Origin of the sequence: Achromobacter animicus, from assembly GCF_040775605.1 — a bacterium.
Classification (GTDB): Bacteria; Pseudomonadota; Gammaproteobacteria; order Burkholderiales; family Burkholderiaceae_B; genus Achromobacter; species Achromobacter animicus.
Map to the genome: position 1 here is coordinate 1080554 of NZ_JAYGJK010000001.1, position 56989 is coordinate 1137542.

Here is a 56989-nt window from a genome sequence, read left to right on the forward strand (position 1 = left end):
GCCCTGGCCCGTGGGCCACGTGCTGAAAAACCCGGAATTTGCACGCACCCTGCGCGCGGTGGCAACGCAAGGCGCCGACGCGTTCTACCAAGGCGATATCGCGCGCGACATCGTGGCCGCGGTGCAGAAGCATGAGAAGCCGGGCGACCTTACCCTGGCGGATCTTGCAGACTATCGCGCCAAGCCGCGCGATCCCGTGTGCGGCGCGTACCGCGGCTACCAGCTCTGCGGCATGGGTCCGCCCAGCAGCGGTCCCATCGCCGTCCTGCAGATGCTGGGCGAGCTGGAGCAGTTTCCGCTGAGCCGCTACGCGCCGGGCACGGCGCAGGCGGTGCATTATTTTTCGGAAGCCGGCCGGCTGGCCTTCGCCGACCGCGATTTCTACGTGGCCGACCCGGACTTCGTGCGCGTCCCGGTACGCGCGTTGCTGGACCCCGCCTATCTGCGTGCGCGCGGCGCGCTGATCCAGCCGGATCGCAGCATGAAGGTCGCGCTGCCCGGTGACCCCGAAGGCAAGCTGCTGTCGCTGGGCAAGGACAACGCGCTGGAACTGCCGTCCACCAGCCACCTCGTGGCCGTCGACGCGCAAGGCAACGCGCTCACCATGACGACGACCATCGAAAGCGAATTCGGCAGCAAGATCTTCGTGCGGGGCTTTCTGCTGAACAACGAGATGACCGATTTTTCGTCGTCGTTCAAGGACCCCGAAGGCCGGCTCGTCGCCAACCGCATCGAGCCGGGCAAGCGCCCGCGCAGCTCGATGGCGCCGATGATGGTGCTACGCGATGGCAAGCCTTACGTGCTGGTGGGCTCGCCGGGCGGCAGCGCAATCATCAACTACGTCGCCAAGACGCTCGTGGGCGTGCTGGACTGGAATCTCGATATTCAGTCGGCAATCGACCTGCCCAACATGGGCAGCCGCAACAAGGAAACCGAACTGGAGAAGGGCACGGCGCTGGAAGCATTGGCGCCGGAACTGGAGCGCATGGGCCACCCGGTGCGCATCACCGAGTTTCCCAGCGGCATCCACGGCATCGTCATCGATGCGAAGGGCCTGCAAGGCGGCGCGGACCCGCGCCGCGAAGGGCTGGCGGTGGGCGGCTGACGCCGCGCTGCAGCGCCAGGCCCGGCGGGGGGCGTCCTCGCTGAGACGCCGCGGCCAATACGTGAGGCTGAGGCGCCCGGCTGAGGGTGCCTCAGCCGTGGCGCCACGCATCACTCCAGCGCCGAGGGATCCAGCTCCATCTTGGCCTCGCGGCGCCGTGCCAGCCAGGTTACAAACCACATCACCACGCCCAGCAGCAGCAGCCAGCCGGCGACCTGATACTGGATCACGTCACGGCCCGTCAGCGGCGTTACCAGGAACAGGCAGGCCGCGGCGCCCAGCCACGGGACGATGCGGTTGATGGAAAAGTGCTTGTGCTTGACCTTGTCACGCCGCAGCACCAGCACCGCGACGTTCACGAACGCGAACACGCCCAGCAGCAGCAACGCGGTGGTGCCGCCCAGCGCGCGGATCGCCTGCGAGTCGGTCAGCGAGACCAGGATGATGAGGCCGAAGGCCAGCGCCGTCGTGAACAGGATGGCTGTCCACGGCGTCTGGTTCTTGCGGTGCACGTGCGCCAGGAACGACGGCAGCACGCCCTGGCGCGACATGCCGTACAACAGGCGGCTGGCCATCATCATGTTGATCAGCGCCGAGTTCGCCACGGCGAACATCGAGATGATCGGCATGATGTACTCCACGGGCAGATCCGGCGCGGCGCGCTTGACCACCAGCACCAGCGGCGTGCTGCTCTTGGCCAGTTCGCCCACCGGCACCAGCGCAACGGCGCAGATGGACACCAGCACATAGATGAGTGCTGTGATGCCCAGGCCGGTCAGCATGACCTTCGGGAAGATGCGGCTGGGATCGTGCGTTTCCTCGGCCATGTTGACCGAATCCTCGAAGCCGACCATGGCGAAGAACGCGAGCGCGGTGGCCGAGGTCACGGCCAGGAACACGCTCTTGTCCTCGGGCGTGTCGAACGCGACGACGCGCGAGAAGTCCGCCTGGCCGCCGGAGATGGCGTAAAAGCCCAGCAGGATGACCATCAGCAGACCCGACAGCTCGATCAGCGTAAGCACGACGTTGGCGCGAACGCTTTCAGTCGCGCCACGAAAGTTGACCAGCATGACCAGCGTCATGAAGCCCAGCGCGCCAAGCGTGATCCAGTGCTTTTCGGCCTCGATGCCCATCGCGGCGAACAGGTTGGCGGCGAAGGCCTGCGAGGCGGTGGCGGCCGACGTCAGGCCGGAACACATGACGGTAAAGCAGACGATGAACGTCAGGAAGTGCACGCCGAACGCCTTGTGGACGTAGAGCGCGGCGCCGGCGGCGCGCGGGTACTTGGTCACCAATTCAAGGTAGGACAGCGCGGTCAGCAGGGCCACCCCGAAGGCGACCAGGAACGGCAGCCAGGCCGCGCCGCCGACTTCAGCGGCCACTTGCCCTGTCAGTGCGTAGACGCCGGTGCCCAGGATGTCGCCAACAATGAATAGCAGAAGCAGCTTCGGGCCCATCACCCGTTTCAGCTGGCCGTGGTCTTGTGAGTCTGTCGTGGCCATAGTCTTTTATTTCCTCTTATGTGGCTCGCCTTTTTATGTGGCTCGGGAAAGCGTGCAGATGCGACGCAAAATGCAAAAAAAGTCTACGGCGGCAATAGGGCGGTGTGCTGAAACCAAATGTCTAAGTTGTTGCGCGCGGGGATAGCGGTCCACTTCGGACGGTGTCAGACACCCGGGCGAGAGGGCCGTCAGCCTGTGACACCGGATATGCGGGTGTCTGACACCTGGCCAAGCGGAAACGCTGCAGCAAAAAAAGCCCGGCGGGCGCCGTGCGGGGTCATCGATGCGGGATCAGTCCTGCCCGGCTGGCGGCGCCAGGTCTGGCGGCAGCTTGCGCAGCGTGGCGGGCGTTCGCGACAGCTTGATGGGCGAGCCCACGCCTTTGTAATCGCCCTGTTCCAGCACCATGCCGCGATGCCGCGTATGCGGATGCGCGAGCGCCTGATCGACCGTCTGCACGGCGGCGGCAGGCACGCCGGCGCGCAGCAGTTGGTCGGCAAGCGCGGCGGCTTCGTGGCGGGCAAGCAGCGCAGAGAGATCGTCGCGCAGCGCCTGGCGATGGCGCAGGCGGTCTGCATTCGTGGCGTAGCGCGCATCCGCCGACAGCGCCGGCGCATCGAGCGTCTGCGCCAGCATCGCAAACTGGCGGTTGTTGCCCACGGCCAGAAAGATCGGCCCGCTGGCGGTTGGCAAGGTTTCGTACGGCGCGATGTTCGGGTGCGCGTTGCCGCTGCGCTGCGGCACCTTGCCGCTGTAGAAGTAATTCGGCGCATGCGGGTGCAGCAGCGACAGCGCGCAGTCATACAGCGTGATGTCCAGGAACTGCCCCAGCCCGCTGCGCGTGCGCTCGTTGAGCGCCAGCAGGATCGCCACCGCTGCGTTCAGCCCCGTCACCATGTCCACCACCGGCAGGCCCACGCGCGTCGCTTCGCCGTCCGCATCGCCGTTTACGCTCATCAGCCCGCACATCGCCTGCGCGCACGCGTCGTAGCCGGGCAAGCCGCCCAGCGGGCCGTCCGAGCCGAACCCGCTGACGCGGCAATGGATCAGCGCGGGGAAGGCCGCCTTCAGGTCTTCATAGCCCAGGCCCCACTTTTCCAACGTGCCGGGCTTGAAGTTCTCGACCAGCACGTCGGCGTCAGCCAGCAGGTGGCGCAGCAGTTCCTGCCCGGCGGGCTGCGACAGGTCCAGCGTCATGCCGTCTTTGTTGCGGTTCACGCCGACAAAGTACGAGGCCGTCTCGCCCAGAAAGGGCGGGCCCCAGCCGCGCGTCTCGTCGCCGCCGGGCGGCTCGATCTTCAGCACGTCGGCGCCGTGGTCGGCCAGGATCTGCGTGCAGTACGGACCGCCCAGCACGCGTGACAGATCGATCACCTTGCAGCCCGCAAGAGCGCCGGCATTGGGTAGGGTGTGAGCCATGGAATTCTTCGCGTCAGTCGATGGAAACGTTGGCGCTCTGGATCAGCTCGCGCCACTTGGGGACTTCGGTGGTGATGAAGGTGGACAGGCCTTGCGGCGTCTTGTCCTGCGCTTCGACGATGCCCTGCATGCGCAGCGTCTGCTCGATGGCGGGATCGGACAGCGCCGTCTTGAAGGCCTGGTTTAGCGTGTTCACCACGTCGGCCGGCGTGTCCTTGGGCGCGACGATGCCGAAGAAGACGCTGACGTCATAGCCCTTCAGCCCCTGCTCGGACAGCGTCGGCAGCTCGGGCAGCGCGTCGGAACGCTGCGCGCTGGCCAGGCCGATGGCGCGCAGCTTGCCCGCCTTGATGTAGGGCAGCGCGGTCAGGATGTCGGTGAACGACATCGACACCTGGCCGCCCAGCAGATCGTTCAGCGCGGGGCCGGTGCCCTTGTACGGGATGTGCATGATCTTGGTGCCGGCCATGCGGTTGAACAGGATGCCGGCCAGGTGCGACGACGCGCCGTTGCCGGACGAGGCGTAGCTCAGCTTGTCCGGATTCTTCTGCGCGTAGGCGATCAGCTCCTGCATGTTGTTGGCGGGCACCGACGGGTTCACGACCAGGATGTTGGGCAGGTGGCCGATGCGGATGATGGGCGCGAAGCTGGTCTCGGGGTTGTAGTTCTGCTTCTTGTACAGGCTGACGTTGATCGCCAGCGGGCCGGACGTGCCGAACAGAATGGTGTAGCCGTCGGGCTTGGCGGACGCGACGTATTCAGAGCCGATGTTGCCGCCCGCGCCGCTGCGGTTTTCGACGATGACGTTCTGCTTGAGCGGCTCGCGCAGCTTTTCGGCCAGGCGGCGGGCCAGCGCGTCGGTGGGGCCGCCGGGCGGGAAGGGCACGACCAGCGTGACCGGCCGCGCAGTGGGGTAGGCGTCTGCGGCAACGGCCGGCGTGGCCGCTATGACGGCGGCGGCCGCCAGGAACAGGGGGGTGAAATAGCGTTTCATGCATGTCTCCAGTGGATGGCGCGCCGGCTGTGCCGCCGGCGTCGGGTTACTGCAAAAGCCGGATGGGCGTTACAGCGCGTACTGCAGGATGGCCTGGCAGGCCGCGCTTTCGTCAGGCGGGATGGCATAGGGATCGCGCGGCGCCAGGCGGTGCAGCAGCACCTGGTCGGCCAGCCGCGCGCGGCTTTCCAGACCCGTGCCGGTGGCTTCCCAGCGCAACGCGGCCATGGACACCGCGTGATACAGCAGCGATGCGGCCTGGCGCGCCAGCTGGGCATGGTCGCCTTGCGCGGCATGTTCCGCCAGCGCGTAGGTCTTTTCCAGGGCGCTGGCCTGCAGATCGGCCAGTTCGGGCGGGCAGGGCGCGCCGTCCGCCAGCAGGCGGTCGATGTGGCTGCGCAGCGCGGGCAGGGAATGTTCTTTCTTGATGGCGCGCAGGACATCCAGCGCGACGATGTTGCTGGTGCCTTCCCAGATGGAGCCCAGATGCGCGTCGCGCACCAAGCGGGGTTCGGTGAACTCCTCGATATAGCCGCAGCCGCCGCGCACTTCCATCGCGTCGCCGGTGACCTTGCGCGCGTCGCGGCAGGCGCGGAACTTGATCAGCGGTGTCAGGATGCGCGCCAGCGCGGGGTCCGCCGCGCCCTGATCGGCATCGGCCAGCGCGCGCGCCGTCTGGAACATGACGCTACGCGCCTGTTCGGACCACACGATCATCTTGACGAGCTGACGCTGCATCAGCGGCATGTCGATCAGCCGCTTGCCGAAGGCGCGGCGATGCTGCGACACGTAGACGGCCTCGGTGACGGCGCGGCGCATCAGGCCCGCGGCGCGCATGCCGTTGGACAGGCGCGAGTTGTTGATCATGTCGGCCATGTGCTTGAAGCCGCGGCCGCGTTCGCCCACCAGCCAGGCCACCGCGCCTTCCAGACGGATTTCGCCGCTGGCCATGGAGCGCGTGCCCAGCTTGTCCTTCAGGCGCAGGATGCGGTAGTGATTGTGCGTGCCGTCCGCCAGGTCGCGCGGCAGCAGAAAGAGCGACACGCCCTTCAGGCCGGGATCCGTTTCGCTGCGGGCCAGCACCATCGCAAAGCCGGCGTCGGGGTTCGAGCAGAACCACTTGTCGCCGTGAATGCGCCACGTGCCGTCGTCCTGCGCTTGCGCCGTGACTTCGGTGGCGCTGACATCCGAGCCCGCGCCCTGTTCGGTCATGAACATGGCGCCCTGGCGCAGCGTGTCGAAGTCCTGCGACGTCACCTGCGGCAGCACGCGCTCGACCAGTGCCGGGTCGCCGAATTTGCGCAACGTGCGCGCCAGCGAGTCCGTCATGCTGACCGGGCAGCACAGGCCGAACTCCGCCTGCACGAAGAGATGGCTGAGCGCGTATTTGGCGGCGGCGGGCATGGGCTCGGGCCAGCCGAGCACACCGCCCCGGTGGGACAGGGCGGCCAGACCGAATTCGCTGTAGGCCAGGCGTTCCAGTTCGACGTAGGCCGGATGCTTGTCGATGCGGGACTCGTCCGTGCCGGCCCGGGTGCGCACGGACAGCGTGGGCGGATGCTTGTCGGCCACGGAAGCCAGTTCGTCCATCACCCCGCCTGCCAGTTCGCCCAGCCGGCTCAGGTGCGGCAACAGATGCGCGTGCAGGGCGGGCGGCAGGTAGCGTCGGCTCAGCGCCTCGGCGTATGGGTCGGCGCTGAACAGGTTCAGCCCTCGGGAATCCGGGACGGGCGTGGCGGTGGCGGCAAGGGGGAATGCAGGGGTATCCATGGCGGCATCCGGGTCGAACGGGGAGATGTCCTATGGTGAGGGCCTTGATTTATCTATTCAAATACTGTTTTGTTGTAGATCAATCCAAAAAAAATATAGATATGCCTTAAGGAGGGACGCATGGACTTGGAACCCCGGCTGCTGCGCTACTTCATCGCCGTGGCCGAAGAGCGCCATTTCAGCCGCGCGGCGGCGCGTCTGCACATCTCGCAGCCGCCGCTCAGCTACGCGATCCGCCAGCTGGAAGAGAACATCGGCGCGCGCCTCTTGGCCCGCACCAGCCGGCATGTCGAGCTGACCGACGCCGGCCAGGCGCTCTACCACGAGGCCCTGATTCTGCTGCGCCAGGCTGAAGAGGTCCGCACGCTGGTGCGCCAGGTGGACGCGGGCCTGCGGGGCCGGCTGCGCATCGGCTTCGTGGGGTCGATGCTGTATCGGGGCCTGCCCGCGCTGCTGAGCGCCATGCGCACGGAACTGCCCGACGTGGAGCACGTGCTGACCGAACTGAACTCACATGATCAGATCGAGGCGGTGCGGCGCGGCGAGCAGGACCTGGGCTTCATCCACGCCAATCCGGTGCCGGACGGCGTGCAGGCGCGTGATCTGATGGCCGAGCCGTTCGTCGTGTGTCTGCCGGACGCGCATCCGCTCGCGCAGCGCACGACGCTGCGGCTGGCGGAGCTGGCGGAGGATGACTTTGTCTTTTTCGCGCGGGCGGCCTCGCCCAGCTATTACGAGACGGTGCTGGCCATGTGCGTGTCGGCCGGCTTCATGCCGGCGATCCGGCACGAGGTGCGCCACTGGCTGAGCGTGGCGTCGCTGGTGTCGCAGGGATTGGGGGTGTCGATCGTGCCGGCGTGCCTGTCGCGCAGCGGGCTGGCGGGCACGCGGTTCATTGCGTTTGAACACGAAGCGCGCTCGATCAGCCAGGTGATCTGGCCCGATGCGGCGCGTTCGCCCTTGCAGGAGCGCGCGGTGGCGTTGGTGGCCCAGGCGTTTCCGCCGTTGCAACCGCCCGCCGCGGTCCCGTCAAAGGCGTGAGGATCAGCGGAACACGACGGTCTTGTTGCGGTTCAGCAGGATGCGGTGTTCGACGTGGCTGCGCACGGCGCGAGACAGCACCAGGGATTCGATGTCGCTGCCCACCTGGGTCAGGTCCTGGGCGGTCATCGTGTGGTCGACGCGTTCGATGTCCTGGTCGATGATCGGGCCTTCGTCCAGGTCCGAGGTGACGTAGTGGGCCGTGGCGCCGATGATCTTCACGCCGCGCGCATGCGCCTGGTGGTAGGGGCGTGCGCCCTTGAAGCTGGGCAGGAAGCTGTGGTGGATGTTGATCGCGCGTCCGGTCAGCGCGCGGCACATGTCGGCGGACAGGATCTGCATGTAGCGCGCCAGCACGACCAGGTCGATGTTCGCCTCGTCGACGATCTTGAGCACCTGCTTTTCCTGTTCCAGCTTGGTATCGGGCGTGACCGGCAGGTGGTGGAACGGAATGTTGTAGGTGGCGGCCAGGCCGGCGTAGTCGTTGTGATTCGAGACGATGGCGGCCACTTCGGCATGCAGATGGCCGCTGTGCACGCGGAACAGCAGATCGTTCAGGCAGTGGCCCTGCTTGCTGACCATGATGAGCAGGCGTTCCTTGCGGCGCGCGTCGTGCAGCTTCAGTTCCATGCCGTAGTCGGCGGACATGGCGTCCAGGCGGGTGCGCAGGTCATCGGCGGAGGCGCCGACCGGCAGGTCGAAGTGCACGCGCAGAAAGAACCGGCCGGTCTCTTCGTCGCCGAACTGCTGCGAATCCAGGATGTTGCAACCCAGTTCGAACAACAGGCCGCTGACGCGGTAGACGATGCCGGTGCGGTCGGGGCAGGACAGGGTCAGGATGTAGTCGTTGTGCTGCATGGCGGAATTGGATGAATAAGAAAGAGGGAGCGGGCGGAGATCAGGCGGACAGGCGCGCCAGGGTTTCTTCCGCCAGGGCCAGGCTGGAGGTCAGCCCGGGGGATTCGATGCCGAACAGGTTCACCAGGCCCGGCACGCCATGCATGGCGGGGCCGGCGATGACGAAGTCTGCGGCCGGCTCGTGCGGGCCCGAGATCTTGGGCCGGATGCCCGTGTAACCGGGCGCCAGCGCGTCGTCCGGCAACGCTGGCCAGTAGGTGCGGACGGCTTCGTAGAACACCTCGGCGCGGGATGGGTCCAGCGTGTAGTCCTCGGTCCCGACCCATTCGGTGTCGGGGCCGAACTTGGCCTGGCCGCCCATGTCCAGCGTCAGGTGCACGCCCAGGCCGGCATGCTGGGGCACGGGATAAATCAGGCGCGAAAACGGCGCGCGCCCGGACAGCGTGAAATAGCTGCCCTTGCACAGGTAATCGGTGGGGATGCTGTCTGCCGGCACGCCTTCGATGCGCCGCGCCAGGGCGGGCGCCTGCAGGCCGGCCGAGTTGATCAGCACGTTGCAGGTCAGTTGCATGGCGTCATCGCCGCCGAACTGCAGTTCAAAGCCGCCTTCAGGACGCACACGCCCTGACACGAGCGGCGTATGGAAGACGCATTGGGCGCCCGCGTTTTCGGCGTCGCCCTGAAAGGACAGCATCAGCGCGTGGCTGTCCACGATGCCGGTGGACGGCGACACCAGCGCGGCGGTGCATTGCAGCGCGGGCTCAAGGCGCATGGCTTCTTCGCCCGAGATGTACTGCAGGTCGTCCACGCCGTTGGCACGGGCGCGCTGGGCGATGCCTTCCAGCTGCGTGGCCTGTTCGGGGCTGGTGGCGACGATGAGCTTGCCCAGCCGCTTGTGCGGCACGCCGCGCTCGGCACAGTACGCGTACAGCAGATGCTTGCCGCGCACGCATAGCCGCGCCTTCAGGCTGCCGGCGGGGTAATAGATGCCGGCGTGGATGACTTCGGAGTTGCGCGAGCTGGTGCCGGTGCCGATGGCCTCGGTGGCCTCGGCCACCAGCACCTCGCGGCCGGATTGGGCCAGCGCGCGGGCGATTGCCAGCCCGACCACGCCGGCGCCGATGACGACGCAATCGACGTCGACGCTCATGATTTGGCCTTCTCGGCGCGCGTGCCGGCCGGCGTCAGGTCGAATCCGCCAGCGTGAAACACCAGCGGAGGCTCGCCGCTATGACCGCAACGTTCGACTTCTCCGACCATGATGACGTGATCTCCTTCGACATAGCGGCTGCGGTTGCGGCACTCGAACCACGCGGCGCAGTGGCCGTCCAGCATCGGCGTGCCGCCCGGCGCGTAATGCACCTGCAGTCCGGCATAGCGGTCCGGCGTCTTGCCGGTCGCGAAGCGCCGCGCCAGCGCGATCTGATCCGCGCTCAGCACGTTTACCACGTAGCGCTCGCACTGTTCGAAGGCCTCCAGCGACGAGGAGCCCAGCGACAGGCTCCACAGCACCAGCGGCGGGTTCAGCGAGACCGAATTGAACGAGCTGACCGTCAGGCCGATGGGCGCGCCGTCCTGGCCGGCGGTCGTCACGACCGTCACGCCGGTGGCGTAACGGCCCAATGCGGTGCGAAAGAAGACGGAATCGAAATCAGGGGAGGAGGCGGACATGCAGTAGACAGTTCGGTCGGGCGCGGGAGGCGCCCGGCGTGGAGACGCCCCGCGTCGGGGGCGCCTGTATCAGGGAGACAGGCGTTCGATCTTCCAGTCCGCGCCGTCCGCGACGTAGCGCAGGCGGTCGTGCAGGCGGGACGGCCGGCCCTGCCAGAACTCAAAGGCGGTGGGCTTCAAACGGTAGCCGCCCCAGTGCGGCGGACGCGGCGGCTGTTCGCCGAAGCGTTCGCGGAATTCCTTTTCACGGGCTTCCAGTTCTTCGCGGGTGATGGGCTGGCTCTGGCGCGAAGCCCAGGCGCCGATGCGCGACCCGGCGGGGCGGCTGTGATAGTAGGCGTCCGACTCTTCGGCGGCCACTTTTTCCACCACGCCCTCGATGCGGACCTGGCGCTCCAGCGGCTGCCAGAAGAACAGCAGGCTGGCGCGCGGTTCGGCCAGCAGATCCAGGCCCTTGCGCGATTCGTAATTGGTGAAGAACGTGAAGCCTTGGTCGTCAAAGCCCTTGACGAGGACGATGCGGGCGCTGGGCTGGCCGCTGGCATCCACCGTCGCCAGGGTCATGGCGTTGGGTTCGGGCACCTTGGCCGCGAGGGCCTCGTCGAACCAGCGGGTGAATTGCTCGAACGGGGAGCGGGCGGCCTGGCTTTCCAGGAGCACATTCTTTTCGTAGCTTTGACGCAGATCAGAGACGGACATGGTCTTAGGGGTTCAGCGTTGATAACAGGGAGTTTATACCGCCTGGAAGACCGGCCCCTCATTGACCCCGCGCAGGCCCCGGGCAAGTTCGCCGCGCCTGCTTGCCCCGTGGGCGTCAGGGACCTTCGGGCAGCGGGTGGCCGTCCAGTTCCAGCCGGCGTGCGATCGCGTCGAGCCGGGCGTCGTGGATGCCGGCGGACCGCAAGGCCTGGGCGGTCTGCACCACATAGTCCGTGCACGGGCCGTAGCGTCCCGCCGCGCGGCGCACGATCTCCAGCAGTTCCGGCTCGGGCAGTGCGCGGATATAGGCGGGATTGCTGCGGTTCATGATGAAGACCAGTGCGCGGACGACCCCTTCGTCCGTGGCGCAGTTGATCCAGCGGGGCAGGTAGGCGCCCGTGGACATCTCGCGTTCCCAGAGGGCGGGAAAGTAATTGGGGACCTGGTCGCCGGCCAGGCGGTAGACCACACCCCGGCAGGAACCGCCGCGATCCAGTCCAAACACCAGGCCGGGGCATTCGGGCGTGCCGCGGTTCACCCGCGACCACAGGCAAAGCGCCCGGTGGTGGCCGCGCAGCGTGGCCAGGCGCCGTTCCTGGAAGTCAAAATCCGGCCGCCAGATCAAGGATCCGTACCCGAATACCCATACGTCTTCCCCGGCCTGCCAGTGTTGGAGCGCATCGTCGAGCGAGGCTTGGCGTTCTTCTGCCGTCCAGAGCCGGAAGGGCAGGGACGCGCCGGAGATGTCGGAGGGGGAGGACTGCTTGTTCACAACTACGTTTTCCGTTCAGGCTCGTGCGGAGGATTTCGATTGGCCCAGCCCCCGGCCATCAGCGCCACGGAATAGGCCCAGAAAAGCGGGGCAACGCCAATTACCGCACCCAGCGCGCCGAAGGTCAACGGCAGGGACACCTGCGAGCCGTTGATCAGCGCCATGCGCAGGCCCACGGCTTCGGCGGCGCGGCCCGGCGGCGAGTATTGGTGCAGCAGGGACAGCATGCTGGGTTGGCAACAGCCCAGCGCCAGTCCCAGGATGAAAGACAGCACGATCAGGACAGTAACGTCGGTGAACAGCGGGTAAAGCACAAAGTCGATCGCCGCGGTGGCCATGGCCACGCGCACCAGTGTCCAGGATCGCACCCGGCGCTGGATCAGCGGCAAAGCCAGCCGGATAACGAAAGTTGCCGCCGCGAATGACGCAAGAATGACGCCGATGGTGGTGGCGGACAAGCCAATCGCCACGCCGAAGATCGGTACGACGAACAGGTGGGTATCCCACGCGCCGGACAGGATGGTGTTCACCATCAGGACACGGCGCAAGGCGGGCACGGCGAGCAATTCGGTCACCCGGCGGCGCTGGGCCTCTCGCACGCCGGTGATGGCAGCGTCGACGGCCTTCAACTGATGGCGCAGCGCATACAGGCCGATTCCCGAGAGCAGGGGCCCGACGGCGAGGAGGCCGAAGGCCGTGCGCGTACCCAGGTGGTCAATGGCCAGACCGGCGATCAAAGGACCGGAAAATCCCGACCCTGCCAGGGCCAATGACATGAACGAGAAATTGCGCAGCCGCTTTTCGGGTTCGGCGTGTCCCAGCAGATCCTGCGTGGCGACCTGATGCAGCATGAAGCCGATGCCGATGCAGCAGGACGCCACCAGCAGCGCGGACTGGGTTTGTGAAATAGAGGGGAGTAGCGTGCCGAAGGCCACCAATGTGGTGCCGATGAACAGCGGACGGACGATGCCGACCCGGTCCACCCAGCGACCCGCGCGGACCGAAAACAGCATGGGCAGCACGGCAAACACCGCCACCAGCGTGCCCACCGTGAATGTGGACAGCCCCATCTGAAGCGCCGTCAGGGAAACGGTGATCCGTCCCCCGGTCAGCGCCACATGATTCATCATTGCCAGCAGGCACAAAAGCACCGCCCCGGAAAATTCCGGGGAACTGGATGGCGAGGAGGGGGATCTGTTGGAGGTAGACACGGCTTAACTGCATTCATTCTGTTCGTAACGTCCGGCTATGTCGAGGCGATGCGATTTTGCGCTGCAGCGGACAGTGACTAGTCACATTGCGAAGTTAACGGTCTCTACCGGACAAGTCTCGCGCTTATTCGGCAAGATGACGGCACGTTCGCGGCAGGTGCGGTAAAACGGTTCCGCAACCGTCCTGGGATCGTTGTATCGTTCACGCAACGGAACACGTCCGCCCGGCGCAATTCACCTGCGAATTACGCCGCTTGTTTGCAGCATTACCGGCGCCGCCCGTGGCGCCTTGCCGTTCCCATCGTCCAGGTTCAATGAAAAAGTCCCGCAGCAAGTTCAAGCGCTACGTCCTGATAGCCGTCATCCTCCTGCTTCTTGTCTTCGGTGCGCGCGCCGCATTCTTTTCGGCGCCGCCGCCGCCTACCTTCGCCGTGGCCGAGGTGTCCCGCGCGGACCTGGAAGACAGCGTCCTGGCCAGCGGCACCATCGACGCCATCGAACGCGTCAGCGTCGGTGCGCAGGCCACGGGCCAGCTCAAGTCCCTGAAGGTGGAACTGGGCGATCGCGTCAAGAAAGGACAACTGGTCGCCGAGATCGATGACCTGACCCAGCAGAACGAGCTGCGCAACGCCGAAGCGGCGCTGCAGACGCGGCGCGCCGAGCGGGCGGCCAAGGTCGCCACGCTGAAGCAGGCCGAACTGGCGTTCAAGCGCCAGCGCATGATGCTGGCGGCCGACGCCAGCTCGCGCGAGGCCTATGAAACCGCCGAGGCCACGCTGGCCGTGACCCGTGCCGAGATCGCGTCGCTGGACGCGCAGATCGCGCAGGCCGAGATCCAGGTGGACACGGCCCGGGTCAACCTGGGTTACACGCGCATCGTCTCGCCGATCGACGGCATGGTGGTGGCGGTGGTGACCAAAGAAGGCCAGACGGTCAACTCCATCCAGAGCGCGCCCACCATCATCAAGGTGGCGCAGGTGGACACCATGACGATCAAGGCGCAGATCTCCGAGGCCGACGTGACGCGGGTCAAGCCCGGGCTGCCGGTCTACTTCACGATCCTGGGCGAACCGGACGAGCGCTACCGCGCCACGCTGCGCGCGGTGGAACCGGCCCCGGATTCCATCCAGAAGGATGACGCGGCGTCGTCGCTGACGTCCTCGACCAGCACCTCCACCAGCGCCGCGGTCTACTACAACGGGCTGTTCGACGTGCCCAACCCCGACGAGAAGCTGCGCATCTCGATGACGGCGCAGGTCTTCATCGTGCTGGGCGAGGCCAAGGGGGCGGTGGTGGTGCCGGCGTCGGCGCTGGGCAAGCGCGGCGCGGACGGGCGCTACGAGGTGCGCGTGGTGCTGGACGGCAACAAGACCGAGACGCGCCAGGTCCGCATCGGCATGAACAACAATGTGCAGGCGCAGGTGCTGGAAGGCCTGGAGGTGGGCGAACGCGTCGTGTCGGCGGATTCGTCGCCGGCCGCCGCCAAGCCGGGAGCCTGACATGAGCGGTCCGCTCATTTCCCTGTCGGGCGTGCGCCGCGAGTTTCCGGCGGGCGACCAGACGATTGCGGTCCTGAAAGACGTCAACCTGACGATCGAGGCGGGCGAGATGGTCGCGATCGTGGGGGCGTCCGGTTCGGGCAAGTCGACGCTCATGAACATCCTGGGCTGCCTGGACCGGCCCACGCGCGGCGATTACAAGGTCGACGGCCGCAGCACGGGCGAGCTGGACCCGGACGAGCTGGCAGAGCTGCGCCGGGAGCACTTCGGGTTCATCTTCCAGCGCTATCACCTGCTGGCGGACCTGAGCGCGCAGGGCAACGTGGAGGTTCCGGCCGTCTACGCGGGCAAGCGCCGCGAGGCGCGGCTGGAACGGGCTTCGGCCTTGCTGGCGCGGCTGGGCCTGGCCGATCGTTCGGAGCACCGGCCCGGCCAGTTGTCCGGCGGTCAGCAGCAGCGCGTGAGTATCGCGCGGGCGCTGATGAACGGCGGCGACATCATCCTGGCCGACGAGCCCACGGGCGCGCTGGACACGCATACGGGCCAGGAGGTGCTGCGCATCCTGGAAGAACTGAACGCGGCGGGACACACGATCATCATCGTCACGCACGATATGAACGTGGCGCGCCACGCGCAGCGCATCATCGAGATCAGTGACGGCGAGATCGTCGCGGACAAGCGCAATCCGGACGCGCCCCGCCATCAGACGGCATTGGACGAGGCCCCGGCGATGGCCCAGCGGCCGGCCTGGCAGGCGTATCTGGACCGCTGCGGCGAGGCGCTGCGCATGGCGCTGCTGGCGATGAACGCGCATCGGCTGCGCACGTCGCTGACGATGCTGGGCATCATCATCGGCATTGCGGCGGTGGTGTCGGTGGTGGCGCTGGGCGAGGGCTCGCGGCGCAAGATCCTGGAAGACATCAGCGCAATCGGCACGAACACGGTTGAGGTTTTTCCGGGTAAGGATTTCGGCGACGAGAAGGCGGTGAACATCCGCACGCTGGTGGCGGCGGATGCCGAGGCGTTGGCGCGCGAGTCGTATGTGGACAGCGTGACGCCGGAAGTGGGCACGAGCAATACGCTGCGTTACCGCAACGTGTCGGTGAATGGGTCGATCCAGGGCGTGGGCGATCAATACTTCCGGGTGCGCGCGATCAAGCTGGCCGAGGGCAAGTTCTTTGACGAGACGAGCGTGGCGCGCCGTGCGCAGGAAGTGGTGATCGACGAGGGCACGCGGCGTGCGCTGTTCGGGTCGCATACGGAGCCCATCGGGCAGGTGATCTTCCTTGGGTCGATGCCGGCGCGCGTGATCGGGGTGACGCAGAAGAAGGACACCGTCTTTGGCAGCAATGATTCGCTGAACGTGTGGATTCCCTATACGACGGCGCTGTCGCGGGTGCTGGGGCAGCAGCACCTGAAGAGCATCACGGTGCGCGTGAACGACGCAACGCCGCCGGCCGCCGCCGAACAGGCCATCGTGCGGGTGCTGACGCGCCGGCACGTAGTGAAGGACTTTTTCGTGTTCAACACGGATGCGGTGCGCAAGACGATCGAGCGCACGACGGCGACGATGACGCTGCTGGTGTCGCTGATCGCGCTGATTTCGCTGATGGTGGGGGGGATCGGGGTGATGAACATCATGCTGGTGTCGGTGACCGAACGCACGCGCGAGATCGGGGTGCGGATGGCGGTGGGCGCGCGGCGCAGCGACATCATGCAGCAGTTCCTGATCGAGGCGGTGCTGGTGTGCCTGATCGGCGGGGCGGTGGGCATCCTGTTGTCGCTGGGCTTGGGCGTGCTGGTCAGCAAGGCGACGGGCGGCTCGTTCCAGATGATCTATTCCACGGCATCGATGGTGGCGGCATTCACGTGCTCGACGCTGATCGGTGTGATTTTTGGCTATCTGCCGGCGCGCAACGCGGCGCGCCTGGATCCCGTCGAGGCGTTGGCCCGGGAATGAGGAAGATGAAAGCAGTTTCTCTTGTGTGCAAACCGCTGGGCGTGGCGCTGTTGCTGGCGCTGGGCGGGTGCGGTCTGCTGCGTACGGATTACGAGCGGCCGGCGGTAAGTGTGCCGGCGTCCTGGACTTATGCGGGGGCGGGCGCTGATGCGGGCGCGCAGGCTTCGCTGGCCGATGGAGGCGACTGGTGGCGCAATTTCGATGATCCGGTGCTGAACAGGTTGGTGGAGACGGCGCTGGCGCGCAACAACGATCTGGCGGCGGCGGCGATCCGGGTGCGGCGGGCGCAGTATCAGGCGGGATTGGCGGATGATCAGCTGATGCCGCAGTTTGGCGGGGACGCGAACGTGTCTCGGGTGCGCAATCTGTATGGGGATCGCGCGATCACGCGGGCCAATTCGGCCGAGCTGACGGTGAGCTATCAGGTGGATCTGTGGGGCAAGCTGGCGCGCCAGCGGGATGCGGCGCAGTGGGAGGCGCTGGCGACGGAGCAGGACCGCCAGGCCGCGGCGCTGTCGCTGGTGGGGACGACGGCGACGTTGTATTGGCAGACGGCGTTCATCAACCAACGCATCGCCAGCAGCGAGGAGAGCATTGCCTACGCGCGGCGCACGCAGGATCTGGTGCGGGCGCAGTACGCGGCGGGCGGGGCGTCGGCGCTGGAGTTGGCCGAGGCGGAGCAGACGGTTGCCAGCCAGGAGGCGGCGCATGCGTTGCTGGTGCAGCAACGGGTGGAGTACATCAATGCGTTGACGATTCTGTTCGATGGGCCGCCGGATCGCATTACGGCGGATCCGATGCGGTTGCCGTCGAGTGCGTTGCCGGAGGCGCGGGCGGGGGTGCCAGCGGAGTTGCTGGGGCGGCGGCCGGATCTGCGGGCGGCGGAGCTGCGGTTGCGGGAGTCGCTGGCTACCGTGGATGCGACGCGGGCTAGCTTTTATCCGCCGGTGACGTTGACGGGGGCGTTGGGGAGTTCTAGCCCGACGTTGTCGGATGTGTTGAAGAATCCGATCGGGACGTTGGGGGCGGGGTTGACGTTGCCATTTCTGCAATGGAACCAGATGCAGCTCAATATCCGGATTTCGAAAGCGGATTTTGAGGAGCGGGTGGTGACGTTCCGGCAGGCGCTGTACCAGGCGATGGCGGATGTGGAGAATGCGCTGTCGAATCGGACGCAATTGTCGATTCGTGCTGAGCAGCTGGATCTGTCGTTGCGGGCGGCTCGGGAGGCTGAGCGGCTGTACGAAGTCAGGTATCGGGCGGGGGCGGTGCCGCTGCGGGATTGGCTGGATGCGCAGGAGAAACGGCGGGTGGCTGAGGTGGCCAGCGATGAGAATATGCTGAATCGGTTGGTGAATCAGGTCACGGTTTATCAGGCGCTTGGCGGGGATGATGTGGTGGCTGTCGAAGGTGATGGGCGGCGGATGTGAGGTTTTCAGCCGGCCGGCGCATCGATTTTCGGCGAAAGTCGGGGGCGGGTGTCGGTTGCGGTTCTGGTGGCGCTCGGCGGGTGTTTTGGGTGTCGATTGCGGTTCTTGTGGCGCTTGGCGGGTGTTTTAGGGGTCGATTGTGGTTCTTAAGACGCCCGGCGTGGCGTCGGCCTGGGGCGCGCGGGGCTACGATTGCGGTCCGGAGCCTTCGCTCCGGACTGCCCCTTCGTCATCGTCGTTGTCGCCTTCGGCGACTGCCTTCCGATTCCCTCGGGCGCATCTACACGCCCCGCGCGCCCCAGGCCGACGCCGCGCCGGGCTCGGGTGGTTTCAGCTTGGCGGGCGCTGGGGCGGGTTGAGTTCTTAAGGTTCTTGGCTGCGCTTGCGCGGGTTTGAAGCGTCTTGCGGGGCCCGCGCCCGGTTGGCCGCGCGGGCGGCCTCCGGGCGCTTACGCGGTGTCTTGCGTCGGAGGATGACGCTTCGCGCTTGCGGTGGGCGGCGGCGCGTTGCCTCCGGTGTCTGACACCCTGTCCGCGGGTCCCTCTGGGATCTGGACTGGCGGCGAAAAGTGCGCCGGTGTCTGACACCCTTGGGGCACATCCGCGGCATGACTGCAGTCTCCGCAGGGTGTCAGACACCTTGTCCGCGTGACTTGGGCGGGTAGGCTGGCGGCTGCTGCCATAAAATGCGCTCCATGAACTCGCCCGAACTCATTCCTGAACCCGCCGATCTTGACCGTCGTTTCGGCGCGCTGTCGCGCCTCTATGGTCCTGACGCGCCCTCCCGCATCCGCAATGCCCACGTTGCCGTCGCCGGCCTGGGCGGCGTGGGGTCGTGGACCGTCGAGGCGCTGGCGCGGTGCGGCGTGGGGGCGTTGACGTTGATCGATCTGGATCACATCGCCGAGTCCAACGTCAATCGGCAGATCCATGCGTTGAGTTCGACGCTGGGGCAGTCGAAGGTGGATGCGATGGCTGAGCGGGTGTTGGCGATCAATCCGGAATGCCGGATCACGCGGGTGGACGACTTCGTGTCGCCAGAGAACGTGGGCGAGGTGTTGCCGGGGCCTTATACGGTCATCATCGACTGCACCGATCAGGCGGCCGCGAAGATCGCGATGATTCTGCATGCGCGTGCGCTTGGCGTGCCGATGCTGCTGTGTGGCGGCGCGGGCGGGAAGACGGATCCGTTGGCGTTGCGGGCGGGGGATCTGTCGGGGGCGGTCAATGATGCGTTGCTGTCCAAGCTGCGCAACAAGTTGCGGCGTGAGCATGGGTTTCCGCGGGCGTCGGACAAGAACGGCAAGGCGCTCAAGCGGGTGCCGAAGATGGGCGTGCATGCGTTGTGGTTTGACCAGCCGGCGATTTTGCCGGATGCGTGGACCAGGCCGCTTGAAGGTGAAGATGATATGGGCGCGTCGGGTCTGAACCTGGCGCCGCAGGGCTTGTCGTGCGCGGGCTATGGGTCGGTGGTTACCGTGACCGCCGCCATGGGCATGGCGGCGGCGAACGAGGCGTTGCGGCTGGCGGTTTGAGGGCCGCCGGGGCGGCGGCGCCTCAATTTCTGAGCGCTGCGGTGCGTCAACGGACTGGCGTCTTGTGGTCGCCGCGCCCAGCGTCAGTAAATCAAAGCGCCACGAACACGACGCCATCCTCAATACGCACCGGATAGGTCGCGATGTTCTCCCGCAGTGGCGAGCACAGCGCGCGGCCGTCGCGCACGTCGAAGCGGCCCTGGTGCAGCGGGCATTCGATTTCGTGGCCGGTCAGGAAGCCGTCGCACAGCCTGGCATTGCCGTGCGTACAGAGATTGTCGGTCGCGTAGACCTGGCCTTCGACGCCGTATAGCGCGATTTCTTTTCCGCCTGCCTCTATGGCGATGACGTCTTCTTCGGGGACTTCATCGCGTTCAATCGCCTTTGTCCATTGCACAGTCATTGTTCGTCTCCGGGTCAGATGGGATAGATCAGCGAGTTGGGGATCAGCTCGCTGTCGAAGATGCACAGCCGCGATTCGAATTTGAGACCGTCGGGGGTCTGGCGGATCACGTCGAGGTAGCGGCCTACGTTGAAGACGGTGGTGAGCTGGCTGGGCTTGGTGCGGAAGATGGCGTAGTTGGCTTCGGACTCGATGCGGTCGTCCTGCGCCAGCAGCACGCGGGGGGCGCCGACGACGTGGCGTTGGTAGTAGGGGTCGTGGAAGATGGTTTCGGTGGCGCCGTAGATGCGGTCCTTCAGCATGCCGCGGCTCTCGAACGCCATGGTCGCCAGCGGAAATCCGCGTTCGTAGTTTTCGCGCGGCAGCACTTTGTAGATGCAGTCTTCCGTGAAGAAGTCGGGCCACTTTTCCCATTCGCCGGCGTCCAGGGCGGCGGCGTAGTCGGTGTACAGGCGGGTGAGTTGGTAGTAGCGCGGAAAGTCCAGCATGTCACGCCTCCATCACGCGGCGCCAGTACGCGTACATGCCGCGTATCAGCGTTTCGGTGACCATGTGATCGGTGTTTTCGGCGGTTTTTCCGCCGAGTTCGGCGACGCTGCGGTGCCAGGGCTTTTGTTCGAAGCCGGATTGCGAGAATTCGATGACTTCGCCGTCGTCGGCGGACACGAAGCCGGCGGGGCCGAAGAGGTTGGCCTGGCGCAGGCGGCGCTGGGTCATTTCGGGGGTGTCGTCGGCAAAGCCGAAATGCGTCCAGACGAAGTCGAAAGCGTCGTGGCCGACGGGCTGGATGTGGCGGGTGGACAGTGAGTTCACCTGCTGCTGCATGATGACGCTAGGGAACAGCGTCATGAGCACGGCGGTGGGGCCGTTCCACCAGGGTTCCTGCACGATGTCCAGGAAGCGGTCGTCGTTCAGCGACATCTGCTCCTTGAAGCTGGACACGCCGCTGGTAACGGTGCTTTTGCCGCCCTGGCCGCGTGTGGAGATCATGGCGGCGTGGCGGAAATGGCGGTCCATCTTCAGTTCGGACCGGTTGTCCGCGCGCCATAGGCCGAAGGTGACGAACCAGGTGTGCAGGAGGCCGGGGTGATAGGGGTCTTTGATGTTCTCCTGCATCAGCTTCCAGTTGCCGGGAATGCGCTGGCGGCTGTAGCCGTGGATCACCAGTTCGCGGCCGTCGAAGACGCGGTCGAAGTAATGCGCGATGTCGGGGCCCAGGTAGTCTTCGAGCGGCTCGACGTCGTGGTCGAAGGACGCAAAGACGACGCCGTTGCGGCAGGCGACCGCCAGTTTTGTCAGGCCGTGGTCCTCGGGCTTGAAGTCGGGCGGCATGCCGCCGTTGACCTTGCCGTCCTGCTTGACCCCGCGGCGGAAGGGCACGCCGATCAGGTTGCCCTGCAGGTCGTAATTCCACTGATGGTACGGACAGACGAACTCAGTACGGTTGCCGGCGCGTTCGCGGCAGAACTGCACGCCGCGATGGGCGCAGACGTTTTCCACGACGCGCACTTCGCCATCGTTGTCGCGCAGCAGGATGACGGACCGCTCGCCCACGACCGTGCGTTTGAAGTCGCCGGGATTCGGGATTTCGGCCTCGAGGCCGACGTAGCTCCAGTGGCCTTGGTAGAAGAAGCGCTCCAGTTCCCGCTGGTGCAGCGCGGCGTCGGTGTAGACGCCGAACGGGATGCGATGGGAACCGTCGCCTTGCCAGGGCGGGACGAATTGGACGGGGTGTTCGGGGGCGTTCATGGACGGCCCCAGCTACAGGACGTGGCGATGCGATGCGTGCGGACGCGCATGATTTGTCTCCATTTTTCAGCTGGCCGCATGGCGGCCGGGCAGCGCCTTGCGCGGCATGGGCGCAGGCAGTTTTTCCGCATCTTCGGGCAGGGCGCCAAATTAATAAATAGAATCTGGCTTATTACATAAATCACCAGAATCAATATTGGTGGAGACAGCCGCATGAACCTGAAAGACGTGGATCTGAATCTGCTCGTCGTCTTCAATGAATTGCACAAGCATGGCCGGGTGTCGGCGGCGGCGGAAAGCCTGGGGATTTCGCAGCCGGGCGTCAGCAATGCGCTGAGCCGGCTGCGCAAGCTGCTGGGCGACGAGTTGTTCCTGCGGACCTCGCGCGGCATGGTGCCGACGCCGTATGCCGAGAGCCTGGCTCAGCCGATCGCCGATGCGCTTTCCGCGCTGCAAGGCACGCTGAACGCGCGCGTGGCGTTCGATCCGGCGCGCAGCGAGCGGTCGTTTGTGATCGGGGTGAACGACGTGGGAGAGACCTACTTTCTGCCACGCCTGATGCGGGCGCTGGATCAGGTGGCGCCGGGCGTGACCATCCGCACGGTGCGCACGACGTCGATCGACGTGCGCGACGAAATGGAGCGGGGCCGCATGGATCTGGCCATGGGCTTTCTGCCGGGGTTGAAAGGCGGGTTCTTTCAGCGCCGGCTGTTTCGCCAGCCCTATGTGTGCATCTTCCGGCAGGACCATCCGCTGGCGCGCTCGGGCGTGTCGGCCAGGCAGTTTCGCGCGGCCGAACACGTGGCGATCGTGTCCGAGGGCACGGGCCACGGCGTGGTGGACGAGGTGATCGCGCGTGCGGGCATCCGCCGCCGGCTGCGGCTGACGGTGCCGCACTTCATGGCGGTGGGGCCGGTGCTGCAGGCCACCGACATGATCGCGGTGGTGCCGCAGCGCTTTGCCGACTGCGCGTGCGGCCCGTTCGGCCTGGCCGCCGCGCCCTGTCCGGTGAAGATTCCGGAGTCGGTCATCAACGTGTTCTGGCACGCCCGCAACCACCGCGAAGCCGCCAACCAGTGGCTCCGGCAGGTGGTGGTGGACGTGTTTGCCGATTGAGCGTCAGCGATCAGGACGGCTGTCAGGCGTCGCGGAATGTCACCGTGAACCATCCGCGCAGCGCATTCGACAACCGGATTTCGTCGGCTGCATGCAGGTCCGCCAGCGTCAGGACGCGTTCCTTCGTCTTGCCGTCGTCGAGCAGTTGCGCGCGCTGCACGCCCGGCAGGCAGCCGCTGTCCACGGGCGGGGTGTACCAGACGTCGCCCAGGCGCAGGTATACGTTGCTGCGGCTGCCTTCGCAGAGTTCGCCGCGTTCGTTCAGATAGACCAGATCGAAGATGTGCGGATGCGAAGGCAGCCATTCGATCGTCTTGGTGTACCAGGGGCGGTGCGTGGTCTTGTAGCGCAGCAGCGGTTCGGAGGAGCGCAGCGCCTCGGGCGCCAGCATGACTTCCTGGTGTGCGGGCAGGGGCGGCAGGACGGCGGTCTGGATGTGGCGGCTGCCGTCGCGCGCGACCAGGAGGCGCAGGCGGTGGGGGCCGGCGGAGCCCAGGGACATGACGGCGACGAGGATGTCGCCTTCGACATCGCGGCCGCCCCAGACATAGCCCAGCGCCTTGCATGACGCTTCGAGGCGGTGGAGGTGGCGCGCCAGCAGCGGCACGTTGCCGGTCGCTTCAACCAGGATGGTCTCGATCAATTCAGGTTGCATGGGACTCTCCTGGGATAAGGCGCGGGGCCGGCTGAGTGGGGCCGCGCCAGGCCGGGCTGCGCGGGCCGCGCTCTATGCTACTACCGGCCGTGGGGTTTGCGCCGTCAGGCGCGCAGGATGCGGGCCTTCCAGTGGCATTCCTGCCATTCGCCGGCCGGCTCCGAATCGTAGACGATGCCGCCGCCCACGCTGTAGACGCCGTGGCCCTGCTGGTCCAGGACCAGCGTGCGGATCGCGACGTTGAGCGAGAAGTCGCCATCCGGGGCCAGCCAGCCGATGCTGCCGCAATACAGACCGCGCGGGGCGGTTTCCATTTGCCGGATGCGGCGCATGGCCGCGACTTTCGGCGCGCCGGTGATCGATCCGCAGGGAAAGAGGGCGTGCAGCACGTCCGACAGCGTGGCGTGCGGCGCGGTGGCCGACACGGTGGACGTCATGGTCCAGACCGTGGGGTATCGCTCCAACGAAAACAGCGCGTCGACCTTCACCGAACCCGGCTCGGCCAGCCGTCCGAGGTCGTTGCGCAGCAGGTCCACGATCATCAGGTTCTCGGCGCGGTTCTTGTCGCTGGCCAGCAATTCCTGGCCCAGGCGTTCGTCCTCGGCCGGGTCGGCATGTCGCGGTGCGGTGCCTTTCATGGGCCGGGTCGTCAGCCGGGCGCCCTCGCGCCGCACGAATAGCTCGGGCGAAAACGACAGCACCGTGCGATCGCCGTCCTGGATGTAGGCTGCGTGCGCGACCGGATTGCGCGCCGCGATGCGGCGGTACAGCGTGGCCGGATCGCCCTGGAAGCCGACGTCGAGCGGCTGCGTGAAATTGACCTGATACAGCTCGCCGTCCCGGATCAGGCCGCGAATGGCGTCGATCTGGCACACGTAGGCGGGCTCGGTCATGCGCGGTACGGGCAGGCTGATGGACGCTGTGGGCGCGTCGGCGTCCGGCGCGTCCCACGGCGCTTCGTCGATCTTGCGGTCGAACACCAGCGCGGTCAGGCGAGGGCGCCCGTCGTCGCGCGGCGGCGTCCACGGCCCGGCCGGCGCGGGCCGGGTGGCCTCGGGCAGTAGCCATTCGCCCAGCTCGTAGTCCAGCAGCAGGGCAATCCAGCGGCCTTCGCGCCGCGCGGCGTCGATGGCGGCCAGCGCCGGGGCGACCTCGGCCGCGGCGCGCGCCTCGATCCGGTCGCAAAACCCGTCGAGGCGCAGCGCGCGACCGGCAAGCCGGTCTTCAAAACGGCAATCCATGGTGCGTTACCGCTGTTGTTGCGCAAGGAACTCCGTCAGGACCCGGCCGGTGTGGGAATGATCGGCCAGCGTCATCACGTGCTCGGGCGAGCCTTCGCCCACCAGTTGCCCGCCGCCCGTGCCGCCTTCGGGGCCCAGGTCCAGCAGCCAGTCGGCTTCGGCGATGACGTCCAGGTTGTGTTCGATCACCACCACCGTGTTGCCGGCTTCGACCAGGCGGTGCAGCACGTGGATCAGCTTTTCGACGTCGGCCATCGACAGGCCCACCGTGGGCTCGTCCAGCACGTACAGCGTGTGCGGGATGCGCGAGGCGCGGCCGGTCTTGATCAGGCCGTCGGTCAGGCGGGCCTTGGACAGCTCGGTCACCAGCTTGATGCGCTGCGCCTCGCCGCCCGACAGCGTGGGCGACGGCTGGCCCAGCGTCAGGTATCCCAGCCCCACGTCCTGCATCAATTGCAGCGGACGGTGGATCTTGGGATGGGCGGCGAAGTAGCCGATGGCGTCGTCCACTTCCATGGACAGCAGCTCGCCGGCGTTCTTGCCGCGCATCTGCACGCTGAGCGTGTCGTTGTTGAAGCGCGCGCCGTTGCACGCGTCGCACGGCACCTTCACGTCGGGCAGGAAGTTCATCTCGATGGTGCGCATGCCCTGGCCTTCGCAGATCGGGCAGCGGCCATCGCCGGTATTGAACGAGAAGCGCGCCGCCGTCCAGCCGCGCATGCGGGCCTCGCGGGTGTCGGCGAACTGCTTGCGCACGTCGTCCCAGAAGCCCACGTAGGTGGCCGGGCACGAGCGCGGCGTCTTGCCGATGGGCGTCTGGTCCACTTCCAGCACGCGGTCGATGGCTTCCCAGCCCTTGATGCTTTCGCAGCCCGCCCAGCCCGGCGCCTTGCCTTGCGAGACCGCCTGCGTCAGGTTGTCCAGCAGCACTTCGCGCGCCAAGGTCGATTTGCCGGAACCGGACACCCCGGTCACCACGCTCAGGCGGCCCACCGGAATGCGCGCATCGACGCTGCGCAGGTTGTGCAGGCGCGCGCCGCGGATCTCGATCATGGGCGTGTCGGCCTCGACCGGACGGCGGCCCTGCAGCGGATGCGCCAGCGGCGTCTTCAGGTAGCGGCCGGTCACGGATTCAGGCGCGTCGATCACGTCCTGCACGGTGCCTTGCGCCACCACGCGGCCGCCGCGGATGCCCGCGCCCGGGCCGATGTCGATGACGTGCGAGGCGCGGCGGATGGTGTCGTCGTCGTGCTCGACCACCACCAGCGTGTTGCCGTTGCCTTCCAGCCGCGCCAGCGCGTCCAGCAGGATGCGGTTGTCGCGCGGGTGCAGGCCGATGGTGGGTTCGTCCAGCACGTAGCAGACGCCCTGCAGGTTGGAGCCCAGTTGCGCGGCCAGCCGGATGCGCTGCGCCTCGCCGCCGGACAGCGTGGGCGCGGCGCGGTCCAGCGCCAGGTAGTTCAGGCCCACTTCCTGCATGAAGTTCAGGCGGCCGCGGATCTCGGCCAGGATGTCGCGGGCGATCTCGCCTTCGCGGCCGCGCGCCACCAGTCCGGTAAAGAAGGTGTGTGCGTCCGACACCGGCAGCGACGCCAGTTCGGCAATCGACTTGTCGCGCCAGCGCACGGCGCGCGCCACGCGGTTCAGCCGCTGGCCATCGCATTGCGTGCAGGTCTTGGCCTCGCCTTCGTACCACGCGTTCCAGGCGGTTTCCTCGCCGGTCTGCTCTTCGTCAAAGCCCTGCAATTGCAGGCCCGTGCCGTAGCAGCCCGTGCACCAGCCGTGCTTGGAGTTGTACGAGAACAGGCGCGGATCGGGTTCGGGGAAGCTGGTGCCGCAGGACGGGCACGCGCGCTTGACCGAGAAATGCTGCTGCTGCAGTTCGCTGTTCAGCGCCTCGTGAAGCTTGTTGACGGGCCAGACGACCGACATCACGCCCTGGCCGTTTTCCAGCGCGCTCTTGACGGCGGCGCGCAGGTCGGCCTCGTTGGCCGGGTCCACCACCACATCCGCCACCGGCAGTTCGATGGTGTGTTCCTTGTAGCGGTCCAGGCGCGGCCACGGCGCCACGGGAATGAATTCGCCGTCAACGCGCAGATGGGAATGGCCCTTGGAGCCCGCCCACTTGGCCAGATCCGTGTAATAGCCCTTGCGTGCGGTGACCAGCGGCGCCAGCAGGCCGATGTGCTCGCCCTTGTGCTCGCGCAACAGGCGCGCCACGATCTGGTCGGTGTTCTGGGGTTCAACCGCGACATTGCAGTCCGGGCAGTATTGCGTGCCCAGTTTCACGTACAGCAACCGCAGGAAGTGATGGATTTCCGTCATCGTGGCCACGGTGGACTTGCGGCCGCCGCGGCTGGTGCGCTGTTCGATCGCCACGGTGGGCGGGATGCCGAAGATGGCGTCCACATCCGGCTTGCCGGCCGGCTGCACAATGGCACGCGCGTAGGCGTTCAGCGATTCCAGATAACGGCGCTGGCCCTCGTTGAACAGGATGTCGAAGGCCAGCGTGGACTTGCCCGACCCCGACACGCCCGTGATGACGGTGAACTTGTCGTGCGGAATTTCGACGCTGATGTTCTTCAGGTTGTGTTCGCGCGCGTTGCGGATTTCGATGGCCATGCTGCCCTGGCGGCGTTCACGCACCAAGGATTGCAGCGGCGTGCCCGCGCCGGCGCCGTACTCGGCCTGCGGCTCGGCGATGCGCGCGGTCAGGCCGGCCTGTTCGGCCTCCTGCGCGTCGGCATCGCTGCTGACGATGACGTCGGCCTTGCCGCCCGCGACGGTATCGACGGGCAGGATGCTGACTTCATAGTCGCGCAGGGCGGCGCCCGTATGCGACTTGGGGTTGTCCATCAGGTCCTGCGGCGTGCCCGTGCCGAGCACCAGGCCGCCGGCGTCGCCGCCTTCGGGACCCAGGTCGATCAGCCAATCCGCGGCGCGAATCACGTCCAGGTTGTGTTCGATGACCAGCAGCGTGTGGCCGGCGGCCAGCAGCTTGCGGAATGCGCGCATCAGGCGCGCGACGTCGTCGAAGTGCAGGCCGGTGGTGGGTTCGTCGAACAGGAACAGGCTGCCCTTCTTGGCGACCTTGGCGGTGGAGATGCCGCTGCGCGCAGCCTCGGCCAGGTGGCCCGCCAGTTTCAGGCGCTGCGCCTCGCCGCCCGACAGGGTCGGCACCGGTTGCCCCAGCCGCACGTATTCCAGGCCCACGTCGGCCAGCGGCGCAAGACCGGTCTGCACGTCGCGCAAGCCCTTGAAGAAGTCCAGCGCCTCGCTGACGGTCATTTCCAGCACCTCGTCGATCGAGGCGCTCTTGCCCAGGTGTTCGACGCGCACTTCCAGGACTTCGGGGCGGAAGCGCTTGCCGTCGCAATCGGGGCAGCGCAGGTACACGTCGGACAGGAACTGCATTTCGACGTGTTCGAAGCCGGTGCCGCCGCAGGTCGGGCAGCGGCCGTCGCCGCCGTTGAAGCTGAATGTGCCCGCCGTGTAGGCGCGCTCACGCGCCAGCGGGGCCTGGGCAAACAGCTTGCGGATCGCGTCGAACGCGCCGACGTAGCTGGCTGGGTTGGAGCGCGCGGTCTTGCCGATGGGGGTCTGGTCCACCATGACGACGTCGGCGATCTGCTCGGCGCCGAGCAGACGGTCGAAGGCGCCCGGCGCTTCCGACGGCTTGCCCTTCTGCTTGAGCAACGCGGGGTAGAGCACGTCCTGCACCAGCGTGGATTTGCCCGAACCGGACACGCCGGTCACGCAGACCAGGCGGCCCAGCGGCAGCTCGACAGAGACGTTCTTCAGGTTGTGCGCATTGACGCCTTCCAGCAGCAGGCGCGGCGTGTTGGCCGCCACCGGCATCGGACGCGGCGCTTCCACACGCAGTCGGCCGCCGAGATAATCGCCGGTCAGCGAGGGCGCGGCGCGCAGTTGATCAGGCGTGCCGTCGAAGACGATGCGGCCGCCCCGTTCGCCGGGACCGGGGCCGATGTCGATGATGCGGTCCGCGGCCACCATGACCTGCGGATCGTGCTCCACGACCACCAGCGTGTTGCCGGCGTTGCGCAGGCGGTGCATGACTTCGACGACGCGGTGCATGTCGCGCGGGTGCAGGCCGATGGAGGGCTCGTCCAGCACGAACAGCGTGTTCACCAGCGAGGTGCCCAGCGCGGTGGTCAGGTTGATCCGCTGGACCTCGCCGCCCGACAGCGTGCGGCTCTGGCGGTCCAGCGTCAGGTAGCCCAGGCCCACGTCGCACAGGAATTTCAGGCGCGCGCGCACTTCGGTCATCAGCAGGTCGGTGGCGGCGTCCAGCGCGCCCGAGAACGACAGCGTGTCGAAGAATTTACGCACCCGCTCGATCGGCAGCAGCATCACGTCGTGCAGCGACAGGCCGTCCAGGCCGTTGAGCTGCTCGCGGCTCCAGGTGGTGCCGACCGGCATGAAGCGCTTGTAGCGGCCGTCTTCGGGCGGCAGCACGGCGTCGGCTTCATCCTTGTTGCCCAGGCGCCAGAGCAGGGCGTCGGGCTTCAGTCGCGCGCCGTTGCAGCTGGGGCAGGGCGTGTAGCTGCGGTACTTGGACAGCAGCACGCGCACGTGCATCTTGTACGACTTGGTTTCCAGCCAGTCGAAGAAGCGCTGCACGCCGTACCACTGGTGCTTCCAGGCGTCGTTGCCGCCCTTCCAGTCGGGTGTGCCGTACAGCACCCAGCGCTTGTGCTCGTCGCTCATGTCCTTCCAGGGCACGCCCAGCGGCACGCCCGCGCGCGGGGCGTACTTTTGCAGGTCGTCCTGGCATTCCTTGTAGGACGGCGTGGTCCACGGCTTGATGGCGCCTTCGAGCAGGGTCTTTTTCTCGTCGGGGATGACCAGGCCGAAGTCGATGCCGATCACGCGGCCGAAGCCGCGGCAGGCCTCGCAGGCGCCCAGCGGCGAATTGAACGAGAAGCTGCTGGGCAGCGGGTCGGTGTATTCGATGTCGCAATCGGCGCAGTGCAGCCGGTCGCTGTACTTCCAGATGTGCGCGTTGCCGCCGTCGGCGTCCATGGCGTAGACGGCGATGTGGCCGGCGCCCATGCGAAGCGCGGTGTCCAGCGCTTCCATGATGCGTTCGCGCTCGGTGCCGGCGAAGCGGAAGCGGTCCTGGATGACGTGCAGGATGCGGCGTTCCTCGGTGGCGGCCTTGGCGGTCTTCGTGGCCTTGGCCTTTTTGGCGCCCTTGGCGGGGGCGGCGGCGCGGGGCACGGCGGTTTCTTCGGCGTGCACGCGGGTGTAGCCCTGCTGCTCAAGGAAGCCGCGCACTTCGTCTTCGGTGAAGTTGGCCGGCACGGCGATCGGGAAGGTCACCACCAGGCGCGGGTCGCCCACGGTCGCAGCGCGCTCGGCCAGCGAGTGATAGACGGATTCCGGCGTGTCGCGCCGCACCAGCTTGCCGCAGCCGCGGCAATAGAGCTTGGCGCCACGCGCGAACAGCAGTTTCAGGTGATCGTTCAGTTCGGTCATCGTGCCGACCGTGCTGCGCGAGCTGCGCACCGGATTGGTCTGGTCGATGGCGATAGCGGGCAGAATGCCCTCGATGCGGTCCACCTGCGGCTTGTCCATGCGGTCCAGGAACTGGCGCGCATAGGGCGAGAAGGTTTCCACGTAGCGCCGTTGGCCCTCGGCGTAAAGGGTGTCGAAGGCCAGCGAACTTTTACCGGACCCCGACACCCCGGTGACGACGACCAGTTCGCCGGTGGCGATGGTCAGATCGAGGTTCTTGAGATTGTTCTGGCGGGCGCCAACGATGCGGATATGGGAGCTCATGGACGGTATCGTAGCCTGACGAAGGGAGCATGCCGGCGCGGCGATCCATCGCTGGTTCCGGGCGCGTCGATATGGAATAATTGACTATATTGTGAGGCGCATGTCCATATGGTGGACAATCGGCGCCTCGGTAGCTGTACAAATAAACAGTATCGCAGATTCGTCTGATATTCGCGCTTGCCGCGTTGCGGATCTGGCCTGGGCTATCGCATGTATTTGGGGACATGAGTGCAGGAATCCAAGGTCGCGGGCGCGGCAGCGTTCGGAAAATTCATGGCGGTGATGCAGGCGGTGGCCGATGCGCCGCAGCCGCCGACGGCCGCCATGCTTGCCCGTGACTGCGGCTATCCCCGTCCTACCGTCTACCGCATCCTGGCGGCACTGGCCGAACAGGGGATGGTCACAGAATCCAGCGGCGCATATCGCCTGGGGCCGCGCCTGATGTCGCTGGCCAGCAAGGCATGGTCCCAGTTCGATCTGCGCGCCGCGCTGGCGCCCGAACTGCAGGCGCTGCGCGACCAGACCGGCGAAACCGTCCATCTGGCCGTGCCCGCGGGCCACGAGATGATCTACATCGACAAACTGGAAAGCCCCGGCCCCGTGCGCATGGTGTCGCGCGTGGGGGCGTCCGTCGCGCTGCATTCCAGTGCCGTCGGCAAGGCCTATCTGGCCGCGCTGGACGAGCCCGCGCGCGAGCGCCTGCTGCACGCGCTGCCGATGCCGGCCCGGTTGCCCGCCACGCTGACCAGTCTGCCCGCGCTGCGCGAGGCGCTGGGCGTGGCGGCTCAGCAAGGCTACGCTGTCGACAACGAGGAAAACGAACCCGGCATCGTCTGCTACGGCGTCGCGCTGTGCGACGGGGCAGGGCGTCCCGTCGCGGGCGTCAGCGTCAGCACGCTGCTGTTCCGCCGCCGCGGCGATCCGCAGTCCGCCTATATCGAACCCTTGCTGCGGCTGCGCGACGCCGCCGCGGCCAAACTCGCCGTCCTGCCGGTAACGTCCGGCGGCGCCTGATCGTCAGCCCCAGAGGAAATCCATGACCGCAACCGCTGCTCCCACCGCCTCCAAGCTTGCCGCCCTGTTGGCCGCCCGCGTCGTGCCCGTCCTGCGCTACACCGACGCGGCCGCCGCGGCCTATGCCGCCGAAGTCGCGGTGTCGGCCGGCTGCACCACGCTGGAACTGACCTGGACCATTCCGAACGTCACAGATCTGGTGCGCGCGCTGCGCGACAAGCACGGCGCCAGCCTGCTGCTGGGCGTGGGCACCGTGCTGGACGAGTCGCAGGCGCGCGAGGCGCTGGTGGCGGGCGCGGACTTCCTGGTGTCGCCCGCGCTGGCGCACGAGATCGTGGATATGGCCCACGCCGCCGACGCGCTGTGCATGCTGGGCGCGTTCACCCCGAGCGAAGTCCTGGCCGCGCGCCGCGCCGGCGTGGACGTGGTGAAGGTGTTCCCGGCGGACACCGGCGGCCCCAAGCACCTGGCCGCGCTGAAGTCGGTGTACCCGGACACGATCTTCTGCCCCACGGGCGGCATCACGCAGGAAAACATGGGTACGTATTTCGCGGCCGGCGCCGGCCTGGTCGGCATCGGCAGCAACCTCTACGACAAGGCCGCCTTCGCGTCGCGCGACACCGCCGCGCTGGTGGCGCAGATCAGCCGGACCCGCGAGGCCGCTCATGGCTGACTTCGACATCGTCGCGCTGGGCGAGCCGCTGGTCGAGCTGAACCAGACGCACGACGGCCAGCGGCAATACCTGCAGGGATTCGGCGGCGACACCTCCAATGCGGTGATCGCAGCCGCCCGCCAGGGCGCGCGCTGCGCATACCTGACCCGGGTCGGCAATGACACCTTCGGCAAGCAGTTCCTGGACCTCTGGCTGAACGAGGGCGTCGACACGTCCGGCGTAGAGGTCGACGATGACGCGCACACCGGCCTGTACTTCGTGCAGCACGGACCTGACGGCCATGCTTTCAGCTATCTGCGGCGCGGCTCGGCCGCCAGCCTGATGACGCCGGCCAGCCTGGACGCGGGCCTGATCGAACGCACGCGTTTCCTGCACGTATCGGGCATCAGCATGGCGATCAGCACCACCGCCTGCGATACGGTCTTCGCCGCCATCGAGCGCGCGCATGCCGCTGGCGCGCAGGTCAGCCTGGATTCCAATCTGCGGTTGCGCCTGTGGCCCGTGGACCGCGCCCGCGCCATCCTGCGCGAAGCCATGCGGACGGCGGACGTGTTTCTGCCCAGCATGGACGACATGCAGCACCTGACCGGCAACGACGACCCGGAGCGCACGCTGGACTGGATTCGCGACGGCGGCGCGCCGGGCGTGGTGGTGCTGAAACTGGGCAAGGACGGCTCCATCATCGACGACGGCCGCAGCCGCACGGCGATGCCGGCGCTGCGGGTGCAGGCCGTGGACGCGACCGGCGCGGGCGACTGCTTTGCCGGCAGCCTGCTGGCGCGGCGTTGCCAGGGCGATGCCTGGGAAGACGCCGTGCGTTATGCCAATGCCGCGGCGGCGCTGTCCACGCTGGGCTACGGCGCGGTCGATCCGCTGCCGCGGGCGGAGCAGGTGTGGGAACGGCTGAAGGAAACGTCGGGCTGAGCGCGGCAGGGCGGCGGTGCAGCGGGTGAGACGGACGCGGTCCGGCCATATTGCGCCGCGCGTTGGCGCCTTGGCGTATCCGCCGCCGATTTGTCCCTGGTTGTTTCAGGCGGTGCGTAAGCCCCGGCTGGCGCCCTTGAAATCCGCCCATTGGCGTCCGATTCGGATTTCAGGCTAAAATGCCAAGTTATCCGAATTTTTTCCGCCAGTCCGGTTTCCGGTTGTGCGGGCCACTTTCCGCAAATTCAACAGGAGAATCAACATGGCTGAACGCAAACGCGTGCGTCGTAACACCCTGGAACGCCGTTGCCTGGGCAAGGCTTTCAAGCGCTTGTTCGTCAAGTCGCCCAAGGGCGTGTTCAAGATGCTGGAAAAGATCAAGCGCGTCTAAATGATGCGTTCGGCCGGCAGGTCTTCGGACCCGCCCGGCCTGATCAAAGAAAAACCGCAAGGCGCGAGCCCTGCGGTTTTTTTTCGTCAGGCTTGCGGGGCCCCGAGCTTGGGCCGGATGAAATCCATGAACGCGCGGGTCTTGGCCGGCTGGATGCTGGAAGGGAAAACCACATAGATCGAGATCGGATCCACCGACCAGCCGGGCAACACGCGCCGCAGCGAGTTGCGCTGGATGATCGGTTCCAGCGCCAGGCAATGCGGCATGCGCGTGATGGCCAGGTCCAGACCGGCCAGCGTGCCCGCGATGCTCATGTTGTTGGCGGCCAGATGTCCGTGCACGGCCACGCGCTGCGAAATCGCGCCGTTATTCAGCGTCCAGTACGAATGGGCTTCGTCGATGGTCGTGCGCAGGCACTGGTGCTGCGACAGATCGGCCGGCGTCTGCGGCTCGCCATGACGTGCGATATAGCTGTCGGACGCGTACAGATGCGTTTCCAGCGAAACCAGCTCGTGCACCACGGCGCCCTCGATGGCGCGATGCGGCGTGCCGTTGCCATTGCCGTTGTCGGCGGAGGCGCCCGGATAGTCGGCTTCGCGGCCGAACCGCAGCACGATGTCGAACGGCGTGCCCTGTGCGTCGGAGGCCGTCATCATGCTCAGGTCGAACTCGCATTCCACTTCGGGATAGCGATCGGTGAAATCGCTGATGGTCTCGGGCAGCAGCCAGATGGCCAGGCTGTACGGCATGGAGACGCGCAGATTGCCCGACGGGCCGCCTGACAATGACAGCAGTTGCTCGTGCGCCAGGCGGGCTTCATCGATGAGGCCTTGGCACCGGCGCATGTAGGCCGCGCCCGCGTCGGTCAGATCCAGCCGGCGCGTGTTGCGGTTGATGAGCCGCAGCCCGATCGCGCGTTCCAGTTCGTTGATCCGCCGCGACAGCGTCGACGTCGGCATGTCCAGCGCGCGCGCGGCCTGGCTGAAGCTCTTGCGCTTGGCAACCTCCACGAACAAGGCGATGTCATTGAGCTGGACGGTCGAGGCTTCCATAGGCGTTCCGAATTGGGCCGCCCGAGTTTACGCCACGATGCCCTGCGGCCAACGTCCGGCGCCGCGCACGGCAACAAAAAAAACCGCACGGTTTGTCAGATTTGATTGCAAATTCCAAAGCCGTGGAATCGGTTCCCCGAGGCATATCCCCTACACTTCAGGCGAAATCATAAGAACCAAGACCGCAGCGGTTTCTGGAAGATCGCAAGGGGCACAGCAGGCATGACCGATACACCGATTTTTTTCACCGTTCTGACGCCGACCTACAACCGGGCAGGAACCCTGCACCGCGTCTACGAATCGCTCTGCCAGCAGACTTTCCGGGATTTTGAATGGGTGGTGGTGGACGACGGCTCCACCGACAACACGCACGAGTCCATCCTGCATTGGCAATCGCTGGCGGATTTTCCGATCCGCTATGTCTGGCAGAACAATCAGCACAAGAAGACCGCCTTCAATCGTGGCGTGCGCGAGGCGCGCGGCCAGATGATCGTGGGCCTGGATAGCGACGACGAAATGCCGCCGGACGCGCTGGCCATTTTCCATGAGGCCTGGAACGCGATTCCGCCCGCGCGCCGCGACTCGTATTTCGCCATTACCGGGCTGTGCGCGCGGCCCGACGGCACCATCGTCGGCGACCGTTATCCGCAGGACGTGTTCGACAGCACCGCCGTCGACGTGTATTTCCGCTACCGCATCAAGGGCGAGAAATTCGGCTGTATGCGCACGGACATCCTGCGCAAGTACCCGTTTCCCGAGGACGTGGCGGGCTTCGTGCCCGAAAGTCTGGTGTGGTGGGCGGTGGCGCGTGCCGGGTATCTCAGCCGCTTCATCAACCGCGTGGTGCGCACCTATCACGACACGCCCGGTGGCCTGAGCCAGGGCGCGGTGTCCGTCAGCAACAACGCCCAGGGCCTGTACCTGCTGGCCTGGGACATGCTGCAGCATCACCTGGAATTCTTCCGCTACCGTCCACGTGAATTCATGATGGCGGCGGCGCGCTACACGCGTTTTCGCCTGCACCTGAAGCATTCGGGCGTGCCGACGGCAGTGCAGGCCTACCGGCTGACCCATCCGGTCGCGACGTTTCTCGTGGCCGTCATGTACCCGCTGGGATATGCGCTGTACCGCCGCGATCGGCGTCGCGGCGTGGCCTGACCCAGCCGGCCGACCCGGCAGCCTGCGTCACGCAGGCGCGCCGTGCCCCAGTCCCAGATAGACCTCCACGACGCGCGGATCCTGCGCCACCTCGGCCGCCGGACCTTCCAGCGTGACCGTTCCGGTTTCCAGCACATAGGCGTAATCGGCCACCTGCAGCGCGGCGCGCGCGTTCTGTTCGATCAAGAGGATGGACACGCCCATCTCGCGCAGCCGCGCGACGATGCGGAACACTTCGCGCACGATGCGCGGCGCCAGCCCCAGGCTGGGTTCGTCCAGCATCAGCAGGCGGGGTTTGGCCATCAGTGCGCGGCCCACGGCCAGCATCTGGCGCTCGCCGCCGGATAGCGTGCCGGCCAATTGCGCGCGCCGTTCCTGCAGCCGGGGAAACAGTTCAAAGACCTCGGCCAGCGTCTGGTCCTGGTCGCGCAGGCCACGGCGATAGCGGTCGAAGGCGCCCAGCATGAGGTTGTCCTCGACCGTCATTTCCGCGAAAAGCTCGCGCTTTTCGGGCACCAGATTCATGCCCGCGGCGACCATTTCCTCGATTTCGGCGTGTTCCTGCGCCTTGCCGCCGAAGGTGATGCCGCCCTGTGACGGCAGCACGCCCATGATGGCCGACAGCAGCGTGGTCTTGCCCGCGCCGTTGGGGCCGATCACGGTCACGATCTGGCCTTCGCCCACTTCCAGGCTGACGCCGGAGACCGCCTCGACCTTGTCGTAGGCCACGCGCAGGTCGCGCACTTGCAGCAGTTTCGCGCTCATTCTTCCACTCCGCCCAGATACGCTTCAAGCACCGCGGGATTCTGCTGGATCTCTGCCGGCAACCCTTCGGCGATCTTTTCGCCGAAGTCCATGACCACCACGCGATCCACCAGCCCCATCACGAAATCCATGTCGTGTTCGACAAGCAGGATGGCCATGCCTTCGGCGCGCAGGCGCTTGAGCAGTTCGGCCAGCTCGCATTTCTCTTGATAGCGCAGGCCGGCCGCGGGTTCGTCCAGCAGCAGGATGCACGGGTCGGACGCCAGCGCGCGCGCGATCTCCAGGATGCGCTGCTGGCCCAGCGCCAGCGAGCCCGCCTCGTCATGCAGATGCTTGCCCAGCCCCACGCGCTCGACCTGACGCGCCGCTTCGGCCAGCAGGCGCGCCTCTTCGGGCCGGTCCAGCCGCCAGGCGGCCGGCAGCACGCCGCGATGCCCGCGCAGGTGCGCGCCGATGGCCACGTTTTCCAGCACGCTCATGCGGCCCAGCAGCCGCACGTGCTGGAACGTGCGCGACAGGCCCAGGCGCGCAATCTTGCGCGCTCCCACGCCGGCCACTGGCTGGCCCAGCAGCGTCACCTGTCCCGACGTCGGCGTGTCCACGCCCGAGATCTGGTTGAACATCGTGCTCTTGCCCGCGCCATTCGGGCCGATCAGCGCCAGCACTTCGCCCGCGCGGATCTCCAGGTTCATGGCGTTGTTGGCCACCAGGCCGCCGAACTTGCGCGTCACGTCCACGGCTTTCAGCACCACCTCGCCGCGCGGCGGCATGGTGCGCCGGGGCAGCGGTTCGGCCGTCATGTCGACATGGCGCGGCTTGCGCTTGACGGGCACCCAGCGCGTCAGCACCGGCCACAGGCCGCTGCGGGCGCGGTGCAGCAGCAGCACCATGCCGAAGCCGAAGACGATCACTTCGAAGTTGCCGGTCTGGCCCAGCACCTTGGGCAGAAGGTCCTGCAGCCATTGCTTGAGCACCGTGAAGACGCCCGCGCCGACCAGCGCGCCCCACACCTGTCCGGCGCCGCCGATGACGGTCATGAACAGGTATTCGATGCCCATCTGCAGGCCGAAGGGGTTGGGGTTCACGAAGCGCTGCATGTGCGCGTACAGCCACCCCGACGCGCAGGCCTGCAGCGCCGCGATGACGAAGATCACCATGCGCGAGCGCGCCGTGTCCACGCCCATGGATTCGGCCATTACGCGCCCGCCCTTGAGCGCGCGGATGGCGCGGCCTTCGCGCGAGTCCAGCAGGTTCTGCGTAGACCACACGGCGACCAGCAGGAAAGCCCAGATCAGGTAGTAGATGTTGCCGCCCTGGTTGAGCGTCCAGCCGAACAGGCTGATGGCCGGAATGTCCGGGATGCCGGTGTGGCCGCCCAGCCCTTCGACCGAGCCGAAGACGAAGTACAGCGACAGGCCCCACGCGATGGTGCCCAGCGGCAGGAAGTGGCCGGACAGCTTCAGCGTGATCGCGCCCAGCAGATAGGCCAGCGCCAGCGTCAGCGCCAGGCCGGCCAGCAGCGTGAGCCAGGGCGACGCGCCCAGCCAGCCGAGCCACGAGGGCAGCGTGTCCGCGCGGGTGGTGAGCAGCGCGGTCGTGTAGGCGCCCACGCCCACGAAGGCAGCCTGGCCGAAGCTGGTCAGGCCGCCGACGCCGGTCAGCAGCACCAGACCCAGCGCCACCAGCGCATACAGGCCGATGTAGTTCAGCAGCGTGACGTAGAACGGCGGCAGCACCAGGGGGCCGAGCGCCAGCAGGGCCAGGAAGGCGAGGAGGATGTGGCGCGGGGTCATTCGTCTTCTTCCTCGACGTGATGGCTGTTGAGTGAACGCCAGAGCAGCACGGGGATGATCAGCGTGAACACGATGATTTCCTTGTAGGCGCTGGCCCAGAACGACGAGAAGGCTTCGATCAGCCCGACCAGCACGGCGCCCGCCGCGGCGAGCGGATAGCTCACCAGCCCGCCGATGATGGCGCCGACGAAGCCTTTCAGGCTGACCATGAAGCCCGAATCGAAATACATGGTGGTGATCGGCGCGATGAGAATGCCGGACACGGTGCCGATCAGCGCCGCCAGAAAGAACGTGGCCTTGCCCGCGAACACGGGCGAGATGCCCATCAGGCGCGCGCCGATGCGGTTGAACGCCGCGGCGCGCAGCGCCTTGCCGTACATCGAGCGTTCAAAGAACTGGTACAGCACGACGATCAGCACCACCGACACCGCCACCACCCACAGCGCCTGGCTGTTCACGTTGACCGGGCCGAGCGTCATGCTGGCGTCGCTGAACGGCGCGGTGCGCGCGCCTTCCGCGCCGAACGCCAGCAGGCCCAGGCCGACCAGCGCCAGGTGGACCGCGATGGATACGATCAGCAGCACCAGCGTCGAGGCCGACGCGATCGGCTGATAGAACAGGCGATAGAGCTGCGGTCCCATCGGCACCAGCAACAGCAATGTCAGCAGCGCCTGCACCGCCATCGGCAGTTGTGCGAGCGGCAGGCGGTACAGCAGCAGCGCCAGCGCCAGCGGATAGATCACCTTGGCCGCCATGCGCCAGTGGGTGCGGCCGCGCGCGGGGCGCTTGCGGCGCGCCATCAGATCGGCGATGACCTCGGCCAGCGCGAACGCAAGCAGCAGCCAGACCAGCAGGATGGGCTTGCCGGCCTGCATGGCGGCCATGGTGAGCGCGCCAAAGGCGACGAACTCGCCCTGCGGGATGAACAGGACGCGGGTGACGGTGAAGACGAGCAGGATGGACAACGCCAGGAGCGCGTAGATGGCGCCATTGGTGATGCCGTCCTGCCCGAGTATCAGAGCAATCTGAGCATTCATGCGAAATTCCGGGTGATACAGAGAAGCACGCCAGGCACCCCCGCTCACATGCGGCGCGGGCGTCGCCAGCAAGCAGGCGCTGCGCGTCCCATCGGGATGCCGCGGATCCGGGCTCCGCCGGTCCGCTGGCATGCCCCCTTGGGGGGAAGCGCGCAGCGCCTCGGGGGGAACCCCTCCTACTTGACCAGGGTCCAGTTGCCGTCCTTGACGGTGATGAGTTCGCGGCCGCGTTCGTCAAAGCCGCTGTGGTCGGCGGCGCTCATGTTGTAGACGCCTTGCGTGCCGACCAGCTCTTTGGTCTGCTCCAGCGCGTCGCGCAGGGCGCTGCGGAACTCCTTGGTGCCCGGCTTGCCGGCCTTCTCGGCGATCGGCACGGCCTTTTCCAGCAGCAGGCCGGCGTCATAGACGTTGGCGCCGAAGGTGGCGGGCTTGGAGCCGTTGAGCTTTTCGTAGGCGGCGATGTACTCGGTGGCCACCTTCTTGGACGGGTTGCTGTCCGGCATTTCCGGCAGCACCAGCATCAGGCTGGCGGCCAGCACCGTGCCTTCGACCTTCTTGCCGCCCAGCTTCAGGAAGTCGGGCAGCGCGGCGCCGTGGGTCTGGTAGAACTTGCCCTTGTAGCCCTGATCGAACAGCGTCGTCTGCGGCAGCACGCTGGCGGCGCCGGGGGCGGCGACCAGCACGGCGTCGGGCTTGGCGGCCAGGATCTTCAGCGCCTGGCCGGTGACCGAGCTGTCAAAGCGCAGGTAGCGTTCGTTGGCGGCGATCTTGATGCCCTTTTCCGCGGCCAGGCCCGAGAACACCTTGTACCAATTCTCGCCATAGGGATCGTTCAGGCCGATGAAGCCGACCGTCTTGATGCCGGTCTTGGCCATGTGGTCCACCAGCGCGCGCGCGATGATGTCGTCGTTCTGCGTGGTCTTGAACACCCACTTCTTCTGGTCGTTCATCGGCAGCACCACCGCGGCGGTGCCCACCGGCGCCAGCATCGGCACGCCGGCCTCGGCCGCGAACTGGATCACGCCCATGGCGTTGGGCGAGCCCGACGGCCCGATCAGCGCATCCACGTTCTGCTCCGAGATCAGCTTCTTGAAGGCCGTGACCGAGTTCGTGGAATCGCTGGCGTCGTCCAGCGAGATGTATTCCACGGTCAGGTCGCCGATCTTCTTGGGCAGCAGCGGCACCGTGTTCTTCTGCGGAATCCCGACCAGCGCGGTGGGGCCGGTGGACGAGGTGACCACGCCGACCTTGACTTGCGCCAGGGCGGGCAGGGCGAACAGGGTGGCGATGGCGGCGGCAGCGGCCAGGGGGAGTTTCTTCGACAGCATGGCAAAACCTCCGGGGTAGGGAGCAGAGTGGGAGTGCGGCTGGAAAGCGGAGAAAACGGGAACTGCGGGAATACTTGTTGCTTAAACTTTCTTACGTTCAAGGATCAGCACTGTAGACCCGGGTCCCGGTGCTTACCTATCCGTCAAAACCCGAAGCGCGGGGCGGTCAGATGGTGATGGAGCTGACGCTGGCGCCGCCGCAGACGAACAGCGTCTGGCCGGTGACGAAGCTGTTGGCGGGATCCGCGAAGAACATGACGGCGCGCGCCACGTCGTCCGAACGGCCCAGGCGCTTGACCGGAATGCCCTCGGCAAGCTGGCGTTCGCGTTCGCTGCCGGCCTCGATCACCTCGTAGAACATGTCGGTCTGGATCGGGCCGGGCGCCACCACGTTGACGGTGATGCCGTATGGCGCCAGTTCCAGCGACCAGGTGCGGGCCATGCCCACCATGCCGGCCTTGGTGGCCGAATAGGCGGTGCGCGTGGGCAGGCCCAGCGCGCCGCGCGACGACATCATCACGATGCGGCCGAACTTGCGTTCCTGCATGCCCGGCAGGGCGGCCTGCACCAGGCTGATGGCGGCGCCCAGATGGATCTGCGTCAGACCATGGAGCTCTTCCTGCGTGACCTGCGGCAGCAGATTCGGCCAGATCACGCCGGCGTTGTGGATAACGTGGCTGATCGGAAATTGGGCGGCGGCTTCGGCGCCCGCCTGCGCGGTCGCGGTGGCGTCCAGCAGGTCGACCTGCACGTTGTGCAGGCGCGGATGCGAGAAGTCCGCGGCGCGGCGCGCCATCGAGATCACCTCGTAGCCCGCGTCCAGCATGCTGCGGCAGATTTCCGCCCCGATGCCGGCGCTGCCGCCGGTCACGATGGCCACATGGGTTTGCGTCATGGTTCCCCCTTGATTTATTGGTATGGTCCGGCCGCGATCAGGCCGTGGGCGCCAGCGCCAGCACGCGCAGCGGACTGCCCGAGCCGCTGCGGATCTTGAGCGGCGCCGAGAAGATCACCGCGCCGGTGGCCGGCAGCTGGTCCAGGTTGGTCAGGCACTGCAGGCCGTAGCGGTTGTTGCCGTGCATGTAGTAGTGGCAGGGGTAGGGCGGATCCAGGTGCTGGGCTTGTCCCGCGTCCGTGCCCACCGACTCGGTGCCGAACCCGTGCACGTCGCGCTCCTTGATGAGCCAGGGCACGACCTCGGCATCCGGCCCGGGAGAATGCGCGCCGTCAGCCTGCATGTTCAGGTAGTCGGCGGGTTTGGCGCGCTTGGACCAGTCGGTGCGCATCAGCACCCACGACCTTGCGGGGATGCGGCCGTGCTGTTCTTCCCATTTCTTGACGAAGTCGATGGTCAGCAAAAAGTCCGGATTGCCGGCCGCTTCGGCGGAACAGTCGATCACGCAGGCGCTGGCGATGAAGGCGTCGATGGGAATCGTGTCCACCGTGTTGTCCGGCTGGTCCTTGCCCGTGACCCAGTGCGCGGGGGCGTCGAAGTGCGTTCCGGTGTGTTCCGAGCACGAGAAGTTGTTCCAGTACCAGGCCGGCCCGCGCTCGTCATAGCGCGAGATTTCCTCGATCCGGAACGGCCACGCCTGGCCGAATTCCGGTGGCAGCACGATGGTGGGAAACTCCGGCGTCAGCGTCTCGGTCAGGTCCACCAGGCGGATGCGGCCAGAGACCAGCTCGGTCATGAATTGGGCAAGAATGGGTTGACTCACGGTGCTCTCCTGTTGGTGCTTGTTGGGGGACGACGCGCGGGGCAGGCGGTCAGCCGCCCGCGCCCAGCTCCCGTTCCAGTCCCTTCGGGTTCTCGGCCAGCCGCGCGCGGAATTCCTGCGCAACGTCGCCCACGTACACGTCTTCGATACCGTCCTTCAACGCGCGCACAATCGCGGCGGCGATCGCAGCCGGCGCCACGCGCGGCGGCGGCGTGCGCTGTTCCCATTCGTGATCGACCGGGCCGGGAAACACGTTCACCACCCGCACGCCCGCGCCACGCATTTCGGCACGCAGGCATTGCGCCAGCGATAGCGCGGCGGCCTTGGACGCGGACCACATGCCGCGCGATGGCAAGTTCATGTGCGCGTAGATCGACAGTACGTTGACCCACGCGGCGGCGTTGTTCACGCCGTCGGCGGCGCGGCCGCACAGCGCGGGGCCGAAGCTCTGCGCCAGCCGCATCAGGCCCAGTACGTTGACGTCCATCGCGTCGCGCGCGGTGTTCACGTCCTTGCGGCTAAGCAGTCCGCCTTCGCGCTCCAGGTCCGCCGTGTTCACCAGGATCTCGACCTTGCCGCCGATGGAAGCTGCCACGCGTTCGACGGAATCGGTGTCGGTCACGTCCAGCGTCACCGCCTGCACGCGCGGATCGGCCGCCAGCGCGTCAAACGCGGCGTCGCGCTTCCAGGCCTGCGGATCGCCCAGAAAGATCATCGGGCTGCCCGCGTCAAGCAGCGCGCGCGCCACGGCCTGACCGACGGCCGACTTGCCGTCCGTGACCAGCACGCGGCGGAATTTCGGATCGCACGAGGTCTCGCGCAGTGTCTTGTCGTCTTCCATGTTCGGCGTATTCCTTTCGGGCAGGGCGATCATCACGGCCTGGCCGCTGCGGTCCAGTTTCAAGGCGAGGCGCACACGCGCGCCATCGGCGCAATCCTGGTGGACGTGCGCCACGACGGACGGACCGGCGTCCATCCGCACCGTGCCCACGCGCCAGGGCAGGCGTTCGCGGAAATACAGGTCGTTGCTGTGATGCAGCGTGGTGCTGACCAGCAGCACGCCGTTCGGATCGGCGGGCCGCCACGGCAGGTGTTCCGACAGGCAATGGCCGCAGACCTCGCGCGGCGGGTACTGCACGGTGCCGCACTCGGCGCAGGTCTGCAGATCGAAACGCCCTTCGGCGGCGGCAGCGGTCAGCCCCAGCGCGCTGCGGCTGCGCGAGCCCGGCGGCAGCGTGGGCTGCCGGGTGCGCGCGACAGGATTCTTGCGAGGCGGCTTGGCCAGCGGCTCGGTCATGCGTCGCTCCTTGCCAGGATGGCCGCGGCCGTGCACAGCCCGCGGTCGTAATTGATCATGCCGAAGCCGCTCACCATGCCCAGCTTCGCATCGCTGACCTGCGTGCCGCCGGCCGTGCCGGTCAACTGGCGCAGCGCCTCGACCATGCCCAGATAGCCGCCGGCCGCGCCGGCCTGGCCGACCGACAACTGGCCGCCATTGGTGTTGAACGGAAAGCTGCCGTCCACGGTAAAGCTGTTGTCCCGCACGAATTGCGGCGCGGCGCCTTTTTCGCAGAAGCCCAGATCTTCCATCTGCATCAGGTTGATGACGGGATAGTCGTCGTAGGCCTGCAGGAAGTCCATGTCGGCCGGCGCGGCATTGGCTTGCCCGTACAGCTCGTCCACGTCCATGGTCCAGCCTCCCCGCGTCTGGATCGGATCGTCGATCCAGGCGTTGTGGCGCTCGATGGTCGACAGGATGCGCGCGTAAGGAAGCTTCAGCGCGCGGGCGCGGTCCTCGCTCATGACCAGGAATGCGTCGGCCCCGGCGCACGGCATGACGCAGTCGAACAGGTGGATCGGCTCGGTGATGACGCGCGCGTCCAGATACTGCGCCAGCGTCAGCGGCTTTTTCATCAGCGCGTGCGGATAGCGCAGGGCGTTGTCGCGCTGGGCCACGCAGAGCTTGCCGAAGTCTTCGCGCGTGGCGCCCGTCTCGCGCATGTAGTTGGCGGTCAGCAGGGCAAAGCTGGCGTTCGGGCCGCCCGCGCCGTACGGGTAGACGGCGTCCTGCGCAAAGCGCGAGAACTGGCTGACCGTGTTGCGGAACGAGTCCACGTGGTTCGTGTCGCCGGCCAGGCAGGCCACGACGTTGGCATCGCCCGCCTGCACGGCGCGCGCCGCACGGCGCAGCGCGGCCACGCCGCTCGCGCCGCCCATCGGAATGTGATCGAGCCAGCGCGGCGTCATGCCCAGATGCTGGACCAGACCGACCGCGGTGTCGGGAGCAAGCGTGAAGCTGGACACGCACAGGCCGTCGACGTCGGTCTTGGCCAACCCGGACTGCCGGATCAGCGCGCCCAGCGCGCGGCCCAGCCACCAGTGCGCGGCGTGCGTGGAATAGCGTTCGTACGGAATCGTGACGGGCAGGGCCGCCACCACGCCGTCGTAGCCCAGGCGGCTCATCGGTGGGCCCCTTCGGCCGGACGCTTCTTCAGGTGGCAGGTGTCCACGCAGCGCGCCGTGCCCGGCAGGCCGGGCGCCAGCGCCTTCATTTCGCCGCGCTGGATCTTGTTGGTGGTGGTGAGCGGCAGGCTGTCCACGAACGCGACATAGCCGGGCGCCTTGTAGTAGGCCAGCTGCGACAGCGACCATTGCACGATGCTGCGCGCGGCCTCGGCCATCGCATCCGCGTCGGCGGGTGCGGCCTCGGGCACCACGCACGCCAGCACTTCGTCGCCGCGCACCGGATCCGGCACGGCGGCCACCGCCACGGCCTTGACCAGCGGATGCTGCATCAGCACGCTCTCCACTTCCACGGCCGAGATGTTCTCGCCGCTGCGGCGGATCACGTTCTTCTTGCGGTCCACGAAGCGCAGCGCGCCGTCGGCCTCGCGGCGCACGATGTCGCCGGTGTGGAACCAGCCGCCTTCCCAGGCTTCGTTGGTGGCGGCCTCGTCCTTCAGGTAGCCGGCAAAAAAGCCATAGCGCGGATCTTCCCCGGCATGGCGCACCAGCAGTTCGCCCGGCTCGCCAATGGCGGCCGGTTCACCCGCGTCGGTCACAATGCGCACCTCGACGTCAGCTTCCTCGCAGCCGAAGCTGCTGGTGCCGACGTGGCGCGGTTCCTGATTGGCGATGATGACGGCGCCCGCGCCGGTCTCGGTCATGGCCCAGGCTTCCAGCAGCGGAAAGCCGAAGCGCGCCTCGAAGGGCGCATGCAGCTTGCGGTCCACGCCCGCGCCGAAGCCGAAGCGGATGGCGGGCTGCAGATCCTGCGGGGTGGGCTCGGCCTTCATCAGAATGGCGGGCATGACGCCCAGATAGTGCAGCACGGTGGCGCGCGATTCGCGCACGCTGTCCCACCACGAGCGCGGGTGGAAGCGGTCCAGCGGAATCAGGCAGCCGCCCGTCAGCACCATCGCCATCGCCGAATACGCCATGGCGTTCATGTGCACCAGCGGCAGCGGCGTCAGCATGCGTTCCTGTCCCGGCCGCAACGCCGCAAGCCCGCCAATGCGTGCGTACCAGCCGCCCGCGTGCAGGAAATAGCGGTTGGGCAGGATGCAGCCTTTCGGCCGGCCGGTCGTGCCGGACGTGTAGAGCAGCGCGCACTCGGTCAGTTCCGACAGCGCCGTGCCTTGCAATGGCGCCGGGAACGGCGCGGCGGGCGGCGCATCGTCCGGCCCCATCACACGCAGCTCGCGGCCCGCGCGTTGCGCGGCGGCCAGCAGGTCCGCGTGGCGGCCGGGCAGGGCGACCGCCAACGCGATCTCGGAGTGGCCAGCCAGGTATTCCAGTTCGGCGGCGCGCAGGTCCGGGTTGATCGGCACGACCGACACCCCCAGCGCGTTCAGCGCGAACCAGTGCAGGAAGAAGGCGGGCCGGTTCTCCAGCAGCAGCCCCGCGCGGTGTCCATGGCCGTAGCCCGCGGCGGCATATGCGGCGCGTAGCGTCTCGATGACGTCGGCCGCTGCGGCGTAGGTCAGTTCCCCCGCAGCGATGCCATAGGCCTCGGCGGTTTCGGGCAGGATGCACAGGAACGGCTGGCCGCCGTGGCGGGACGCAGTGTCGGCAAATGCCTGGTGGACGGTGGCGGTCACGGTCCGCTCCTACATGAACAGTTGGATGTTGCCGAACGCAGCGTCGCAGTTGACGAGGTCCACGCGTTTCAAGCGAATGCGCAGCGCGCCGTCCTGCTCCACCAGGTGATGCGTCGCCCAGCCCGCATACAGCGTCTGCGCGTCCTGCCGCGTCTCGACGTAATGGAAGGCGGTGCGCACGACGTGACGCCCCTCGGATGGCGCGGCCTCCGGGTGGTCATGTTCGACCGTGGGCGCCTGCAGCAGATGATGGCAGCGGCTCTTGGGCTGCTGCGAAAACGTGCGCTGGCCCGCCAGCCGCTCCACACGTACGCGCAGCAGCAGCTTGTCTTCATACATCAGCGACGCATGCAGCTTCGCATCGGTCTGGCCGTGCGCCAGCGGCATCCAGTAGTAGCCGTCCTCGGTGTACAGGTCCAGCCAGTCCTCAAAGCGCAGCTCATCCAGCAGGCGCGCCTCGGCGTAGACAAAATTGATCAACTCGCGGTCGCTTGCGCTCATACCGACTCCGGTCCGGTCATGTAGCGGCCCCATGCGCGATATTGGTTGCGCATCTGCCATTCGTTGGTGCCATTGGTGACGACGTTCTTCTGGTCCTGCTCGCCAGGCGCGTAGAGCCGTCCCACGTTCACCCAGTCCCGCGCACGCGAATGCAGGCCGTCCTGCGCGCGTTCGTACATTTCCAGGTCGTCGTGGCCGACCACGGACGTCGGCGCGTTGATGAGCCGGTTGTACATGAGGGTGCGTTCCAGCAGCAGGTCCGGCGCGCCCACCAGGCGGAAGGTCCAGGACTCCACCAGCGTGCGGTCCGCGGCAATCGGCTTGAAGATCCGCAGCGTCTGAATCGGACCCTTGACCATGATGTTGGGGAAGTAGACGGTGTTGTGGCGCACGTCGCCCAGGATCTGCTTGGCGCGGTCCTCGCCGTAAGCCTCGACCATCGACTCCCAGTAGCCGGGAATGCCGGAGTACGACGCGTGGATCGAGTCCGACACGCCCGTATGCCCGTGGCCGTTTTCCCAGACGCGGATCCCCATGTTCTCGAAGAACTCGTACGGCGAGATGAACGGCGCGAACAGTTCCACCGCCATCGGCTTGGGTGTGCCCTGGGGCGCCTGTTCCCAGACCTTGACGGCCGTGCCCGCCGACGATTCGTGCGCGACCATCGGATGGCAGGTGTCGGTCTGATTGTCGACCAGCATCTTCCAATTGCAGCGGTGCATGTAGCGCAGCACGCCGCCCGCGACTTCCAGGCGGCCTTCGGGCGACCGGTCCACCATGTTGTCCAGCGTGGACAGCGAGTCGCCGAAGAATTCCTCGAACGACTGGCCCTCGGGATTCAAGCGGCAGAACACGAAGCCGCGATGGTTGCGCACGTCTTTGACGGCGGCCATGCCCTGGCTGGCTTCGCAGTTTTCCAGGCCGGTATTCTCGTAGCCCTTTTTCAGCGGGATCGACAGCAGGCTGCCGTCGGTCTTGAAGGTCCAGGCGTGATAAGGACAGCGAAAGAACTTGCCCGTGTTGCCGCAGGCCTCGCCCGCGACCATGGTGCCCTTGTGCGGGCAGCGGTTGTGCAGCACGCGCACCGTCTTGTCGCTGTGGCGCACCATCACCACGGGCTGGTTGCCGACGGTGGTGGTGATGTAGTCGCCGGCGTTGGGCACCTGGCTGTCGTGGCCGACGAAGACCCAGGTGTTGGCGTACAGGCGCTCCATTTCCAGGTCGAACAGTTCCTGGTCGATGAAGAGGTCCTTGTGCACCTCGGTGTCGCGGAGCAGCGCGCGGATGGCGTCGGGATTGTCGCGGTATTTGGCCATGATGGCTTCCTCGTCGGGCTTACAGGTCCAGCACCAGGCGCGCGGACTTGGCGCGCGAGATGCAGATCTGGATGATCTTGCCGCTGGCCTTCTCGGTATCGGACAGGTAGTAGTCGCGGTGATCGGGCTCGCCTTCCAGCACGGTGGCCTGGCAGACGCCGCATTCGCCGCGCTTGCAGTCGTACATCGGGTCGCAGCCTTCGTCTTCCATGACCTCGACGATGGTCTTGTCGGCGGGAATCGTCAGCACGCGGCCGGACTGGCGCAGTTCGACCTCGAAGGCCTGGTCGCCGGCCTGCGCGGCGGCCGTGGTGAAGAGTTCGAAATGGATGTGGGCGTCGGGCCAGTGGCGCGCGTGCGCGCCCTGGATGACGGCGTCGATCAGGCCCTTCGGGCCACAGACATACAGGTGCTGGCGCGGGTTGGACGCGGCAAGCAGCGCCTGCAGATCGAACCGGCAGGACGGATCGTCGTCGGCGTGCAGCGTCAGGTCGCCGCCCGCCAGCGCCTGCAGTTCAGGCAGGAAGGCAAGCTGGTCCTTGCTGCGGCCGCAGTAGTGCAGATGGAAGGCGCGGCCGGCGGACTTGAGCGCGGCGGCCATGGACGCGATGGGCGTGATGCCGATGCCGCCTGCGATCAGCACGACCGGCTCATCGCCCGCGGGGGATTCATGCAGCGGAAAGTCGTTTTTGGGGCCTTCCACGGTCAGGACGTCGCCCTCGGCCAGCGCGTGCATGTGGCGCGATCCGCCCTGACTGGGGTCTTCCAGCCGCACGCCCAGGCGATATTCCGCCGGCTCGGCAAAGCGGCCGGCTTCGGGCGCCAACTGCACCAGCGAATAGCAGCGCGGATCGCGCAGGCCCGGCACCGTCACCTTCAGGTGCGCGCCGGGGCCAAACGCGGGCAACGTGCCGCCGTCTTCGCGCGCCAGCCGGAACGAGCGGATCAGCGGTGATTCCTGCCGGACTTCCCGGACGATCAGTTTGAGTGTCTGCACGATGTCTGTCTCTTTCTGGTGGCGGCCTCAGGCGGCCAGTTTTTCCGCGATCTGGCGTTCCATGGGCTCGCACTTCACGTTGGCGAGCGCCGTGTCGCGCAACGCGCGCAGCGCGTCGGCGGCATCGGGGCGGCCAACCAGCTGGTCGGCGGCCGCGATGAGCTGCCGGTACTTGCCGCCGCCGCGCACATGGGTGTCGCTGTAGCCCTTGACCAGGCGGCGGCAGTTGACGGTTTCGACGGCCAATGCGTAGTCGCGCGGGGCCAGCCGCGCCACCAGCGCCAGCCACGATTCCAGCGATTCGGTTTCGATCTGATGGCGCAGCGTGCTGCGGCGGAAGCGCCGCATGCCGGCCAGTGTGTACAGCATCAGGAATCCGCCCAGCGTGCCGCTGCGCAGGCGGCGGCCCTTGCCGAGCCGGCGTTCGACGAAGCCGCCGAAGGCCTTGGAGTTTTCCAGCCAGCGGCCCAGCCGCACCGGCAGCGTGCCGCAGATTTCTTCCAGCCGGGGATGCATGAATTCGGTCGTGTCGACGAGCTGGTCGGCACGCGCGCCGACTTCCGTGCGCACGCGGTCAAAGCGCGTGCCGCGGGTCTTCAGGTCCGCCACGCGGATCACGTCGTCGTAGGCCATGGCGGTGGTCACGTAACGCGCCGCGGCGCAGGTCAGCGCCCATTGGTGCGCGTCGCCGCCGTGCTGCGCATCCAGGTCGCGGATGGCCTTCATGCGGCGCAAGTAGTCTTCGGCGTAGGGCAGATCCTGGAATTCGATCTGGCGGCGCACGCCGGCGGTCAGCATGGGCTGGGCACAGGCGGGGAAATCGCGCCGGATGGCGTCCAGCAAGGCCTGCGCGCGCGGGCTGGCGGCGCGCTCGGGTACGTCCGGAACGGGGCGCGTCAGGTCGATGGCGGCAGGCTGCCCGGGCGCCGAGTTGGCCGACTCGAAACCCAGCGCAAAGGCGCGCAGGCTGGCGTCCACGCCCAGGCCCGCGCGGCGCACGGTGGCCTCGAAGTCGTCACGGGTGAAGGGCAGGGCGCCGCTGCCGGCCACCGCGCCAAACAGGCTGGCGCTGATGACGCTGCCGGCGCGGTCGGCCAGGTCCTGCAGATCAAAACACAGGAAACGCTGGGCCGCCGTGCGGCCCGCTTCCAGCACCTTGTTGGGATCGGCGATGCCGTTGCCGGGCGCGGACTTCTCGCTGACCGCAAAACTGCGGTGCGACGACGCGATCAGGACCGTGCGGTCCGGCGTCACGAGGCCGCGCTGGATGGCCCGGCCGCCTTCCATCAGTTCGGCCGCCACCACCAGGTCCACGTCGCCCGGCGTGGGCATCAGCGCCAGCGCGGGTTGGCGGCCGGCGCGCTGCACATCGGCCTCGGGCAGCAGTTCCAGGTAGTAGATCGTGGCGCCCGTGCGCTGCGCCACGCCGGGCACCGAGGTGGTCTGCGCCCACCAGCCGGCGTGTTCGGCCATGTCGACGATCCAGTCGGCCAGCACGCCGCCGCCCTGGCCGCCCATGGCCAGGATCGCGATCTTGATGGGGTTGCCTTGCTGCATCACCGCCGCGTTCATGTTGCTGGGTTCCTCAAAGCGCGCTTTGCGCCAGACGCGCCGCGCGGCGCCGTTGCAGGAAGCCGATCACCGCGCCGCGCATGCGCGCCAGGAAGCGGTCGGCGCCGGTCGGGTTGTGGATGATGTCGGCACGGTAGAACGACGGACACAGCACGGCCGCGTGCGCGACCTCGCCACAGTTGCCGCAGCCCACGCAGCTGCTTTCCACGTGCGCAACCGGGTCTTCCTTGAGCGGATCGCCGCTGTCCTTGACCGTCAATGACGGACACCCGGACAGCCGGATACAGGCGTGGTCGCCAGTACAGACATCCGGATCCACGCCAAAGCGTTCCTTCACGACCCGCTTGCCTTCCTTGACCGCCTTGTTGAACAGGGGCTTTACGCGCCGCTGCTTGTTCAGCATGCATTCGGACTGCGCGATGATGACCTTCGGACCCTTGATGTCGGTGGTCAGCGCCTCTTCGATGGTGGCGCGCACCTTGGCCACGTCGTAGGTCCGGCCCAGCGTGCGCACCCACTTCACGCCCACGCCGCGCACGGCCTGGTCGATCGGGTTGTTGGTCGAGCGATCGGGGTTGTCGGCGCGCGAGGACAGGATGTCCTGTCCGCCGGTAGCCGACGCGTAGAAGTTGTCCACGATGACGATGACGCCGTCGTACTTGTTGAACACCGCGTTGCCGATGCCCGACGCCAGCCCGTTATGCCAGAAGCCGCCGTCGCCCATGATCGAGATGGGCCGCTTGGCGGCCGGCACGTTGAAGGCGGCCGCGCTGGAAGCGCCCAGGCCGTAGCCCATCGTCGTGGCGCCCAGGTTGAAGGGCGGCAGGATGGAAAAGAGATGGCAGCCGATGTCGCACGAAATGTGGTGCTGGCCCAGCGTTTCCTGCGCCAGCGTCAGCGCGGAAAAGATGGGCCGCTCCGGACAGCCCGTACAGAAGCCCGCGGGCCGCGGCGGCACAACGGCCGCCAGGCCTTCGACTTGCTTGTGGAAGGTGATGGGCTGTTCGGCGGGGCGCGGCGGCTTGGGCCGCGAGACTTCGGTGATGGTGAGCTGGGGCTCGGGCTGCACTTCTGCCTGCGCATCCACCGCTACCGCCGGATGCGTCTGCAGCGATTCCGGCCGGTTGCGCTTGAGGAATTCCCGCAGGCCATCGCGCATGACCTGGGTCGTGTATTCGCCCGCCATCGGCAGCACGTCCTTGCCGGACAACTGCGTGCTCACACCGGCTCGGCGCAGCACCGCGTGCAGGTTCTGCTCGATGTAGTCCGGCTGGCCTTCTTCCAGCAGCAGCACGGCGCGCTTGCCGCGGCAGAAGTCGATGACCTCGTCCTCGATGACGGGGTAGGTCACGTTCATCACGTACAGCGGGATGCGGCTGTTGCCGAAGTTGTCGGCCAGGCCCAGCAACTGCAGCGCGCGGATCACGCCGTTGTACAGGCCGCCCTGCAGGATCAGGCCGATGTCATCCTGGTCGCCGTCAAAGTGCTCGTTGAGCTGGTTTTCCTTGATGTAGCGGATGGCGGCCGGCCAGCGCTCCTTGATCTTTTCCTGCTCGTGCAGGAACGAGGCCGGCGGCAGCACGATGCGGCTGGTGTCGCGCGCCGGGCTTTCCAGCGCCTCGGCCAGGCTGAACGCCGGGCGCTTGTTTTCCTTGGCGATGAAGCGGCCATGCACATGACAGCCGCGGATGCGCAATTGCAGCATCACGGGTGTCTTGCTGGCTTCCGACAGCGCAAAGCCGTCTTCCACCGCCTTGACCATGCTTTCCAGATTAGGACGCGGGTCCAGCAGCCAGATCTGCGACTTCATGGCGAACGCGTGCGAGCGTTCCTGCATGATCGACGAGCCTTCGCCGTAGTCTTCGCCCACGATGACCAGCGCGCCGCCCGTGACGCCGCCCGAGGCCAGGTTGGCCAGCGCGTCGGAGGCGACGTTGGTGCCCACCGTGGATTTCCACGTCACGGCGCCACGGATGGGGTACATGACGGAAGCGGCCAGCGTGGCCGCGGCGGTGGCTTCCGAGGCGCTCGCCTCGAAGTGCACGCCCAGTTCCTGCAGGATGTCGTTGGCGTCGGCCAGCACGTCCATCAGATGCGAGATCGGCGAGCCCTGATAGCCGGCCACGTAACCCACGCCGGATTGCAGCAGCGCCTTCGTGACGGCAAGAATCCCTTCGCCGCGAAATTCCTCGCCCGCGCCGATGCGCAGTTGCTGGACTTCTTTCTTGAAAGACCTTTCCGCCATCTTGGATCCCTTTCGCGGACCCCGTCGGGATCCTTAATCCGTGCTGCCGTGCAGCATCGTCTTGCCACGAAAACATCGCCTGAAAAATACTTTAGGAGTCAACGTTTTAGCTGTCAATAAAAAAGATGAAATTTCATGGAAATTAAAAAATATCACGCAAAAACAAGGGTGTATATACTGGTTGTTCTCTAGGTTTTTGACGGAATGAGGGCGCTGCAATGGTGCAAAAACGGGTTGCGATTTGGGGTATACCCTGTGCTGCGCAACAGCATTGCGGTACATCATGGCGCACGGCTGCGCCGTCGTGGTGCAATGCGCTTTTCGGCAACGGGGCAGGCCTTCGAAATGGGTGCGTGGGAGCAAACCAACATGCAGGCAGATAAGCCACGCGGCACGCGCGCCGCCGCAACGGGCCCGCGGTTCGTCGACGGCTACCTGGCCTATCTGCTTGCGCAGGCCAGTCAGCGCATCTCGGCGGAATTCCATCAACAGGTCAAAGCCGCCGGCCTGTCCGTAACCGAATGGCGCGTGCTCGCCAGCTTGCAAGGCAGCGCCGGCGAAACCATCGGCAGCCTGGCCGTGCTGGCCATCACCAAGCAGCCCACGCTCAGCAAGGTCGTGCAGCGCATGGAGGCCGACGGTCTGGTGGCCCGCACCGGCGTCCGTGCCGACCGCCGCCAGACGCGGGTTTGCATCACGGCCAAGGGCTCCAACCTCATCGGCGGCCTGTGCGATCAGGCTTTGCAACACCAGAAGGCGGTGCTGGCGCCCTTCGGCGAAGAAAAGGCCGCGTTGCTGATCGACATGCTGGACGTGCTGATGACCGAACACGTGCCCCTGGAACTGCCCATCGACCCGGACGAATAGGTCCGTCCGTTGCAAGCGCGCACTCGAACGTCGTTTGGTCCGATTTTTTTGTTACACGCTTATGCGTCCCCGGTTGTCGTTCCCCAGAGAAAACGATCGCCGGTACGCGCAAACCCTGAATTGACGCGGGTCTCGTGGGTAGGCACACTCGCGCCGGTATTCAGACTACTGTCAGGAGTTGACACTTATGCGCCGCACTTTGATTGCTATCGCGATCGCCGCCGCCGTGGCAGTGCCCTCGATCGGGCAAGCCAAGACCTTCCGCTGGGCCGCCCAGGGCGACATCCTCACGTTCGATCCGCACTCGCAGAACGAAGGCATGACGATCGCCGCCAACAGCTACATCTACGAGCCGCTGGTCGACTACGACAAGTCCTTCAAGGTATCGCCGCGCCTGGCCACCGAATGGGAGCAGGTGTCGCCCACGCTGTACCGCTTCAAGCTGCGCCCCAACGTCAAGTTCCATGACGGCGCCGCGTTCACGGCGGACGACGTGGTGTTCTCGATCCACCGCGCCATGGCGCCCACGTCGAACTACAAGGCCTACACCACCGGCATCAAGGAAGCGCGCAAGATCGACGACCTGACCGTCGAGATCGAAACCTCGGCGCCCAACCCCGTGCTGCTGCGCCAGCTGACCAACGTGTTCATCATGAACAAGGCCTGGTCCGAAAAGAACAACATCGCCAAGCCGCAGGACTTCGTCAACAAGGAAGAAACCTACGGCGCGCGCAACACCAACGGCACCGGTCCCTACAAGCTCAAGAGCCGCGAAGTCGACGTGCGCACGGTCTTCGAGGAAAACAAGGACTGGTGGAACAAGGCCGGCAAGGTCGGCAACGTGACCGAAGTCGTCTTCACGCCGATCAAGCAGAACGCCACGCGCACCGCCGCGCTGTTGTCCGGCGAGATCGACTTCGTGCTGGATCCGGCCGCGCAAGACCTGGACCGCCTGCGCCAGTCGCAGAAGGTCGTCGAGGGCAACGAATACCGCACCATCTACCTTGGCCTGGACCAGAAGCGTCCGGAACTGCAGTACTCCAACATCAAGGGCAAGAACCCGTTCCAGGACGTGCGCGTGCGCGAAGCGCTGTACCGCGCCATCGACGTGGACGCCATCAAGCGCGCCGTGATGCGCGGCCTGTCGGCGCCCACCGGCACGATGATCGCGCCGCAGGTGCATGGCTGGGCCGAGTCCGTGCACAAGCGCGTGCCCTACGACCCCGAAAAGGCCCGCGCCCTGCTCAAGGAAGCCGGCTACGACGGCACGCTGAACTTCACGCTGGACTGCCCGAACAACCGCTACATCAACGACGAAGCCATCTGTCAGGCCGTCGTCGGCATGTGGGCCAAGGTCGGCGTCAAGGCCACCATGAACGCCATGCCGCGCTCCACGTACTTCCCGAAGGTGCAGTCGTTCGACACCAGCGCCTATCTGTTCGGCTGGGGCGTGCCCACGTTCGACGCCATGTACACGCTGCAGAACCTGATCCGCACCAAGGGTGAGGGCGCCGACGGCATGTACAACCTGGGCAACTACAGCAACAAGGAACTCGACGTCATCATCGATCGGATCAAGACCGAGACCGATGAGAAGAAGCGCGACGCCGACATCATCACCGTGCTGGAAGGGCACGCCAAGGACTTCGGGCATATCCCGCTGCACGACCAGGTCATCCCCTGGGCCATGCGCAAGAACGTCACGGTCATCCACCGTGCCGACAACCGCCTCGTTGCCGATTGGGTCAAGGTTGACTGATCCAGGCTAACCAGACGGCGGGACCTACCCGGTTCCGCCGTCTTGCTTTTTTCCGCCTATGTTCGCTTTCATACTGCGTCGCCTGTTGCAGGCCGTAGCGGTGATGCTCACCGTCGCGCTACTGGCCTTTGTGCTTTTCCAATACGTCGGCGACCCCGTCACCATCATGCTGGGGCAGGACGCCACCGATGCCGAACGCATCGAACTGCGTGAACGCCTGGGCCTGAACGAGCCCGCCATCGTTCAATTCGGCCATTTTGTGGCCAACGCCGTGCAGGGCAATTTCGGCATCTCCCTGCGCCAGAGCGAACCCGTTTCCACCCTGCTGAAGTCCCGTTTGCCCGCCACCCTTGAGCTGTCCATGGTGGCCGCGTTGCTGGCGCTCGTCGTGGGCGTGCCGCTGGGCGTGTACACGGCGCTCAAGCGCAACAGCCTGGTTTCCCAGATGCTGCTGGCCGGCTCGCTGCTGGGCGTGTCCCTGCCGACCTTCCTGATCGGCATCCTGCTGATCCTGGTGTTCTCGGTGCAACTGGGCTGGCTGCCCAGCTATGGGCGCGGCGATACCGTCAGCCTGGGCTGGTGGACGTCGGGCCTGTTCACCGCCACGGGCTGGAAGCACCTCATCCTGCCGTCCATCACGCTGTCGCTCTTCCAGATGACGCTGGTGCTGCGGCTGGTGCGCTCCGAAATGCTGGAGGTCCTGCGCTCGGACTACATCAAGTTCGCGCGCGCCCGGGGCCTGAAGCGCCGCGCCATCCATTTTGGCCACGCGCTCAAGAACACGATGGTGCCCGTCATCACCATCACCGGCCTGCAGCTGGGCGGCATCATCGCCTTTGCCATCGTGACCGAGACCGTGTTCCAGTGGCCGGGCATGGGCCTGCTCTTCATCCAGGCGGTCCAATTCGCCGACGTGCCGGTGATGGCCGCGTACCTGTGCCTGATCGCGCTCGTGTTCGTGGTTATCAACCTGATCGTCGATCTTCTGTATTTCGTCGTGGACCCGCGGCTGCGTTCCGGGCTGACTCGCGGGGGGGCTCATTGATGCGCGCCGTACTTAAACGCTGGTGGGACAGCGACATTGCCTGGGCCTGGCGCCGGGCGCCCGTGGCCATCGTCGCCACGCTGCTGCTTGCAGCCCTGTTGATCGGTTCCTTCGGGGCCGGCTGGGTCGCGCCGCACAACCCGTTCGACCTGACCAAGGTCGAACTGCTGGACGCGCTGCTGCCGCCGGCCTGGGAACCCAACGGACAGGCCACGTACCTGCTGGGCACCGACAGTCAGGGCCGCGATCTGTATTCGGCCATCCTGTACGGCACGCGCGTGTCGCTGCTGATCGGCCTGGCC

The 56989-nt window shown here is 66.7% G+C and carries 47 protein-coding genes (2 of these 47 cut by a window edge); 16 read left to right on the plus strand and 31 right to left on the minus strand.

The features are described from left to right. Positions 1 to 1105: the 3' portion of a gamma-glutamyltransferase gene (gene ggt, locus AB3147_RS04810; protein WP_367351491.1), read on the plus strand. The gene continues 659 nt to the left of window position 1, outside the view; only the last 1105 of its 1764 coding nucleotides appear in the window; its start codon lies off the left edge, out of view; its stop codon occupies positions 1103 to 1105. Between the two features lie 110 nt (positions 1106 to 1215). On the opposite strand, the gene AB3147_RS04815 is transcribed toward ggt, so the two are convergent. The 4 genes from AB3147_RS04815 to AB3147_RS04830 form a co-directional block, all read right to left on the minus strand. Then, positions 1216 to 2607, minus strand: coding sequence for an APC family permease (locus tag AB3147_RS04815; protein WP_175123258.1), 1392 nt, complete (start codon positions 2605 to 2607; stop codon positions 1216 to 1218). Between the two features lie 291 nt (positions 2608 to 2898). Next, a complete protein-coding gene (locus AB3147_RS04820; RefSeq protein WP_218344950.1) occupies positions 2899 to 4026 on the minus strand; it encodes a CaiB/BaiF CoA transferase family protein in 1128 nt (375 codons plus the stop codon). Between the two features lie 13 nt (positions 4027 to 4039). Beyond that, on the minus strand, positions 4040 to 5020 hold the full coding sequence (locus AB3147_RS04825; protein ID WP_367351492.1) for a Bug family tripartite tricarboxylate transporter substrate binding protein: 981 nt from the start codon (positions 5018 to 5020) through the stop codon (positions 4040 to 4042). A 69-nt stretch (positions 5021 to 5089) separates the two neighbouring features. Then, positions 5090 to 6790, minus strand: coding sequence for an acyl-CoA dehydrogenase family protein (locus AB3147_RS04830; RefSeq protein ID WP_239215433.1), 1701 nt, complete (start codon positions 6788 to 6790; stop codon positions 5090 to 5092). 120 nt (positions 6791 to 6910) lie between these two features. On the opposite strand from AB3147_RS04830, the gene AB3147_RS04835 reads away from it, so the two are divergent. Continuing rightward, complete coding sequence (locus tag AB3147_RS04835) at positions 6911 to 7831, plus strand: LysR family transcriptional regulator (protein WP_175123254.1); 921 nt, start codon at positions 6911 to 6913, stop codon at positions 7829 to 7831. Between the two features lie 3 nt (positions 7832 to 7834). On the opposite strand, the gene purU is transcribed toward AB3147_RS04835, so the two are convergent. The 6 genes from purU to AB3147_RS04865 all read right to left on the minus strand — a co-directional run bounded on the left by purU (position 7835) and on the right by AB3147_RS04865 (position 13042). Next, complete coding sequence (gene purU / locus AB3147_RS04840; protein WP_175138843.1) at positions 7835 to 8689, minus strand: formyltetrahydrofolate deformylase; 855 nt, start codon at positions 8687 to 8689, stop codon at positions 7835 to 7837. 40 nt (positions 8690 to 8729) lie between these two features. After that, a complete protein-coding gene (locus AB3147_RS04845; protein ID WP_367351493.1) occupies positions 8730 to 9839 on the minus strand; it encodes an NAD(P)/FAD-dependent oxidoreductase in 1110 nt (369 codons plus the stop codon). Continuing rightward, a complete protein-coding gene (locus tag AB3147_RS04850) occupies positions 9836 to 10360 on the minus strand; it encodes a flavin reductase family protein (protein WP_175138841.1) in 525 nt (174 codons plus the stop codon). The genes AB3147_RS04845 and AB3147_RS04850 overlap by 4 nt, the downstream gene beginning before the upstream one ends. A 69-nt stretch (positions 10361 to 10429) precedes the next feature. Continuing rightward, positions 10430 to 11059: a pyridoxamine 5'-phosphate oxidase gene (gene pdxH, locus AB3147_RS04855; protein ID WP_367351494.1), complete on the minus strand. Its 630-nt coding sequence runs from the start codon at positions 11057 to 11059 to the stop codon at positions 10430 to 10432. A gap of 115 nt (positions 11060 to 11174) precedes the next feature. Then, positions 11175 to 11831 carry a gamma-glutamylcyclotransferase gene (locus AB3147_RS04860; RefSeq protein WP_367351495.1) on the minus strand — a complete coding sequence of 219 codons (657 nt, stop codon included), beginning with the start codon at positions 11829 to 11831 and terminating at the stop codon, positions 11175 to 11177. A 2-nt stretch (positions 11832 to 11833) separates the two neighbouring features. After that, entirely contained in the window at positions 11834 to 13042 is a 1209-nt protein-coding gene (locus AB3147_RS04865; RefSeq protein ID WP_367351496.1) for an MFS transporter, read from the minus strand. Between the two features lie 314 nt (positions 13043 to 13356). Here AB3147_RS04865 and AB3147_RS04870 point away from each other — a divergent pair, with 314 nt between their 5' ends. The 4 genes from AB3147_RS04870 (at position 13357) to AB3147_RS04885 (ending at position 19465) form a co-directional block, all read left to right on the plus strand. Then, positions 13357 to 14541: an efflux RND transporter periplasmic adaptor subunit gene (locus tag AB3147_RS04870; protein ID WP_218344945.1), complete on the plus strand. Its 1185-nt coding sequence runs from the start codon at positions 13357 to 13359 to the stop codon at positions 14539 to 14541. 1 nt (position 14542) lies between these two features. Continuing rightward, a complete protein-coding gene (locus AB3147_RS04875; protein ID WP_175123247.1) occupies positions 14543 to 16501 on the plus strand; it encodes a MacB family efflux pump subunit in 1959 nt (652 codons plus the stop codon). A gap of 5 nt (positions 16502 to 16506) precedes the next feature. Next, the gene (locus AB3147_RS04880; RefSeq protein ID WP_367351497.1) at positions 16507 to 17931 is read left to right on the plus strand and encodes an efflux transporter outer membrane subunit; all 1425 of its coding nucleotides are present in this window, start codon (positions 16507 to 16509) and stop codon (positions 17929 to 17931) included. A gap of 685 nt (positions 17932 to 18616) precedes the next feature. Next, entirely contained in the window at positions 18617 to 19465 is an 849-nt protein-coding gene (locus tag AB3147_RS04885) for a tRNA threonylcarbamoyladenosine dehydratase (protein ID WP_370633072.1), read from the plus strand. A 91-nt stretch (positions 19466 to 19556) separates the two neighbouring features. On the opposite strand, the gene AB3147_RS04890 is transcribed toward AB3147_RS04885, so the two are convergent. From AB3147_RS04890 to AB3147_RS04900, 3 genes are read right to left on the minus strand one after another with little or no spacing between them, the layout of a single operon-like run. Then, positions 19557 to 19868, minus strand: a complete 312-nt coding sequence (locus tag AB3147_RS04890) for a non-heme iron oxygenase ferredoxin subunit (protein ID WP_218344942.1) — start codon at positions 19866 to 19868, stop codon at positions 19557 to 19559. 14 nt (positions 19869 to 19882) lie between these two features. Then, the gene (locus AB3147_RS04895; RefSeq protein WP_175123243.1) at positions 19883 to 20356 is read right to left on the minus strand and encodes an aromatic-ring-hydroxylating dioxygenase subunit beta; all 474 of its coding nucleotides are present in this window, start codon (positions 20354 to 20356) and stop codon (positions 19883 to 19885) included. Between the two features lies 1 nt (position 20357). Then, a complete protein-coding gene (locus AB3147_RS04900) occupies positions 20358 to 21617 on the minus strand; it encodes an aromatic ring-hydroxylating dioxygenase subunit alpha (RefSeq protein ID WP_218344941.1) in 1260 nt (419 codons plus the stop codon). Positions 21618 to 21830: 213 nt separating this feature from the next. On the opposite strand from AB3147_RS04900, the gene AB3147_RS04905 reads away from it, so the two are divergent. Beyond that, positions 21831 to 22733: a LysR family transcriptional regulator gene (locus AB3147_RS04905; protein ID WP_175138834.1), complete on the plus strand. Its 903-nt coding sequence runs from the start codon at positions 21831 to 21833 to the stop codon at positions 22731 to 22733. Positions 22734 to 22755: 22 nt separating this feature from the next. On the opposite strand, the gene AB3147_RS04910 is transcribed toward AB3147_RS04905, so the two are convergent. From AB3147_RS04910 to uvrA, 3 genes are all read right to left on the minus strand, one after another. Then, a complete protein-coding gene (locus tag AB3147_RS04910) occupies positions 22756 to 23388 on the minus strand; it encodes an aminotransferase class IV family protein (protein WP_175138833.1) in 633 nt (210 codons plus the stop codon). 104 nt (positions 23389 to 23492) lie between these two features. Further along, positions 23493 to 24629 (minus strand): aminodeoxychorismate synthase component I, encoded by a 1137-nt coding sequence (locus AB3147_RS04915; RefSeq protein WP_367351498.1) that lies wholly within the window; start codon positions 24627 to 24629, stop codon positions 23493 to 23495. A 6-nt stretch (positions 24630 to 24635) separates the two neighbouring features. Further along, positions 24636 to 30431: an excinuclease ABC subunit UvrA gene (gene uvrA / locus AB3147_RS04920; protein WP_367351499.1), complete on the minus strand. Its 5796-nt coding sequence runs from the start codon at positions 30429 to 30431 to the stop codon at positions 24636 to 24638. A gap of 228 nt (positions 30432 to 30659) precedes the next feature. Here uvrA and AB3147_RS04925 point away from each other — a divergent pair, with 228 nt between their 5' ends. From AB3147_RS04925 to AB3147_RS04940, 4 genes are all read left to right on the plus strand, one after another. Further along, positions 30660 to 31445 (plus strand): IclR family transcriptional regulator, encoded by a 786-nt coding sequence (locus AB3147_RS04925; RefSeq protein ID WP_367351500.1) that lies wholly within the window; start codon positions 30660 to 30662, stop codon positions 31443 to 31445. A gap of 22 nt (positions 31446 to 31467) precedes the next feature. After that, positions 31468 to 32118 carry a bifunctional 4-hydroxy-2-oxoglutarate aldolase/2-dehydro-3-deoxy-phosphogluconate aldolase gene (locus tag AB3147_RS04930; RefSeq protein WP_367351501.1) on the plus strand — a complete coding sequence of 217 codons (651 nt, stop codon included), beginning with the start codon at positions 31468 to 31470 and terminating at the stop codon, positions 32116 to 32118. Further along, positions 32111 to 33043, plus strand: coding sequence for a sugar kinase (locus AB3147_RS04935; RefSeq protein WP_367351502.1), 933 nt, complete (start codon positions 32111 to 32113; stop codon positions 33041 to 33043). The genes AB3147_RS04930 and AB3147_RS04935 overlap by 8 nt, the downstream gene beginning before the upstream one ends. Before the next feature lie 262 nt (positions 33044 to 33305). Then, a complete protein-coding gene (locus AB3147_RS04940) occupies positions 33306 to 33434 on the plus strand; it encodes a hypothetical protein (protein ID WP_006226408.1) in 129 nt (42 codons plus the stop codon). A gap of 86 nt (positions 33435 to 33520) precedes the next feature. Here the strand turns inward: AB3147_RS04940 and AB3147_RS04945 are convergent, their stop codons facing one another. Then, a complete protein-coding gene (locus AB3147_RS04945; RefSeq protein WP_175123229.1) occupies positions 33521 to 34486 on the minus strand; it encodes a LysR family transcriptional regulator in 966 nt (321 codons plus the stop codon). Positions 34487 to 34708: 222 nt separating this feature from the next. On the opposite strand from AB3147_RS04945, the gene AB3147_RS04950 reads away from it, so the two are divergent. Continuing rightward, positions 34709 to 35644, plus strand: a complete 936-nt coding sequence (locus AB3147_RS04950) for a glycosyltransferase family 2 protein (protein ID WP_175123228.1) — start codon at positions 34709 to 34711, stop codon at positions 35642 to 35644. Positions 35645 to 35671: 27 nt separating this feature from the next. Here AB3147_RS04950 and AB3147_RS04955 read toward each other — a convergent pair whose 3' ends face one another. The 14 genes from AB3147_RS04955 to AB3147_RS05020 all read right to left on the minus strand — a co-directional run bounded on the left by AB3147_RS04955 (position 35672) and on the right by AB3147_RS05020 (position 53016). Next, positions 35672 to 36409 carry an ABC transporter ATP-binding protein gene (locus AB3147_RS04955; RefSeq protein WP_175138827.1) on the minus strand — a complete coding sequence of 246 codons (738 nt, stop codon included), beginning with the start codon at positions 36407 to 36409 and terminating at the stop codon, positions 35672 to 35674. Then, on the minus strand, positions 36406 to 38202 hold the full coding sequence (locus tag AB3147_RS04960) for a branched-chain amino acid ABC transporter ATP-binding protein/permease (protein ID WP_291384050.1): 1797 nt from the start codon (positions 38200 to 38202) through the stop codon (positions 36406 to 36408). The genes AB3147_RS04955 and AB3147_RS04960 overlap by 4 nt, the downstream gene beginning before the upstream one ends. Continuing rightward, the gene (locus tag AB3147_RS04965; RefSeq protein ID WP_175184095.1) at positions 38199 to 39239 is read right to left on the minus strand and encodes a branched-chain amino acid ABC transporter permease; all 1041 of its coding nucleotides are present in this window, start codon (positions 39237 to 39239) and stop codon (positions 38199 to 38201) included. The genes AB3147_RS04960 and AB3147_RS04965 overlap by 4 nt, the downstream gene beginning before the upstream one ends. A 176-nt stretch (positions 39240 to 39415) precedes the next feature. Then, entirely contained in the window at positions 39416 to 40567 is a 1152-nt protein-coding gene (locus AB3147_RS04970; RefSeq protein WP_175123224.1) for an ABC transporter substrate-binding protein, read from the minus strand. Between the two features lie 166 nt (positions 40568 to 40733). Continuing rightward, complete coding sequence (locus AB3147_RS04975) at positions 40734 to 41462, minus strand: SDR family NAD(P)-dependent oxidoreductase (RefSeq protein ID WP_175123223.1); 729 nt, start codon at positions 41460 to 41462, stop codon at positions 40734 to 40736. A 37-nt stretch (positions 41463 to 41499) separates the two neighbouring features. After that, the gene (locus AB3147_RS04980; RefSeq protein WP_152383539.1) at positions 41500 to 42285 is read right to left on the minus strand and encodes a cyclase family protein; all 786 of its coding nucleotides are present in this window, start codon (positions 42283 to 42285) and stop codon (positions 41500 to 41502) included. A gap of 49 nt (positions 42286 to 42334) precedes the next feature. Further along, positions 42335 to 43582, minus strand: a complete 1248-nt coding sequence (locus tag AB3147_RS04985) for an SDR family NAD(P)-dependent oxidoreductase (protein WP_218344929.1) — start codon at positions 43580 to 43582, stop codon at positions 42335 to 42337. Then, positions 43579 to 44748 carry a thiolase family protein gene (locus tag AB3147_RS04990; protein ID WP_218344928.1) on the minus strand — a complete coding sequence of 390 codons (1170 nt, stop codon included), beginning with the start codon at positions 44746 to 44748 and terminating at the stop codon, positions 43579 to 43581. The genes AB3147_RS04985 and AB3147_RS04990 overlap by 4 nt, the downstream gene beginning before the upstream one ends. Next, positions 44745 to 46385, minus strand: a complete 1641-nt coding sequence (locus tag AB3147_RS04995; protein WP_367351503.1) for an AMP-binding protein — start codon at positions 46383 to 46385, stop codon at positions 44745 to 44747. Before AB3147_RS04995 ends, AB3147_RS04990 begins: the two co-directional genes overlap by 4 nt. 9 nt (positions 46386 to 46394) lie before the next feature. Continuing rightward, positions 46395 to 46886 (minus strand): aromatic-ring-hydroxylating dioxygenase subunit beta, encoded by a 492-nt coding sequence (locus AB3147_RS05000; RefSeq protein ID WP_367351504.1) that lies wholly within the window; start codon positions 46884 to 46886, stop codon positions 46395 to 46397. After that, positions 46883 to 48202, minus strand: coding sequence for an aromatic ring-hydroxylating dioxygenase subunit alpha (locus AB3147_RS05005; protein WP_367351505.1), 1320 nt, complete (start codon positions 48200 to 48202; stop codon positions 46883 to 46885). Before AB3147_RS05005 ends, AB3147_RS05000 begins: the two co-directional genes overlap by 4 nt. A 19-nt stretch (positions 48203 to 48221) precedes the next feature. Beyond that, positions 48222 to 49199, minus strand: coding sequence for a PDR/VanB family oxidoreductase (locus AB3147_RS05010; protein ID WP_175123217.1), 978 nt, complete (start codon positions 49197 to 49199; stop codon positions 48222 to 48224). A gap of 27 nt (positions 49200 to 49226) precedes the next feature. After that, positions 49227 to 50771, minus strand: coding sequence for an indolepyruvate oxidoreductase subunit beta family protein (locus AB3147_RS05015; RefSeq protein ID WP_367351506.1), 1545 nt, complete (start codon positions 50769 to 50771; stop codon positions 49227 to 49229). 13 nt (positions 50772 to 50784) lie between these two features. Further along, complete coding sequence (locus AB3147_RS05020) at positions 50785 to 53016, minus strand: thiamine pyrophosphate-dependent enzyme (RefSeq protein ID WP_367351507.1); 2232 nt, start codon at positions 53014 to 53016, stop codon at positions 50785 to 50787. A gap of 369 nt (positions 53017 to 53385) precedes the next feature. On the opposite strand from AB3147_RS05020, the gene AB3147_RS05025 reads away from it, so the two are divergent. The 4 genes from AB3147_RS05025 to AB3147_RS05040 all read left to right on the plus strand — a co-directional run. Further along, positions 53386 to 53883, plus strand: coding sequence for a MarR family winged helix-turn-helix transcriptional regulator (locus AB3147_RS05025; protein ID WP_056569521.1), 498 nt, complete (start codon positions 53386 to 53388; stop codon positions 53881 to 53883). Positions 53884 to 54070: 187 nt separating this feature from the next. Continuing rightward, entirely contained in the window at positions 54071 to 55642 is a 1572-nt protein-coding gene (locus tag AB3147_RS05030) for an ABC transporter substrate-binding protein (RefSeq protein WP_175138817.1), read from the plus strand. Between the two features lie 58 nt (positions 55643 to 55700). Further along, positions 55701 to 56687: an ABC transporter permease gene (locus tag AB3147_RS05035; protein WP_105237526.1), complete on the plus strand. Its 987-nt coding sequence runs from the start codon at positions 55701 to 55703 to the stop codon at positions 56685 to 56687. After that, a protein-coding gene (locus AB3147_RS05040) for an ABC transporter permease (protein WP_175123213.1) crosses the window boundary here: on the plus strand, positions 56687 to 56989 show its 5' portion. It continues 612 nt past the right edge of the window; only the first 303 of its 915 coding nucleotides appear in the window; its start codon is at positions 56687 to 56689; its stop codon lies beyond the right edge, outside the window. Before AB3147_RS05035 ends, AB3147_RS05040 begins: the two co-directional genes overlap by 1 nt.

What these genes read in the sequence shown, in the direction of transcription:
- AB3147_RS04815 (WP_175123258.1), bottom strand. Translation starts at nt 2,607, where the DNA reads ATGGCCACGACAGACTCACAAGACCACGGCCAGCTGAAACGGGTGATG.
- AB3147_RS04820 (WP_218344950.1), bottom strand. Translation starts at nt 4,026, where the DNA reads ATGGCTCACACCCTACCCAATGCCGGCGCTCTTGCGGGCTGCAAGGTG.
- AB3147_RS04825 (WP_367351492.1), bottom strand. Translation starts at nt 5,020, where the DNA reads ATGAAACGCTATTTCACCCCCCTGTTCCTGGCGGCCGCCGCCGTCATA.
- AB3147_RS04830 (WP_239215433.1), bottom strand. Translation starts at nt 6,790, where the DNA reads ATGGATACCCCTGCATTCCCCCTTGCCGCCACCGCCACGCCCGTCCCG.
- AB3147_RS04835 (WP_175123254.1), top strand. Translation starts at nt 6,911, where the DNA reads ATGGACTTGGAACCCCGGCTGCTGCGCTACTTCATCGCCGTGGCCGAA.
- purU (WP_175138843.1), bottom strand. Translation starts at nt 8,689, where the DNA reads ATGCAGCACAACGACTACATCCTGACCCTGTCCTGCCCCGACCGCACC.
- AB3147_RS04845 (WP_367351493.1), bottom strand. Translation starts at nt 9,839, where the DNA reads ATGAGCGTCGACGTCGATTGCGTCGTCATCGGCGCCGGCGTGGTCGGG.
- AB3147_RS04850 (WP_175138841.1), bottom strand. Translation starts at nt 10,360, where the DNA reads ATGTCCGCCTCCTCCCCTGATTTCGATTCCGTCTTCTTTCGCACCGCA.
- pdxH (WP_367351494.1), bottom strand. Translation starts at nt 11,059, where the DNA reads ATGTCCGTCTCTGATCTGCGTCAAAGCTACGAAAAGAATGTGCTCCTG.
- AB3147_RS04870 (WP_218344945.1), top strand. Translation starts at nt 13,357, where the DNA reads ATGAAAAAGTCCCGCAGCAAGTTCAAGCGCTACGTCCTGATAGCCGTC.
- AB3147_RS04875 (WP_175123247.1), top strand. Translation starts at nt 14,543, where the DNA reads ATGAGCGGTCCGCTCATTTCCCTGTCGGGCGTGCGCCGCGAGTTTCCG.
- AB3147_RS04880 (WP_367351497.1), top strand. Translation starts at nt 16,507, where the DNA reads ATGAAAGCAGTTTCTCTTGTGTGCAAACCGCTGGGCGTGGCGCTGTTG.
- AB3147_RS04885 (WP_370633072.1), top strand. Translation starts at nt 18,617, where the DNA reads ATGCGCTCCATGAACTCGCCCGAACTCATTCCTGAACCCGCCGATCTT.
- AB3147_RS04890 (WP_218344942.1), bottom strand. Translation starts at nt 19,868, where the DNA reads ATGACTGTGCAATGGACAAAGGCGATTGAACGCGATGAAGTCCCCGAA.
- AB3147_RS04895 (WP_175123243.1), bottom strand. Translation starts at nt 20,356, where the DNA reads ATGCTGGACTTTCCGCGCTACTACCAACTCACCCGCCTGTACACCGAC.
- AB3147_RS04900 (WP_218344941.1), bottom strand. Translation starts at nt 21,617, where the DNA reads ATGAACGCCCCCGAACACCCCGTCCAATTCGTCCCGCCCTGGCAAGGC.
- AB3147_RS04905 (WP_175138834.1), top strand. Translation starts at nt 21,831, where the DNA reads ATGAACCTGAAAGACGTGGATCTGAATCTGCTCGTCGTCTTCAATGAA.
- AB3147_RS04910 (WP_175138833.1), bottom strand. Translation starts at nt 23,388, where the DNA reads ATGCAACCTGAATTGATCGAGACCATCCTGGTTGAAGCGACCGGCAAC.
- AB3147_RS04915 (WP_367351498.1), bottom strand. Translation starts at nt 24,629, where the DNA reads ATGGATTGCCGTTTTGAAGACCGGCTTGCCGGTCGCGCGCTGCGCCTC.
- uvrA (WP_367351499.1), bottom strand. Translation starts at nt 30,431, where the DNA reads ATGAGCTCCCATATCCGCATCGTTGGCGCCCGCCAGAACAATCTCAAG.
- AB3147_RS04930 (WP_367351501.1), top strand. Translation starts at nt 31,468, where the DNA reads ATGACCGCAACCGCTGCTCCCACCGCCTCCAAGCTTGCCGCCCTGTTG.
- AB3147_RS04935 (WP_367351502.1), top strand. Translation starts at nt 32,111, where the DNA reads ATGGCTGACTTCGACATCGTCGCGCTGGGCGAGCCGCTGGTCGAGCTG.
- AB3147_RS04940 (WP_006226408.1), top strand. Translation starts at nt 33,306, where the DNA reads ATGGCTGAACGCAAACGCGTGCGTCGTAACACCCTGGAACGCCGTTGC.
- AB3147_RS04945 (WP_175123229.1), bottom strand. Translation starts at nt 34,486, where the DNA reads ATGGAAGCCTCGACCGTCCAGCTCAATGACATCGCCTTGTTCGTGGAG.
- AB3147_RS04950 (WP_175123228.1), top strand. Translation starts at nt 34,709, where the DNA reads ATGACCGATACACCGATTTTTTTCACCGTTCTGACGCCGACCTACAAC.
- AB3147_RS04955 (WP_175138827.1), bottom strand. Translation starts at nt 36,409, where the DNA reads ATGAGCGCGAAACTGCTGCAAGTGCGCGACCTGCGCGTGGCCTACGAC.
- AB3147_RS04960 (WP_291384050.1), bottom strand. Translation starts at nt 38,202, where the DNA reads ATGACCCCGCGCCACATCCTCCTCGCCTTCCTGGCCCTGCTGGCGCTC.
- AB3147_RS04965 (WP_175184095.1), bottom strand. Translation starts at nt 39,239, where the DNA reads ATGAATGCTCAGATTGCTCTGATACTCGGGCAGGACGGCATCACCAAT.
- AB3147_RS04970 (WP_175123224.1), bottom strand. Translation starts at nt 40,567, where the DNA reads ATGCTGTCGAAGAAACTCCCCCTGGCCGCTGCCGCCGCCATCGCCACC.
- AB3147_RS04975 (WP_175123223.1), bottom strand. Translation starts at nt 41,462, where the DNA reads ATGACGCAAACCCATGTGGCCATCGTGACCGGCGGCAGCGCCGGCATC.
- AB3147_RS04985 (WP_218344929.1), bottom strand. Translation starts at nt 43,582, where the DNA reads ATGACCGAGCCGCTGGCCAAGCCGCCTCGCAAGAATCCTGTCGCGCGC.
- AB3147_RS04990 (WP_218344928.1), bottom strand. Translation starts at nt 44,748, where the DNA reads ATGAGCCGCCTGGGCTACGACGGCGTGGTGGCGGCCCTGCCCGTCACG.
- AB3147_RS05000 (WP_367351504.1), bottom strand. Translation starts at nt 46,886, where the DNA reads ATGAGCGCAAGCGACCGCGAGTTGATCAATTTTGTCTACGCCGAGGCG.
- AB3147_RS05005 (WP_367351505.1), bottom strand. Translation starts at nt 48,202, where the DNA reads ATGGCCAAATACCGCGACAATCCCGACGCCATCCGCGCGCTGCTCCGC.
- AB3147_RS05015 (WP_367351506.1), bottom strand. Translation starts at nt 50,771, where the DNA reads ATGAACGCGGCGGTGATGCAGCAAGGCAACCCCATCAAGATCGCGATC.
- AB3147_RS05020 (WP_367351507.1), bottom strand. Translation starts at nt 53,016, where the DNA reads ATGGCGGAAAGGTCTTTCAAGAAAGAAGTCCAGCAACTGCGCATCGGC.
- AB3147_RS05025 (WP_056569521.1), top strand. Translation starts at nt 53,386, where the DNA reads ATGCAGGCAGATAAGCCACGCGGCACGCGCGCCGCCGCAACGGGCCCG.
- AB3147_RS05030 (WP_175138817.1), top strand. Translation starts at nt 54,071, where the DNA reads ATGCGCCGCACTTTGATTGCTATCGCGATCGCCGCCGCCGTGGCAGTG.
- AB3147_RS05035 (WP_105237526.1), top strand. Translation starts at nt 55,701, where the DNA reads ATGTTCGCTTTCATACTGCGTCGCCTGTTGCAGGCCGTAGCGGTGATG.